The sequence below is a fragment of the Type-E symbiont of Plautia stali genome (assembly GCF_059731115.1).
The window spans coordinates 685,941-741,476 of record NZ_AP035907.1 but is presented as its reverse complement, the minus strand read 5'-3'; the positions used below and the strand labels follow the sequence as shown (position 1 = coordinate 741,476).

Sequence of the window (55,536 nt, the reverse complement as noted above, 5' to 3'; positions counted from 1 at the left end):
GTCTATTTTTTGTGTTGGCCTTTTCAGTTCTACAACTAAGTGTTCAAGCTCACCTTCTCTTGGCTGACGTGCTTTGCTAAGTAGTAAGTCAACCCTACCTGTCGTTCCATCCTCTCTTAGAACAGGCAGTTCCGCATCATAAGCCATACCAATTTTATCTGCATGATATTGTAGCACTTGATTGAGAGTGTTTTCGCTACGTGACAAATTGAAATCCTCTCTAAAGAGCCATGATTCATTTTCAAGGAGTTTATGCAATTGATCTCTTTCTAAAAATTTCTTTTTTGATTTGTCATCAAACAATAGTTGTTCCAGTCCAGTTAAGAAATTCAACCGATCTGATACAACCTGTGAAGCTTTAATAATATTAGGGAGAGTTGTTTTTTCTAGTAAAGTAGCCATTGAATCTTGATCGTCTGAACTCATAACCAATACTTCAGAAAGAATTTTTCTCACAGAGTTTGGATTGTCCTTCAAAGCCTGAGAAAGTAATCTAAATGTGAACCTCTTAATGTTTTTATTAGATTTATTAAAAGAAGTTAAATAGCTCTCAACATTCACAGCCAAAATGTTAAATACCTTTTGCTCAGCTTCTTCAACACTTCCGGGTTGCGGTGTACGTTCATACGGATAAATATTTTGTTCTTTCCACTCATCTACTATTTTTGTTTTTTGTAAAAACTCTTTGTTTACAAAATGTTTTCTACAAACATCGATGACTGTATCTTTTAACTCTTTTATGCCAGATTCTAAGCTGCCTAGCGAAAGTACATTCTCTTCAAATTTTTTCTTATTAAATGAGGATTTTACATATACTGTGAAATCAACACCGTAAGATCTAAAAAGTTTCTCAGCGCTTTCATTAAAAAGTGAAAAACCATTTTCATCACAATAATGAATTTCTCGTGGAGTTTTAAATCCCCATTCTATTATTGAAACAGATACATTTTCCTGAACAGATTCTATCTCGATGTCACCCAGATTATACTCTTTCTTATCAATCCACGCATCGGAAGGATTAATATATGCTTCATCATAAAATAATTTTTTATGCGGGTACTCTGCTAAATATAGCGCGTATTCTTTTGTGATTGCTTCTTTCGATGAATTTGTCGCAAGTAAAGATGTTTGTTTTGCTAAATTAAAAATCTCAACCTGTGTACCTTTTGTTTTATCACGTGCTTCTGTAGGCTCACTGATTTCGAAGCGCTTGATGTTATTAGCATTTCCTTTGATGTGATATTTAAAACACCCTTCACTACCTTCTAAACAGGTAGTCCAAATAACTATTTCCCCCAGAGAAAACGCCTTAAAACGGCCTTTACCAAATTAACCATGTAAAGAACGGTCTCCATTTTTTTTTGCATTCTTCTTCCAAGATTCTCCAAGGCTACCGAATAATGAAGAGACATTATTATGGGGGATGTCTTCTCCTTGGTCTTGAATGATAATTTTCTCAATCGTGTTTGTGCTATGATTCTTCTGAAATAGGACTTTAACTATTAATGATTTAGAGTCAAAAGCATTCCATATTATTTCTTTAATTGCAGGAATTGGTTTTGCAGAAGAAATGTCTTCTAAATGATCTATTCCAAGGATGACGTCAATGTTCTTCATTTTAATATCCCGTATATATTTTTATTGATCTAGTATACGAGATAATTTGGCGCGTTTACCAGCTTTGATAAGATGGTAGGTGATGTGGCGGTTTCAATTCCTAATTTGTTGCCTGAAGCTCCTGCGAGGCCTACCCTGCTGTTATCGCAATCATCGGATTGCGGCCGTTATAAGTCATGAACTACACCAGAGGGGGATTGCTGGCGGCTGCACCAGATTTCAGCGGGGAGTAATTTGCAAGGTTTCATTACTTTCCCACACATAGCTGTGTGTTTCACAAGATAATCTCCTGTTCAATCTTCACCCAACTTCTGATCCTCGCTTTAAGTGCCTCCCAGCCCCGGGAAGCCATCACTCAAAAACCCACCCCCAACATCCACAATCCCCTTCACTCAACAAACTGGCAAAAACGCAAAAGATAGCCATCCGGATCCTGAACAAGAAATTCTCTCTGACAAGCAGTTTTATCTCCAATCTGATAAGTGTTTTCACGCAGCTCCCGATACAGCGGCACGCCATGTCTCATCACCCGCGCCAGCACACACGCAATATCATCCACTTCTATCTGGAAATTCACGCCACGCCCCAGCGGTTTGAGGAGTTCTGCGGTATTCCAGCCTTCGGCGTGAAACTGCTCAAGCATCAGCTGTGCTTCGCCGAGGTTGATGTAAGCAAATTCGGGATCGCTTCGTCTGACCATAATCTCGAATCCCAATACTTCAGTGTAAAAATGCAGTGAGGCAGTGAAGTCCGTTACGGTCAGTTCGGGCACCATCCGGTTCCAGTAGGGCTCATGCTGAACTGTCATTGCTTATGTCCTTTTAAATAGCACGACCTAAAGCTGATGCCGCACAATCTGTTTGCTCATGTCGCGACAAAGGATAAATGAGTGTCTAAAGAGCATCACGTTAACCCGTTCAAACATCCTCTCAACCCCATATCCCTAACGCTCTGCCACCCAAAACAGCACCCGAATAAAGCGCTATCGCAACGATACTGATACAAGTCCCACATGAAATCGCCTGCGCTGAATTTCCAGTGCCCAGGTAATGCGTCTCTAGCACGATAATATTGGCTGCCGGGGGAAGCAGGCAGAAAAGATACATCGTTGCTGGATTTTGCGTAATAAGTGGTGCGTTGAACTGATCGGCTATCAGCAGGAGCAACGAAACCAGCACAGCGAAAACTATTGAGCGAGTGAGAAACGGACGCAGTTCGAGTCGAAAATCGCGCATCGATATTGTTGTCTTTGAAAGCCAAATTCCTAAAACGGCCATGCCAAGAAAACTCATCATAAATTTGGCAATTTGATACAGGCTATCAAAGTGAAGAGCCACCAAATCACTCAGCGGAATCAATGCTGCGCCGATCATCAGAGCGATGACGGGCGGGGTGCGCATCAACGTGATTGGATTAAATTTCTCTCCGGAGAGCATGCCTGCGCCCAGCGAGTTGCCGACAATTGAGCTGCCGACGTAGGCGGCAATGATAATGGTCGCAGCATCATTGCCGAATAGCACGCTGGCGACGGGCAGACCCAGCCAGCCGATATTAAGATAGCTAAAACAGAGGTTTTTTATTGGGTCAGCAAAAACATAGCGACCTGCCAGCAGCAGCACCATCATGGATATCGCGGTGGCAATAATAATGGTGCTCATGCTGTGAAAGCGGGTCGATATATTAAAGATGATCACGATGGGAATAGCGATACGCGTCAATATCCATGACGCAGCCGTTTTGCAATCCCAGGCAGTTTTACCCAGCAACCATCCGGCAAACAGATAGATAAGCGGAAAGAAAATCGTCACGAAACATCCCTGATTAGCGTGTCGACCACTCCCTGGAGTAGGGAGTGGTTAAAAATACACGCTATCAGAGGTCGTTCAGTGAGTGCAACGATGCAACGCGAGTTTATGCGGTGGTATTGATGTTACGGCCAACTGCCGGATTGGCCGGCAGTTGCGGAATCGAATTAAGAATTCCTGCTGCCATTGACTGCTGATTATCCAGGGTCTTTTTCAGTACCAGGGTGCTCACTTTACTGCTGAGGTCCATATTTTCCAGACCGATAGCCAGTGAAGTAATCTGTGATACATCCATCTTGCTCTCCTTTAAAACGACTAATGGGGGGCGGAAACGGCTTTGAGAAAGCCTGATACGTCTATCGGCATCCAGCGGCAAAGCTTCACTGCTATCTTCGGAGATCCCCGACGCCAACCGGCTTTATCAGATTATTCTCTGGCAGGGCGGCTATTTCGCCTGCGGCTGCCAGGTGCCCACATCCTGCGCATCAATCGCTTTCGGCAGCAGCTTCGCCTGATAAAACGCATCTGCAATCTTCTGCTGCTCAGCCAAATCGCTCTTGTTCACTGGCTCGATCTGATAGCTGCGTTGCTGGTTCGCTTGTTCAACCGTCGCCAACGGCAAATTACCCCACAATGGAGAGAGAATCTTGGCTGCATCCGTTGGATGTGCTTTCAGCCATTGAGCTTCCTGATCCAGCGTCTTATACACAATGCCCAGCACCTCAGGATGCTTCTGCGCATAAGGCGTCGACACCAGATAGTAGCGCTGATAACTGGCGAGACCTTTGCCGCTCACCAGCACGCGCGTGTGCTGCTCGACTTTCGAGCTGGTGACAAAGGGTTCCCAGGTCACCCACGCATCAACGCTGCCATGTTCCAGCGCGGCACGCCCATCGGCAGGTGTCAGCCATGCAGGTGTGACATCACTGAATTTCAGTCCCGCCTTTTGCAACGCGGCGATCAGCAGGTAATGGCTGCCAGCCGCTTTGGTAACGGCAATCTTTTTACCTTTTAAATCCTGCAGTGATTTGATGTTGGAATTAGCGGGCACCAAAATGGCCTGAGCTTCAGGCGAAGGCGTCTCGCGTGCGTAATACGTGAGGTCGGCGCCTGCCGCTTGCGCGAACACCGGCACGGTATCGGCCACGTCAGCAGAGAGGTCAACGTTGTTGAGATTCAGCGCCTCCAGCAGCGGCAAACCGCTGGTGAACTCGTGCCATGTCACTTTAATGCCGCGATCGGCGAGCGCCTTATCCAGATCGCCACGCTGCTTTATCAACGTCAGCAAGGTGGAAGATTTTTGATAGCCGATGCGAAGTGTCTCTTCGGCATTGGCGCTGGCAAGCAGTGAGGAGAAAAGCAGTGAAGCAAGTATTGTCTTTGTAATGTTGCGCATGTGAGTCCCTGACGGTGTTATCAATTTTTAAAAATGATAAAGCCGCTCACGAGGCAATCAAAACCGCAAGTTCGCATAAGCTCTGCACATTTACAGCTATTAAAGTTGCGCGGTCATCGCCCGCAAATGCGCCCGTAACACGCTATGCAGCGCCCGAATTGCGGGGGAAAACTGCTTACGATGCGGGCAGATTAAATGCAGCGGCGTGCTTTCGCCGGGGATCTCAGGCAGCACCCGTTCCAGGCGGCGCTGCCTAATGTCTTCACAGACGTCAATCCAGGATTTATACGCGATGCCCATGCCATTGATAGCCCAACGACGCGCCACTTCGGCGTCATCACACAGCAGGCGACTTTTCACCGTGATTTGGCGGCGCATACCTTCCTGCGGGAACGTCCACTTGTCATAGACATGCCCGCCCATCACAAACGGCAGGCAGTGATGCTGGGCCAAATCTTCCAGTTGATGCGGGCGTCCATGTTGGTCGAGATAGGCTGGCGATGCCACCATAATGCGGCGATTGTCCTCGGCCAGCGGTAATGCCACGTAACTGCTGTCTTCCAGTTTGCCGTAGCGAATGGCGATATCGACCGGATCGCGGAACACATCGCTGATTTGATCGGATAACGATAACCGAACCGACAAGGCAGGGTGCTCACAGCAAAATTCGGTAATCAGCGGCAAGAGGATATTGCGGCCAATATCGGAAGGCATCGCGATTTTAAGCTCACCGCTCAGTGCGTCTTCGTGACTTTGCAGGCTATCAGCGCCCGCTTGCATCAGAGCCAGCATCTCCTGCGCGTAGGGTAGATACTTTTCACCCTCGGCGGTCAAGCGCAGGCTACGCGTGGATCGTGCAAACAGGCGACGATCCAGTTCTCGCTCCAACCGCTGAATGGCGGCACTTACTTGCCCCGGCAGCAAATTCACTTCACGGGCCGCGCGGGAAAAGCTGCCCAGTGCTGCCGACCGCACAAACAGCGTGACATCTTCCAGTCGGATCATTTTCTTACTCATCGTCAAAACAGACAGGGATTTTCACTCTAAGAGTGAAAGTGTTGCTGTGCAATCGGCATTTTTCCTCAGCGTGCAGGCCGCTATGCTGAGCTCAACTTACCTAACACCCTGATGAATTAAGGAACAGCTTGATGAAAGCGATAGTTTATAGCCAAAACGGTTTACCAATTTCCGATGAAAATGCGCTGTACGAACTGGATGTCGCCCAACCGCAGCCGGGCGCGCGTGACCTGCTGGTAAAGATCCACGCGATTGCCGTGAACCCGGTAGATACCAAAGTGCGTAACGGCGCGCCAACCGATAAACCGCGCATTCTCGGTTGGGATGCGGTCGGCGTGGTGGAGGCGGTGGGCGAGGAAGTCACGCTGTTCCAGCCGGGCGATGAAGTGTTTTACGCGGGCGATATTACGCGCGCGGGCAGTTATGCCGAGTATGGTCTGGTGGATGAACGCATTGCCGGACATAAACCCCGTACGCTGAATGATGCCGATGCCGCCGCGTTGCCGCTGACATCACTCACCGCATGGGAATTGCTGTTTGATCGTCTGGAAGTGCAGGCGGATGACAATGCCGCATTGCTGATTATTGGAGCAGGCGGCGGTGTCGGGTCAATTCTGACGCAGCTGGCGCGCAAGCTGACTAACCTCACGGTGATTGCTACCGCATCGCGTCCCGAAACTGAAGATTGGGTGCGTTCTCTGGGCGCTCATCATGTGGTCAATCATCAGCAGCCGCTGGGTGAACAGCTGGCGGCCATTGGCCATCCGCAGGTACGCTATGTGGCTTCATTGACGCACACCGACAGCTATTACCCCCAGCTGGTGGATGTGCTGGCTCCACAGGGCAAGCTGGCGCTGATCGATGATCCGGAAACGCTGGACGTGGTGCCGCTGAAGCGCAAAGCCATCTCGCTGCACTGGGAGCTGATGTTCACCCGTTCACTGTTCCAGACCCGCGACATGCAGCGTCAGCACGATATTTTAGAGCGCGTAAGCCAGCTGGTTGATGACCAGACGCTGCAAACCACGGCAGGCGAACATCACGGCACCATCAACGCGGCCAATCTGCGCAAAGCCCATGCGCTGATCGAGAGCGGTCGTGCACGCGGCAAGATCGTGCTGAGCGGCTTTTAACCCTTTGAAACACAATTCGTTAACCGCCGTGTAAGCGCGGCGGTTAAGGTAACGGCACTTTTAAAATAATCGATTCAGGAGATTGCCATGACACTTAATGACGCAGTGGCTCGTCGCCACACCGTTAAAGCCTTCGCCAGTGGTAAAAGCTTGCCGCAGGAAGAGATCGAAACGCTGCTGAACGTGCTGCGTAACAGCCCGTCTTCCGTCAACTCTCAGCCGTGGCATTTTGTGGTGGCTTCCACGCCAGAAGGTCGTGAGCAGATCGCGCAATCCACTACCGGCGCCTTTGTTTATAACGGCCCGAAAGTACTGAATGCTTCCCATGTGATCGCGCTGTGCATGCGCACCGATCTGGATGACGCACATCTGCAAAATGTGCTGGAGCAGGAAGAACAGGATGGGCGTTTTGCCAAACCAGAAGGCAAAGCCGGTCAGGATAAGAGCCGTCGTGGCTATGTCGATATGCACCGTTACGAGCAGCGTGATATCCCGCAGTGGATGGAGAAACAGGTTTACCTGGCGCTCGGTAGTCTGCTGCTAGGTGCCGCGATGTTAGGGATTGATGCGACGCCGATGGAAGGTTTTGATCAGCGAGCGCTGGATCAGGCGTTAGGCCTGCGTGAGAGAGGCTTTACCAGCGTGGTACTGGTATCGTTGGGCTATCGCAGCGACGAAGATTTCAATGCGGCATTGCCAAAATCACGTTTGCCGCGCGAAGAGATTTTCACCTTTATTTAAGCGGTTGCGGCGCAATTTTTTGCGTGGTTTTAACCCCGCGCGATGAATCGCGCCGCGACACGTTTCATCGCGGAAACAGCAAACTAAACCGGTTCACCCCGTTCTCACTGCTCACCGCACAGCTACCGTGATGCAAACGCATGATGCTGCGTACAATCGACAACCCCAGCCCGCTGCTGCTTTGATGGCGTGATGCATCGGCGCGCCAGAAGCGATCAAACATTCTTGCCTGCTGCTCGACACTGAGTGGCGCACCGTCATTCTCCACCACCAATTCGATCCCCTGATCGCGCACCGCACTTAACACGCGAATGGTGGTATCCCGCTCGCCATAGCGCAAAGCATTCGCCATCAGATTCGCCAGTGCACGCTGCAGCAGCTGTGGATCGGCGCGTAATTCTCCTTGCATGCGCATCTCCAACTGCATGGCGTGTTCTTCGGCCATGCCATCAAAATAGTCCTGCAACTTCTCGCCAAGCTGTGCCAAATCGATGTTTTGCCAATCCATCGCCTGGCTGGCGTCTTCCGCTTTAGCGAGGAAAAGCATGTTATCGATCATCTTCGCCAGTCGCTCCAGTTCCTCGTAGTTGGAGCCCAGCAGTGCCTGATAGTCGCCCACGCTGCGCGGCTGGCTCAGCGCCACCTCGGTCTGACCGATCAAGGTGCCAATCGGCGTGCGCAGGTCGTGCGCCATATCGGCGGAAACCTGGCTGAGCTGTTGATAGCCCTGTTCAAGACGACTGAGCATCTGGTTGAAGGCAGCGACCAGCGGTTGCAGTTCTGTCGGAGCATCGCTGAACTGGATACGGTGCGATAAACGCCGCACGTCTATGGCATCGGTTTCCGCTGCCAGCCGACGCAATGGCGATAAGCCGCGTCGCACCAGCCAGATGCTCAATAATGCAACCAGCAGGGCTGCCAGTGCAGTTGATACAATAATCTGGTCGCGATAACTATTCAGCGTTTGGGTACGATCGCTCATCAGGCGGCCGGTGATGATCTCAATTTGCCCATTACCATCGCGCGTCGGCGCTAATGCAGCGGCGGAAATAAAAGGCGTGCCGTCCTCTGCCTGCTGGTGATGCACAGAGGCCAGACTGAGTGGCTGATCGGCGGGCACGGGCGTGATGTCGGGCATCGGTCGTGCGCCGGGATTGACCATAATCAGCGGCGGTTGACCTGGAAAGCGCAGCACTAACAAGGATTCTGTATTGCCCAGCATATTGGCAAACAGGCGCGGTTTTTGCTGAATCAGCGTAATGGCGTCTTCATCGCGTAGCAGCGTACGAATCTGATCAATGCGCGTCAGTAAAGCCGCGTCATCACGCACGCCAATTTGCTTCGCCAGGGACTGATACAGCGCAAAGCCGCTCAGGGCAAAAATCACGATCACCGCAGTGCTGAGCAGTAGTGATAAGCGAGTGGCAAGCGAGAGTTTTTTCATGCTTCAGCTTCGCAGCGATACCCAACGCCGTGCACGGTGTGAATCAGCGGTTGAGCAAACGGGCCATCGATTTTCTGGCGCAGGCGTTTTACTGCCACGTCCACCACGTTGGTGTCGCTATCAAAATTCATGTCCCATACGCGGGAGGCGATCACCGTGCGCGTCAACACTTCACCGGGATGCAGCATAAACAGATGCAGCAGGTTGAACTCTTTGTTGGTGAGGTCGATGCGTTGCCCCGCGCGCTCCACCCGACGTTTAAGGATATCGAGTTGCAGATCGGCCAGGGTCAGCACATCGGGAAGTTTTTGCTGGCCGCCGCGCCGCAGTTGCGTGCGGACGCGTGCCAGTAGTTCCGCAAACGAGAAGGGCTTCACCAGGTAATCATCCGCGCCCAGTTCCAGCCCCTTGATGCGATCTTCCAACGTGCCTTTAGCCGTGAGGAAAATAACCGGCGTCTGGGTCTGTTTATCCAGCGCGGCCATCACCTCCCAGCCGCTCATGCCGGGCATCATCACATCGAGTAAAATCAGGTCGTAATGATGCTCCTGCGCATAGAACAAACCATCTTGCCCATTTTCCGCTACATCCACGATGAATCCCGCTTCGGTTAATCCTTTGCGCATGTAATCGCGCGCTTTGGCTTCATCTTCAATCACCAAAATTTTCATGCGCATCTCCGGGCGGGACAAGTGGATTAGGGCTGCGCCTGCTGAGCAGCCTGTTCAATCAGTTTCGCGACATCATCAGGATGAGATTCATACACCGAATGGCTGGCGCCCGCGACTTCAACCGTGTGGCTGTGCGCGCGTTTGGCGTACATCCGCTCCAGATCAGGGTTAATGATTTTGTCAGCTTTCGCCACCATGTACCAGCTAGGCTTGGTCTTCCATGCCGGGTCAGGAATGTTGGCGGTGAACACAGCGGCGTTGGTTGGCATCTGCGCGTGGGCTTCAAAATCCGTCTGTGCAGCCGGTAAGTCGGCGGCGAAATCGCTGTGGTAATTTTCTGGCGCGATGGTCAGATAGCCATCACTGGATTTAGCAAACGGATGCGCGCTGTTGGGGAATTTTTTGCCGTTAATCGCTTCGGTTTCGCCGTTATTGAGTGCATGAGCGGCGATATACACCAGACCCACCACTTTATTGTCATTTCCGGCTTCGGTGATGATCGCGCCACCATAACTGTGGCCGACCAGAATCACCGGTCCATTCTGCTGATCGATGATGCGGCGTGTCGCCGTGACATCTTCCGGGAAACCGGTCAGCGGCTCCTGCACCAGCGTCACTTTATAGCCATCGTGCGTCAGGCGGTCATACACCGGACGCCATCCTGCACCACCCACAAATGCACCGTGTACTAACACAATATTCTTCACCGGCTGCGCTTTGGCTTGCGCTGCGCCGCCTGCCATCGCCAATAAAATGCCCGCTGCTAACGTCAGTTTTTTCAGTTTCATTTTTGTGCTCCAGATAAGGAAGGTTCGGGCACAGGATATGAAAGCGGCGCTGACAGCAGGGTGAGCGAGTTATGACAAAAGAATGACAGGGCTGTGCGCTGATCGATCGCAGGATTTCGTGAACGGCCTCGCAAATTGAAGCGATGCCGTCTTGCTAAACAAATTGGCTTGTGTAATTTATGCCATAACTTCACAAATAATCGTGAAGAAGGAAAGTACATTACAACCAGCACTGAAGGATCCTTCCTCATGTCAGAATTAAAGTTTGCCACACGTTTGAACTCTTTCGCCTCTGGGGCGCACTTATACTGGCCAGATCTCCAGGGAAAACCTTCTGTATTACAGATGATTGCGCGCGCCGGTAAGGTGAATGGCCTGACGCATCTCGATCTTAACTATCCGCAGCACATGACCAGTGACATTCCCACTATGCGTCAGGCGATTGCTGATGCAGGCCTGGCGGTCAATGGCATGCAGATGCGCTGGGATGCTCCCCAATTCAAAATTGGCGCCTTTACTAACCCTGACGCCAAAATTCGTCGTGAAGCTATCGAACTGACCAAGCGCGGTATTGATGCGGGCCGCGAGTTTGGTTCACGCCTGATGACCTTGTGGATGGGCCAGGACGGTTTCGATTATTGCTTCCAGGCCGACTATAAAAAGATGTGGGAAGACGCCGTCAGCGCGGTGCGTGAAGTGGCTGAATATGCGCCGGAAATCGACGTCAGCATTGAATACAAACCAAATGAACCGCGTGCTTACAGCATCTTCCCGAATGCCACCACCTGTTTGCTGGCCGTGGAAGAGGCGGGATGCGCCAACCTCGGTATCACGCTGGACTTCGCTCACGTGCTGTTTGCCAATGAAGTGCCGGCGTTTGCGGCCGCCATGGTGGCCCGTCGTTCACGCCTGTTAGGGCTGGACCTGAATGATGGCTGGGGCAAACGCGATGATGGCTTGATGGCGGGCTCTGTGAATCCGCGCGCCACGCTGGAATTCCTGTGGCAGATGCAGCGCGATGGCTATCAGGGCGCTTATTACTTCGACACCTTCCCGGATGCCAGCGGCCTCGACCCGATCCGTGAAGCGGAAATCAACATTGTGACTGTGAAGCGTCTGCTGAAGTTGAGCGAAAAACTCAACAATAACCCAGCACTGGAAGAAGCGATTAGCCGTCAGGATGCGGTGGCCTCACAGCAGATTGTGAATGACATCATGCTTGCACAATAAGCAAGCGCAAAACCCTGCACCTCAAATAAAACGATAAAAAGGCTACCACCATGAAAAAGCTCTTACTCTCTGTACTGACCTCCGCACTGCTGTGTTCCAGCGTGCACGCTGCTACCTTAGCGCCGCTGAAATCTGACTCCGAGCCCGACCGCACAGACTGGACGCAGCTGGAAAGCAAATACGGCCCGATGCCGAAAGTCGACAGCAAGCTGAAAATTGGCGGCGTGTCGAAAACGCTGACCAATGAGTACTGGCGTTCACTCGGCGAGGGGTATCAGAACGTTGCGAAGCAGTATGGTTTCACCGTCGCTTACCAGGCCGCCGCGAATGAAGATGATCAAATGGGCCAGTTGTCCATCGCTGAAACCCTGATTGCGCAAGGCTTTAATGGCTTGCTGGTGTCACCTCAAACCGATATCAACCTTGAGCCAGCACTGGAAAGCGCCAGCAGCAAAGGCATTCCCGTGGTGAACGTCAACGATGCGGTGGTGCCAAGTGCCCAGTACTACGTTGGGAACGTGCAGAAAGATAACGGCGTGCGCGTCGCCAAATGGTTTATTCAGCACTATCCGCAGGGCGGCAAAGTGGCGGTGATTGAAGGCCAGCCGGGCGTGTACGCTGCGGGTCAGCGCACTGCCGGTTTTAAAGAGACGCTGCAGGCGAATGGCAAATTCAACATTGTCGCCAGCGTGCCAGCTAACTGGAGCCGCGAGCAGGCCTTTAATGCCGCATCGACCATTCTGCAGCAACATCCGGATCTGATTGGTTTCTATGCCAACAACGACACCATGGCGCTCGGCGTGGTGGAAGCGGTGCGTTCGCTGAATAAAGCTAAGCAGACCGCAGTATTTGGTACCGACGGTATTTCCGATGCCTATGCTTCTATTAAACGCGGTGAACTGACCGGCACCGTCGATAGCTTCCCAATCCTGACCGGTGAAGTGGCGATGGAAGTGATGTTGCGTCTGGTGAACGGACAGAAACTGTCGCGCGTGATTGCCACGCCACAGGCGTTGATCACCAAAGAGAATGCCGATGCCTTCTCAACCAAAGACAACGACAAATTGCGTCAATTGCTGGCACAGCAGTAACACAGGCGGAGAGCGTATGGAACAGTATCGCTTAATGATGCGCGGCATCAATAAAACCTACGGTAGCGCCATCGCGCTGCAGGATGTGGACTTTATGGTGCGACCGGGCGAAGTGCACGCGCTGATCGGAGAAAATGGGGCAGGCAAATCCACGTTGCTGAACATTCTCTCTGGCGTGCGCCCGGCGGATAGCGGTGACATCCACGTCAACGGCGAGTCAGTGCAGATGAAAAATCCGCTCAGTGCGCGCCATGCGGGCATCGCGATGATTCATCAGGAGTTGCAGCATGTTCCTGAGCTCTCCGTCGCCCAGAATATGTTTCTGGGTCGCCCGATGACCACCCTGAGCGGTTTGTTTGTCGATAAACGCGCTCAGTTGGCACGTGCCACGCATATTCTGAAGCAGCTTGATCCCAGCATTAATCCCGCTGAGCCGATCAAGCACCTCAAGGTATCGCAGCAGCAGATCGTGGAGATTGCGCGCGCACTGCTGGATGAGGCGAAAATCATCGCCATGGATGAACCGACATCCAGCCTGACGCCGCGTGAGTTTGAGCGCCTGGCGGAGTTGATTGCAGATTTGAAATCCACAGGTGTTTCATTGATTTATGTGTCGCACAAGATGAATGAAATCTTCCAGGTCTGCGATCGCGCCACCATCATGCGCGATGACCGTCAGGTCGGGGTGGTGAACATTTGCGATGAGACTGAAGAGAGCATCGTCGCGAAAATGGTAGGGCGCAAAATCGATAAGCAGGCGCACCAGTCATGGGCCACCGATCGCGAAGTGCTGCAGGTTGAGAATGTGACGCGCGGAACGGAGATAAAACCGGCTAGTTTCAGCGTCTGCGCCGGGGAAGTATTGGGCGTGGCAGGTCTGGTCGGCGCAGGCCGCACCGAATTGCTGAAACTGATTGCCGGTATCGACAAACGTAGCGCGGGTGAAGTGCGCGTAAATGGTCAGTCAGTACGCAATCACAACGTTAGTGCGGCGATTCGTGCCGGTATTGGTCTGGTGCCGGAAGATCGTAAGAAAGAGGGCATCATCAAAGCGCGTGCAGTGAAAGTGAACATGGCGCTGCCGTCGATGCGCAACTTCACGCTCGCGGGCGTTATTCGTAAAGTGAAACTCGACGCGGTGGCGCAGGAGGTGATGTCCGACTTAAAACTGCGTCCGCTGAATATTGAAAAACCGATCGGCACACTGAGTGGTGGTAATCAGCAGAAAGTGATTATTGGCCGCTGGGTAGCCGCGGATGCCGAAGTGTTTTTATTTGATGAGCCAACCCGGGGAATTGATATCGGGGCTAAAGCTGAAATATATAACCTGATTGAAAAGCTGGCCCAGCAAGGTAAAGCGATTGTCGTGGTGTCGTCAGAAATGACCGAGATATTACGTGTATCCGACCGCGTCTTAGTGATGCGTGAAGGAAGAATTACGCGTGAATTAACCGGTGATGACATTACCGAAGAGAACATCGCGCGCTTTGCTATTAACGACATTAAAGAAGCTGTATAGCACTCAATCTGCACTCTATATAGGCACAATTATGATGACGCAAACAAATACACAGCCAGCGGCTGCGCCGTCGGCAAAATTTAAACTCAATCTACGCGATGCCGGCACCTTAATCGGACTGCTCATTATCGTGGTGACATTTTCATTCCTGTCGCCGGTATTTTTTACCGTGCCAAACCTGCTGAATATTTTGCAGCAATCTTCCATCAATGCGCTGATTGCACTGGGAATGACGCTGGTGATTATTTCCGGCGGTATTGATCTATCAGTTGGGCCGACCGCCGCACTCTCTGCAGTATTGGGCGCCACCCTGATGGTGGCGGGTGTGCCGGTTCCGGTGGCGATTCTGGCCACGCTGGGTATCGGTGCATTATGTGGGGTGTTCAGCGGGATGCTGGTGGCCTATGCAGGACTGCAACCGTTTATCGTCACGCTGGGTGGGCTTTCGCTGTTCCGCGCCATTGCGCTGATTTATACCGGCGGGAATCCGGTGTTTGGCATTCCGATGGAGTTTCGCAGCCTAATTAACAGCGATCTATTCGGTTTTCCAACCCCGATCATCATTGTCGCAGTGATTGCGTTGGTGTTATGGCTGGTGATGAATAAAACCCCGTTGGGCGAATATATTCTGGCGGTGGGCGGTAACGAGGAAGCGGCGCGCGTGGCCGGTGTACCGGTTAAACGCACCAAAGTGACGGTGTTCATTATCTCAGGCACTTTAGCGTCACTGGCATCGTTAATCCTGATTGGGCGATTAGGCGCAGCAGAACCCACTATCGGAAATTTGTGGGAGTTAGACGCGATTGCGGCAGCGGCGATTGGCGGTGCTTCACTGATGGGCGGCAAAGGCAGTATCGTCGGCACCATTATCGGCGCAATCATCCTCGGAGCATTACGTAATGGCTTGACTCTGCTGAATATTCAGGCCTTTTATCAATTGCTTGCCACTGGCCTAATCATTATCATAGCGATGTTGATTGACCGGGCGACAAGAGGCAGGTAATGAAGCAAGATCCGCGAGCCATTGGCGCTCAAATTCGTATGCGATTACCGCAGCTGACGCCGCTGGAGCGGCGTGTTGCCGAAGCCATCATCGCCAGAACCGACATCAGTGAACAGACTTCGCTGCAGGAAATTGCCGAAGAGAATAATGTCTCACAGGCGATGATTGTGAAAATTACCAAGAAGCTCAACTTCACTGGCTTCCGTCATTTTCGCACCGGACTGATTTATTATAATCAATCTGAAGTGGCTGGCTTGCATGCAGAAATTGAGCCGGAAGACTCGTCGGAACAATTACTGGCTAAAGTATTCAGAACCTCGATTCAGGCAATTGAAGAGTCATTATCAATTCTGGATATTTCTGAGTTTAATCGTGCTGCCGATATTTTATTTAAAGCACGCCATATCGATCTTTATGCGGTGGGCGGTTCAGCCACCGTGGCGCGGGATTTATCGCACAAGCTGCTGAAGATCGGGATCAAGTCCACGCCTTATGACGATGCGCATATTATGCTGATGTCTGCAGCGGTGTTATCCGACGATGACGTGGTGATCGCCATCAGTCATTCAGGGGCAACGCGGGCAGTAAACGATCCGATTAAACTGGCGGCACGAAATGGTGCAAAGATTATTGCTATTACCAATTATGCCGAGTCGCCAATTGCGCGCAATGCGCATGTGGTATTGACATCAACCTCTCAGGGATCGCATCTGCTTGGGGAAAATGCGGCGGCACGTATCGCGCAATTAAATATTCTCGATGCGCTGTTTGTGGCAATCGCCAAAAAAGATTTAAAGCTGGCGGAAAAGAATCTGATGAAAACCCAGCGTGCGGTTCAGGATCTGCGGGACTTTTAGTCATGAACAAAATTATTGTCGCTGGTAGCCTGCATTACGACATTATGCTGGCGGCCCACCATCGCCCGGAAAAGGGCGAAACCGTAATAGGCAGCGGCTGTAGCTATAAATTTGGTGGTAAAGGCGGCAACCAGGCGGTGGCGGCCGCACGTGCGGGTGGCGCGGTGCGTTTTATTGGCGCAGTGGGCGCCGATGCGCAGGGCGAATTTCTGCTTGCGGCGCTGCGAGATGCCGGCGTCAACACCGATGCGGTGGCGATTTTGCCGGATATGCCGTCAGGAATGAGTGTGGCGATCAGCGATGCGGAAGGCGATTACGGTGCCGTGGTGGTGTCCAACGCGAATCTGCATATCGATGTGACTACGCTACCTGACTCGCTGTGGCAGGATGCTGGCTTGCTGGTGTTGCAAAACGAAGTGCCCGCCAGCGTGAACCTGCAACTGGCGCAGCAGGCCCGGCAGAAAGGGATTGCGGTGTGTATTAACGCCGCACCGGCGCGCGAGTTTGAACCCGCGCTCGCCTCCTGCGTTGATCTGCTAATCGTGAACGCAGTGGAAGCACGCGATATGTGTCAGATCGAAGTCACTGATTTGGCCTCTGCGGAGCGAGCGGCACAAAAACTGGCGGAAGATTTCGCGCAGGTGATTGTCACAGCGGGCGAGCACGGTCTGGCGGTGTGCCAGTTGGGTGCACCGGTGCAGAGTTTGCCCGCGATTCCGGTGAAGCTGATCAGCACTCACGGCGCAGGTGACTGTTTTGTCGGGGTGCTGAGTCAGGCGCTGGTGTCCGGTTCCTCGCTGCCTGAGGCGGCGGAGAAAGCGAATCAGGCTGCCGCAGAGCACGTTTCTCGTCCTGCCATCGCTTAATACTCCACCTCACATTTCCGGCATTAAGATTCTCTTACTGCCGGAGATAAATTCGCTTAACTCCTTCTGTTTTATAAGAATTCCCTCTGCGTCAAATCCATTTTTTTAGTGGTGGTAATGTTTCCGTCATGTTATTAAATCTCCATGCCGTTGTGAATTTACCTGCCTGCTGGAGATAACAATGAAAAAGAGTTTGTCCTTCGCGTTACTGCTTTCACTGGGCGCTTTCAGCACCTTATCGTTTGCTGAGCAGACGTTGCGTTTTGGTGTTGATCCCACTTTCCCACCGTTTGAATCTAAGGCCAGTGATGGCTCACTTAAAGGATTTGATATCGATTTGGGCAACGCCATTTGTGCGCAGGCAAAAGTCAAATGCCAGTGGGTGCAGATCGGCTTTGATGGCAGTATTCCGGCACTGCAGGCTAAAAAATTTGATGCGATTCTGTCGGCGATGTCGATGACGGAGAAACGCCGTGAGCAGGTGGATTTCAGCAACATGCTGTATATCACGCCGAGTGCGTTGCTGACGCCAAAAAGCAGCACCCTGACCGAAGATATCAGCACGCTGCGCGGTAAAAACATCGGCGTGGCGCAGGGCACCATTCAGGAAACCTACGCCAAAGCAAAATGGGCGGCACAGGGTGTCAATGTGGTTTCCTATCCGAACCAGATGGAGATCTATCCCGATCTGGTCGCCGGGCGACTGGATGGCACTCTGGCGAATGCGGTGTCTGCGGATCAGGGTTTCCTGAATACGCCGGAAGGCAAAGATTACGTCATCAAAGCCACGCTGGTGGATAAAGAGCTGCTGGGCAACGGTGTGGGAATTGGCCTGCGTAAGGGCGATACCGTGCATCTGAAACTGATCAATGATGCGCTGGCCGAACTGCACAACAATGGCACTTATGATCAGCTGGCGAAAAAATATTTCAAGTTCAAGGTCTATCCGTAAGCGCCTTTATTTACAGGAAACAGCATGTCAGATTTGCCGCATTATTCGTCCCAACGTGCCCGCTTTCTTGCGGCAGTCGAGCGCCAACACGGCGCTTTGACTTCATATCCGCATCCGCTGCCGGGCCCACAAGGTGAAACGCTTTATACCGATGTCGCCGTCATTGGCGATCCCGGTGCAAGCAAATTGATGATGATCATCTCGGGCACGCATGGGGTGGAGGGCTACTACGGATCGGACAGTCAGATTGAGTGGCTCAATCGCTTCAGTCTGACTGCTTTGCCCGATGACACCGCGATTGTGCTGCTGCACCTGTTGAATCCCTGGGGAGCAGCCCATTTGCGGCGCGTCAACGAAGACAACATCGATCTTAATCGCAATTTTATCGATTTTACTCAGCCAGCCCCCGCCAATCCGGAATACCCGTCATGGCACGGGATTTACCAAGGCGATCGGACACAAGCTGATGCGCTATTAACTGAAACCCTTAACGGCGCAGGTTGGCTGGCGGTAAAACGGGTGGTGGAAGCCGGGCAATACCAATTCGCTGACGGCTTCTTCTACGGTGGACAGCAACCGAGCTGGTCTTATCGCACCATGCAAACCATTATCACCGACCATTTATCGCAGGCAAAAACCATCCTGAGCTTCGATCTGCATACGGGGGCCGGAGCCTGGGGGCATCCAATGTTGCTCTCGATTGCTGAGCAGCAAGTCGCTGCGCATCAGTGGGGAAAGTCACTGTATGGCGAGTGGTTAACGTTACTGTTTACCGGTGCAGGTCGTGACAGTGTCACCGGAGTGACCGCGACCGCAACGGGTTATCTGTCGCAGTTCCTGCTGGAATCACTGCCGCAGACGCATATTTTGCCACTGGTGGTGGAGTGCGGAACCTATCCCGGCGAAGAGATGCATCGTCGCGTGCGTGACGATCATTGGTTGCATCTGCAAGGTGAACCGGCCAGTGATTCAGGGCGCGCCTTAAAGCATGAGCTAGTGGAAGGTTTCTGGCCAGCAGACCGCGACTGGCGCGATCTGGTGGCTTTTCGGACCCAGCAGATATTTGTACGCGGCTGGCAAGGTTTGTTGAACGCCGATCACAACCGACCATAAAAAGTCATGCGCGCCGTTTCCGACAGAGCGATGCCAGGCTGTGTGTTGTACGCCAGCACTGCCAGCATGCGTGTGATGTCGCCTTCGGTTGGCGTCACACGATGCATTGAGTTGCGACCACGGAACAGCACTAAGTCACCCGCTTCAATCGCCAGCGCATCGACCGGCTGGCGCTGATCCAGCACCGCGGCAACGCCTTCGAAATTCATCTCTCCCGCATCGGCATCGCGCAAATCCTTCACATACTGGAATATGCCGCCGGCGCGGGGTTTCTGTACCAGCAGGGTGATGGCGAAGGAGGAGTTATCGAAGTGCCAGCCTAGCTCTTGACCATCAGGCGCGTAATGCAGATTGATGGAAGAGAGCGGATCGGCGTAAGGATAGAGCGCGGTTTCACCCAGCACGTCGCACAGGAAACTTTTAAACAGTTCGTCGTTGTACAGCTGGCGCAGCGGCGATTCGGCGGCAATCACATCGTCGGTAATACAGCCTTTGGTACTGATCACATCACGATTGCGCGGATGGTCAGCGTCATACGCCTCGTCTTTCTTCATCAGATAGACGTTATGCTTGCTGAGGGTGTGATAGGCCAGATGGCGCTGAGCGTTTCCTTCGGCAATGATGCTTTGCAGCGCGTCGGGTTGTAAAAACTGACGCAGGACCAGCGCGCCATGCTGGTTGAGCTGTTCACGGCATTCACGTCGCCAGTCGGCGTCGGCCAGTGGATGCAAATCGAAACGAATCAATGCAGACATAGCAACAGTTCTCATTGTGACAGGTGTGTTATCACATTAACTCACTGATATGTTAGTGCGTAACGATATAAATTTAATGCCCTGCTAAGGAAACTTTAATGCCCGCACAGTCACCACGTTTACCGAAAATCAGCGTAATCCAGTCATTTAAGGTGGCGGCGGAGTTAGGTAGTCTGGCAAAAGCCGCCGCGCAACTGGCACTGACGCCTGCGGCGGTGAGCCAGCAGATCCGGCAGCTAGAGGAACAGTTGGGCAGCGCGCTGTTTGTGCGTACGCAGAGTGGGGTCATGCTGACCGAAACCGGCAAAGAGTATCTGCGCTATGTGACGGAAGCTTTTGATATTTTGCATCTCGGTCAGCAAAACCTGCGTCATGTGGCGGCGATGCCCAAGCTCACGCTCTATTCATTGCCCGCGCTGGCCTCGAAGTGGCTGCTGCCCAATATTGCGCAGTGGCGCGTTCACTGTCCCGACATTGATTTATCGCTACACGGCACCCATGCACAGGTGGATTTTAATGCCACACCAGCTGACTTTGTCATTTGCTTTGGTGAGGATCGCTATCCCCAGCTTGATAAGCAGCGTCTGTTTTTGGATGAGGTGGTGCCCGTGGTGAGCCCCAGGCTGTTGCAGCAGTTTCCATTAGAAAACGTGTTGCAACAGGCTCCATTGATCCATCTTGATTGGGGCAACGAAGGGCGCTTTCTGCCTGACTGGCGAAGTTGGTATCTGGCCAAAGGGATGGCGGAACCCGCATCTCAGCCCGCGTTAAGTTTTAATCTCACCTCCCTGGCGATAGATGCTGCGGTGGCAGGCGCGGGTTTGTTATTGGGGCAGAAAAGGCTTATCGCTGCAGAGCTGGCACGAGGCGATTTAGTTATGGTTGATGCGTTAAGCCTGCCGTTAAGTAAACCCTATTTTCTTGCCTGGCCCCAGCGTTCGCGCAGCCAGCCGGGCAGCGAAGCGTTAATAAACTGGCTCGGACAACTAGCAATTTAACAAACTGTTAACTGACTCAGCGTTGCACACCGTGGATTGCACTATGCTTATCCGCTTTGTGCGACGGATCGTAGACAGGGAGTTCAGTCAGTGACTTCAGACATGCATTTCTGGCTTACCACGTTGGTCATAGCCATCACCATTTTGCTGTGGGCAAGTGCACGCCTGCCGGAATATCTCACCGCGCTGCTGTTTTTTGCCGCCGCCACGCTGCTTAACATCGCCCCGACCAGCACCATCTTCAGCGGATTTGCCTCTTCAGCCTTCTGGCTGGTATTGAGCGGTTTTGTGCTCGGTGCGGCGATCCGCAAAGTCGGGCTTGCACAGCGCTGGGCTAACTATCTGGTGGTGCCACTCAGTCAGAGCTGGCCGCGCATGGTCGTTGGCACCCTGGTGCTGACCTATCTGCTGGCATTGGTGATGCCTTCCAATATGGGGCGCATCGCACTGCTAATGCCTGTTGTGCTGGCGCTGGGTGAGCGGGCCGGAATTAAAGCCGGGAGCAGTGGCAGCATTGGTCTGGCGCTGGCGGTGGGTTTTGGCACATTCCAGCTCTCCGCCAGCATCTTACCGGCTAATGTGCCCAATCTGGTGCTGAGCGGCGCTGCGGAAAACGCTTACCAGATCCATCTTCAGTGGCTGCCCTGGTGGCTGTTGCATATGCCGGTGGTGGGGATTGGCAAGGGGATGGTACTTGCAGCCGCTATTCTGTTTCTGTTCCGCGCGCAACCTCAGCCCGTGCGCCATCGCGATCAACTTGAGCCGCTCAGCCGCAGCGAATGGCGGTTGATGGGCCTGTTGGCTATCACTCTGTTGCTGTGGATGACCGATAGCCTGCACGGCTTGCCAGCTGCATGGATTGGTCTGGCGGCGGCCTGTATTTGTCTGCTGCCGCGCATCGGCTTTCTCTCAAGTGATGATTTCGCCAGCGGGGTTAATTTCCGCACCTGTATCTATATCGCCGGTATTCTCGGGGTGGCGACAGTGGTGGTGGATTCAGGACTTGGCCGACTGATTGCCAATTTGCTGCTCAGCGTGCTGCCTCTGCAGGATCACGCTTCGTTTGGTAATTTCGCGGTGCTTAACACGCTGGTCTCGCTGCTCAACTTTGTGCTGACCGCCAACGGCGTGCCAGCGATGGTGACGCCGATCGCGCAAGAGCTGGCAACCGCATCCGGTTTTTCTCTGATGAGCGTCGTCATGATGCAGGTGTTTGCCTACGCGACGCCGCTGTTGCCTTATCAGGCTTCGCCAGTGGTGGTGGCGATGGGGCTGGGTAATGTGCCTGCCAAAGCGGGCCTGCAACTGTGCGTGCTGGTGTTTATCTTCAGCGTGCTGCTGCTGTTACCACTGGATTATCTCTGGTTCAGGCTGCTAGGCTATGCCTGACTTTCCCTCACTGCCTGAGCACGCCGTTATGTCAGCCAATAATGATTGGGTCGATTTTCGTCGCGATGACGAAACCGGTATCGAAAGCGTCAACGCGCATTTTCGCGGACACGCCTACGATCCGCACGATCACGACGAATTATTGGTGGGCGTGACGCAGCAAGGCTTACAGCGTTTTAATTGTCATCGTGCTTTGCACACCAGCACGCCGGGCCGCGCCATTTTGATTGAGCCGGGCGCGGTGCATGACGGCCACGCCCCTAACGATGAGGGTTTCACCTACACCATGCTATATCTGCCGCAGCGTTGGGTGGCAGAGATGATGCAGCGACGCGGTCTGGGCGATGTCTCCAACATCGAAGGTGCGTTTCGCCACACGTTAAATGATGATGCGCTGCTGGCCAGTGCCATCCAGCAGGCGTGGTTTTCAGTGCATCACAGTGAAGGGCGACTGGCGCGCGACCAAAGCCTCGATCATCTGATGACGATGCTTTCCCGCCATCTTGAAACCAAACCCAGTGCGCAATCAGGTGCAGCGATGCAGCATATGCAACTTTTACGCGACTATCTGCACGATTTTATGGCGCAGGATATAGGGCTGGATGAGCTGTCACGGCTGGCGGGCATCGATCGCTTTAAGCTGACGCGTCAGTTTAAGCAGGCGTTTGGTCAGTCACCGCATGCCTACCTGGTACGACTGAGGTTGCGCAGCGCACGTGTGCTGCTGGCGCAGGGCATTGAGCCGGTGCAGGTTGCCGCTCAGGTTGGTTTTGCCGATCAGAGCCATTTAGGGCGTTGGTTCCAACGCGCCTACCGCATGACACCGGCCTCCTATCAACGTCAGTGCACAAACGTTCTATATCCCACCCCCGCGACTCTTAGATGATGGTGTTTTAGACCTCATCGGAGAGTAGTTGAAGATGTTTGATACCAAAATCGCCCTGATTGTTCGTGATGATTTAGCCACCTGGCAGCGCCTAAATGTGGTGGCCTTTCTCGCCACCGGCATTGCTTCTGCCGCGCCTGACATGATGGGCGAACCCTATGTGGATGCGAAGGGCCGTCAATACGGCAATATGGCAGGCCAGCCGATGCTGGTGTTTGCGGGTGATGTCACGGGTTTACAACGGGCGCATCGCCAGGGTTTGGAACGGGAGTTGACGGTGATCCCGTATGTGGAAGCGATGTTCGCCACCGGACATGATGCCGCCAACCGCGAGGTATTCATGGCTGAAGATGCCGACAACCTGAACCTGGTCGGCATCGCGATTCGTGGGCCAAAGAAAGCAGTGGATAAGGCGATTAAAGGGCTTTCACTGCATGGGTGAAAGCGATCGCCACCTGTGGCGACCGCATTTATTTCTTTAGCGACTGCGCAGCTCGATGATTTCAGCCGCGCGCAACAACAAATCTTCCCGGCCACGCAGCGCCAGCAATTCGACGCCAATCGGCAACCCGTCGTCGCTCAGGCCAGCGGGAATAGAGATAGCTGGCGCGCCAGTCACTGCGGAAACCAGCGCATTGCTGCCTTCCTGCATCTCGCCGTGTTTGACTGGCGCACGGCGCACCACCGGGTAGGCCAGCAGGTTAATGTTGTACTGGTCGAACATCGCCACCAACTGCTGGTAAAGATCATGTTGGCGCTGCTGCACCCGTGCATAACCTTCGCTGGCCGTGCCAGGATGTACCGCGCGGGTCTTTAACACGGTTTCGAGCTGAGGATGATACAGCCCGGATGCAGCGATATCCGGCAAGGTATGGAACTGCGCCTGCGGCTTATCGGCTAAATACTTCGCCAGCGCTTCAGCAAATTCATAGCCGATGATATTGGCATCAGCCGCTAACGTCTCTAATTCTGGCCAACTCAGCGTGGCAGGCGCGAACCCAGCCACGGCAGCCTGCACCGCCTGATTAATCTCATCTTCATCAGCGGCAAATCCCTCATGCCAGATGCCGACCCGTAATGCTTCTCCCTCCGTAGCAAACGTCTTGCCGCTGAGCACTTCGCTGGCGATGCGCAGGTCGGCCGCGCTGCGTGTCAGCGGGCCGGGGATATCCTGCGTCGGCGACAGCGGCACGATGCCCGATGTGCTAAGTGCACCTCGCGTCATGCGTAAGCCAAACAGGCCATTAAACGCGGCAGGTATACGCACCGAACCTGCTGTGTCGCTGCCAATGGCGAGCGGCACATAACCGGCGGCAACGGCAACTGCAGAGCCGCTGCTCGATCCGCCCGGTGAACGTCCTTGCAGCCAGGCATTGTGGGTAAAGCCCGTCAGCGAGGAGGCGCCGGTAATACCCGCCGCCAATTCATGCATCGCGGTTTTACCGATAATAACCGCGCCCTGGTGGCGCAGCGTGGTGACCAGCGGGGCATCGGTTTGGGCGATGACGTCACGCAACATCACCGAACCCGCGCTGGTGGGCCAGCCTTGTACTTCAATATTGTCTTTAATCAGCACCGGGATGCCGTCCAGCTGGCCCAACGCCTCACCGCGTTGACGGCGTGTATCACTCAGTTCTGCTGCCGCACGCGCTTCATCCGCAAACAGCCAGGTGATGGCGTTGTAGCGCGGCTGGTCTGCCTCACTTATGCGCTGCAGTGCGAAGTCGGTCAGCTCGCGTGCAGTGACGTCACCGCGTTGCAGTGCCTGGTTTAAGTCGCTGAGCGACGCGGTGAGATAGTCAGCGTATTGCATCCGGTCAATCCTCGATTGGACTCCATTGCCCATCAGGCGTAACACGGCCCAAAGAGCTGCTGTGGAAATGGGAACTGAACCAGATTGCCTGATGTTGCTGGCACCAGTCTATAACGCGTTGACGTGCAGCCATCGCGAGCGGAAGGTCTTCACAGAACAGCGAGTTCCAATGCGGGTGTTGAAATTGCACCGGATGGTGCATCACATCACCCGGGAAAATCGCATACTCGCCCTGGCTTTCCAGCACAATCGATGCGTGATCGATGCTGTGACCCGGTGTGGCAATGTAGCGCAGCACGCCGACGAACAGAGGAGATTCATGCACATTGATGGTCTGCAGCTGGTCGCGTTCGATCAGCGGCAGAATACTGTCGCGATACAGTTCCTGACTGGCGGGATCGTCCTGACAGTGCTGCAATTCCGCCGCCGAGCAGACATAACGCGCGTTGGGGAACAACGGCTGCCACTTACCTTCCACCCAGTGCGTATTCCAGCCAACATGATCGGTATGGATATGCGTCATCAATACCAATGTCACTTCAGCAGGATCAACGCCCGCCCGTGCCAGATTCTCGACATAAGGCGTATTCAGTTGATGGAATAACGGTTTGTTATCCCGATTGCGCCCATTGCCGGATGCGGTATCAATCAGAATAGTGTGATCAGCGGTACGCACCACCCAGCTGTGTATCGACACTTCAGCCGGCTGTTCGGCAAAGGCGTCACTCATCTCAGTACGATGTGCCTTAAACAACGCCCCAAATGGAAAAGCGGCGCGCTGCTCAGTGATTTTTTCAACCCGGCATTCTCCTATCTGAATGTTCATGCTGTGCTCCACTTGATAGAGGACGCGTTTAACAGCGCCCGTGACAGTAAGTTGAAAGTCACTATACTGAGGCGGAAAACATTATTTAAATCGATTAAAATCATGAACAACATCAATGAAAATGATTTCTCTCGTATCGACCTCAATCTGCTGGTGGTGTTGATGGTGATGTACGACGTACGCAGCGTCACGCAGGCCGCCAATCGCCTTTACCTCGGCCAGCCAGCGGTGAGTGCCGCTTTGAAAAGGTTGCGTGAAATGTTCGATGATGCGCTGTTCATCCGCACCTCACACGGCATGACACCGACGCCGCGTGCCGAGCAATTAGTGCAACAGTTCGCACCGCTGATGCAGGGGCTGCATCGGGTAATCTTCACGCCCGATGCATTCGATCCACAGCGTGATAACCGCCGTTTTCGCATTGGCATCAGCGATTGGCTGGAACAGTGGTTGATGCCTGATTTGTTAGCGGAACTTGCCACTGCCGCGCCCGGTGTGGATATTCATGTCGTCGCTGCCGATCCCTGGCAGGCGATTCCGTTAATGGAGCAGCAGCAGGCGGATGTGGTGATCACCGTTGGGAATGAAGTTAGTCGTGACTTAACCCGCGAGAAAATCGGCCCGGCGGGTTTTCGCACTGTGTGGAGCCGCCAGCAAATTGCAATGGAACGCCTTACTCTAGCTCAGTTTGTCGGTCATCAGCATGCGCTGGTGTCTTATCGCGGCGCCAGCGAAAGTGCCCTTGACCATGCTTTGCAGCGCCTGGGGAAATCCAGACGTGTACGCTATGTCACGCCGCACTTTTCCAGCTTACCGCTGCTGCTGCAGCAGATGCCGCTGTTCGCCACTGTACCGCAGGGGCTGGCTCCCGCGTGGTGCCAACGCTATGGCTTAAATGCTGCGCCCGTGCCGGTTGAAATGCCGGATTATGAACTGTCTTTGTTGTGGCACAACGCGCAGCAAGACGATCCGGCAAACCGCTGGCTGCGCGAGACATTGCGACAACTGCTGCTGCGAAAAATTTAATGCGGCGTTTAGGCCGCTCGTGCGTTGGCAGCGATTCACAGGAGGACGGCCAACAGAAAACATCACCAGGGCACGACGCGACCCAGATAATCGAGATAATGCAGCCCGCTGCGGCCCGCATACGCCTCCATCGTGTTGAGCAGATTGGGGATGCTTTCATCGATGGTCAGGCGAGCTTCCGGCCCGCCCATATCGGTTTGCACCCAACCCGGCGCCATCAACAGCAGTGTGCGCGCATCCTGATGACGGGCGGCAAAGCTGCGCATAAACATGTTCAAGGCTGCTTTGCTACCGCGATACACCTCGTAGTTGCCATTGGTGTTGTTGGTCAGACTGCCCTGACCGGAGGACATCACGGCAATCGTGCCGCTGGGGCTGACCCGATCTTTGAATGTCTCGATCACGCGTAATGGGCTGAGCGCGTTGGTCACCATCACACGGGTGAACTCCTCGGTCGAAACGTCGGCTATCGTTTCCCGATCGTCATTTTTCACCCCGGCATTGACGAACAGCATGTCAAACTCCGTGCCCGCCAGGCGTTGATGCAGAGCGCGAACCTGCTCGGGGTCCGTAATATCCACCGTTTCTACCGTCAGCTGTTGCGGATAGCACGCAGCCAGCTGCGCCAGTTTATCGGTAGAATGGGCTCGCCCGGTGGCCACAACCTGATAGCCTCGCTGTAGCATGGTTTCTGCCAGTGCGAATCCCAACCCGCGTGACGCGCCAATCAATAATGTTTTCATCCTGTGTTCCTCAGTTGAGTTCTTAAGAAAAGTCTAGCGCGGAGTGAGGAGAGGCGGAACACGCAGCCTATGCAGTGGTAACATGCACCAAACGCCTTGTTATGTCACCCGACATCCAGCAGGATAATGACCATGAACACCACCGATCTGAATTTACTCACGGCGCTTGATGCGCTGCTCACTACCGGCAGCGTGGTGGGTGCCGCTCGCAAACTCAACCTGAGCGAATCGGCGATGAGCCGCACGCTGGGCCGTCTGCGAAATGTGACTGGCGATGCGTTATTGGTGCGGGCTGGTCGGCAGATGGTGCTAACCCCCTATGCTGAAGCGATACGCGAACGGACTCACCGCACGCTGCAAGAAGCGCACGCGGTGCTCAGCCCGGATGCTGAAATCCTCGATTTGGCCGAGTTGGATCGCTGTTTTAGGCTGCGCACCAATGAAGGTTTTATCGAAGCGTTTGGCAGTGCGTTGATTGCTGCTGTGACCGCGCAGGCACCGAAGGTCGAGTTGGTCTTCGTGGCAAAACCGGATAAAAGTGACCGCGAACTGCGTGAAGGCAGTATTGATTTAGAGATTGGCGTGCTCGGCAATATGGGGCCAGAAATCCGCTTGCAGGCGCTGTTTCGTGACCGTTTTGTCGGCGTGGTGCGCGCGGGCCATCCATTGACACAGCAGATGGACATCACCCAATTGGCCCGATTTGGCCATATTGTGGCGTCTCGTCGCGCAGAACGGGGTGGACCGATCCATGACGCCATCGAGCAAGCCGGATTGCAGCGCAAGGTTGTTGCTGTGGTGCCGGCTTTCTCTGCCGCTGTGGCGCTGGTGGTCGATTCGGATTGGGTGGCGCTGGTGCCACGTTCGCTGGTTGCACATCACCCTTTGATCGCTAACAGTCAGGCGTTAGCGATGGTTGAGTTGCCCTTTGCGACGCCGGAAATGACCGTGTCACAAATGTGGCATCCTCGACTGGAGAATGATGCCGCGCATCGCTGGTTGCGCGGCGTGGTGAAACAAATTTGCGCTATGGCGCGTAATTGATCGGCGTAATGGCGGTAGGATCAAGTTGCTGACCGAATTTTGCTAACGTGGATGCCATTGGACACAGCGTACCCACCTCGGTGACCCGACAGTCAGGGGTTCGCCACTCTTCACGCAACAGCGGATGCGCTTGATCGACAGACTGCAGATGACGAAGGTCATCGAGGCTTTGTGCCTGGAAGTAAACATGCAGCCATCGCTCGCCACTCTGCTTATCGCGCCAGCGTTCAAACACCAGGCTACTGCCGGGCGGAATATTCCCGCGCGTGTAGCCCGGCAAAGTCCAGGTGAAGCCCATCAACGTGCGCACCATCGCGATGTTAGTGTCATGTGCGACAAACAGCAGCCAGCGTGCATCCGGCACGGCATCTGAAACGGGGCTGACACCCTGTTCAACATCCTGAATCATTTCATTCAGCAGAATGGAGCCACGCTTTTTCGCCGTATACAGCACGTCGTTACTGAGGTCGTAATTAGCGGTTAACAGCGGTAATACAGCGGTTATCTGTGTAGAGTGGGTGATATTGCCCCAGGCCAGTTGATCTGCCGGCAGGTTCTCACTCCAGCTCAGACGCAACGTCTCCACCATGCTGGCAAGAACACTCAATCCCTGCACATAGGTCTTGCCGCTGTTGCTCTGCTTGATCTGCCACGGTTTGTCAAAGACCGAGCAATCGCTGCCTGGCTGACAGACAGCACTTTTTAATGCCTGAACGGCAGGTTGTAGCGCCTGCTGACGTGCGACCAGATTCCCCGTCGTAGCGGTCACGGCGGCAAGTTGTTGTGCGGGATCGGTATCGGTAGCCGGAAACGCTTCGGTCTGGAACAGGGGATCATCCTCACCCGCCACGTGATGCACCGTAACGCCACAGCCTGGAAATGCACCATCCACCAGCGCCTGGGCAGTGGCGCGGGTGCGTTGCAACGGGCTGGCGCGAACATACACCTCTTGTGCCTGTGGGCAGCCTGACGTCAATAAACCCAACTGACGATAATGATCGCCTTCCCAGCGCCCCTTGTTCACCACGGCAGCGTAGCCATGCCCGGTCAACTCGCCATCGTGTGTGGTCCAGATGGTCCACGGGCGCTGGGTCGCCGCTTCAATCTCTTTGCGGTTGCCGGGCGTGGGCGGGCGAATACCATGTCGGCTTAGTTCCACGACCTTTTCCAGCTGATACTGCGCTTCAGCGTGTGCCGGTAGGGCGCTAAACCAGGACGCACCGGCTATCAACAGGCTGGCGGCAAAGTGATTTCTACGAAGGTTCATCGTGATCCTTATACGAAATAGGGCGTTTATGCAGAACCGGGTGGGATAAAACGCTGTGTTTAGGCACCGCGCACGGATCCGCGCCACACCACATCGGCCTGGTACAGCAAGCTGTCATGCTGTTGCTCGGTTTGCGGGGTAAAGCCGGTTTCATCGGCTTCGGTTTGCATCAGCCAGTTCACGGCATCACGCGCAAACAGCTCAACCGGTTGGGCAAAGGTGGTGAGGTTATAGGAAGACCAGCCTGCTTGCGCGATATTGTCATAGCCGATCAGACACAAGTCCTCGGGCACGCGCAGGGCAAAGCGGTGGCGCGCTTCATCCATAAATCCGCAAGCAACCAGGTCGGTCACGCAAAACACGGCGTCGGGTCGTTGATGTTGAGTCAGCAATCGGTGGGCCAGAATCTGCCCACTTTCATAAGAGGTGGAGCCAAAGCGCTCAACGGTAACCGTCATCCCAACGCGCTGCGCTTCGGCAACGAACGCCGCTTCTCGTTTCATCAGACTGGGTGTGCCCGCCAGGGAGTTAGCAAAGGCGAGGTGTTGACAGCCGGCGCGCTGAAACGCCATCACCGCTGTGGCAGCGGCTCGCTGTGCATCCAGATTGATGCTGAGTGAACCGGGTAGTGCTTCATCGCGGTTAATCAAAATGATGCGCTGACCATGCTGATAACACTGACGCGTGATGGTGCGATCCGGCATACCGGAAAGGATGATCGAGGCGTCCGCACGGAAGTTAATCGCCTGCTGTAACGCGGCTGACACGCTGTTATCGGAACGATCCGTATTGATCAGCATGGCAATTTTTCCCGCTTCCTGCAGAAACTGGGTCAGCCAGCGCACCAGGCTGGCGCGATAGGGTGTGGCGATCTCCGAGACTATCAAGCACACAATTCCACTGCGATTACGCACCAGGCCGCGCGCCAGATGGTTGACGTGATAGCCGAGTTCTTGCGCGGCTTTCATCACGCGGATTCGCATGGCAGAGGACACGCTGGCACCCGGTGTAAACACGCGTGATACCGCTGAGCGTGATACGCCAGCGCGTTCTGCCACATCCTGCGCACTGACCACGGTTTTCTCACTCTGCATGCTCAACTCCTGTGCAAACATCGGTTGAAAAAGAGTCTGCCTCAAATTGCAAAGCTGTGCAAACCGTTCAGGATCTAATTTGTTGCATTTTTGTGACATAACCTATCAATTGCATCGCAAGCCATTTGACAGCAGTTTTTTTGTTCATTACTACTTTGCACAGATGTGCAAAAAAAGGTGCCAGTGAAGCACCACCCTACAATCAAAGGAGAACACCATGCGAGCCACCTCAATCGCCGTCGCACTATCCCTCTCTTGTACTGCACTGCCTTTCGCTGCCTCTGCGGCAGGCAACCTCAACATGGTTTGTTCCGCTGACGTGGTGGTGTGTGAACACATGACACGTATCTTCAGCCAGAGCCATCCAGATATCAAAGTCAGTATGGTGCGTTTGTCGGCGGGGGAAGCGTATGCGCGTTTACGCAGTGAAGCGCGTAATCCGCGTACCGATATCTGGTGGGCCGGTACCGGCGATCCGCATATGCAGGCGGCCGATGAGGGGTTAACGCAAGTGTACAAATCTCCACTGCTTGACCAGCAGCAGGATTGGGCACAAAAACAGGCTGAAAACTCGGGCTATCGCACGGTGGGAATTTACGCGGGTGCACTGGGTTGGGGCTATAACACCAAACTGTTAGCCGATAAAAAACTGAAAGAACCCACTTGCTGGAAAGATCTGCTGGATCCCGGCTTTAAGGGGGAAATTCAAATCGCTAACCCTAACTCCTCCGGTACCGCCTACAACACACTGGCCACCCTGGTGCAAATCATGGGGGAAGATCAGGCCTTCGACTACCTGAAAAAACTTAATGCCAACATTTCGCAATACACCAAGTCTGGCTCTGCACCGGTGAAAGCCGCGGCGCGAGGTGAAACCACGGTCGGTATCGTGTTCATGCATGATGCCGTTGCAATGCAAGTGGATGGCTTCCCGATCAAAACCGTGGCGCCCTGTGAAGGCACAGGCTATGAAATCGGCTCAATGTCGATTGTGAAAGGGGCGCGCAACCTGGCGAATGCCAAAGTCTGGTACGACTGGGCGCTTAGCGCAGAGGCGCAGTCGCATATGAAGGAAGCGAAATCCTTCCAGCTGCCGTCAAATCGTAACGCAGAAATCTCGGAATACGCCCCACGCTTCGAAAACATCAAGCTGATCGATTACGACTTCAAAACTTATGGCGACTCCGCTAAACGCAAAGCGCTGCTCAGCCGCTGGGATAAAGAGATTGGTGCCAGCGCACAGTGATGGCCTGACTGCGTGAACCCGCGCCACATCCTGCGAGATCCTATCCTTGCCGTGGCGCCTTTCAACACATCATTCCACTGCGAGCCGGAGAGGCAGACTCTCCCTCTTGAGGTGTTTTATGCATGCAAATAATCGTCGGCTTACCGGCGCACTGTTGATCGGCCTGGCATCTCTACTCTTGCTGCCGTGGTATAGCCTGGAAGCCGGCTTTTTTGATGGCGGCTGGTTGTTCAATTTGTGGCGCGATCCTGCTAATGAGCCCGCCTTGTGGCAGGTCAGCTCACATCCGTGGCTGGCGATTGCGCTGACCTTGTTCGCGCTCTGTGCCGCGTGTGGATTACTTCCCTCTGGCGCGCGCAGCCGCCTGATGCTGTTATTTAGCGCACTGGGCGTCATTTTTCTGGTGATTGAAGGACATGCCATCGGCTACAGCGGCTGGAGCTGGTTATGGCTGGAAAATCGCTTCGGGGCACTGGAGCAGGGCCAACCGGCGATGGGCGCGGGTGCACTGCTGTTACTGACCACCTTTTTGCTGCTGTTTTCCTTTGCGCTGGCCGAACGAGGCGTGTTGAAAGGCGATGCCTTTGTGGTGGCGTCCCTGGTATTACTGACCGCGCTGGTCAGTATTTTTGTGCTTTATCCGGTGCTGAGCATGTTTGTGGTCTCGGTGCAGGACGTTGATGGCAGTTTTAAACCCGACGGACTGATCAGCAATATTCAGGATCCTTCAATCTGGAGTCTGGCCTGTTTGCAAGGAGGTACCTGCGGTACGGCCTGGCGCACGCTGTGGCTGGCGCTGATGACGGCTTCTGGTTCTACGTTATTGGGGCTGGCCTTTGCGCTGGCCGCCACGCGCACGCCGCTGCCCTGTAAAAAAGCGCTGCGCATGCTGACCATTTTGCCGATTATCACGCCGCCGTTTGTGATTGGTCTGGCGCTGATTCTGCTGTTTGGCCGTGCAGGCGTGGTCACGGAATATCTGGCGGCGCTGTTTGGCATCGAACCTGGACGATGGCTGTATGGTTTAACCGGCATCTGGATTGCGCAGGTGCTGTCATTCACGCCTATCGCGTTTCTGGTGCTGATTGGTGTGGTCGAGGGGGTAAGCCCTTCACTGGAAGAAGCCTCACAAACGCTGCGCGCCAACCGCTGGCGCACCTTCAGCCGCATTTCCCTTCCTTTAATGGCGCCCGGTCTGGCCAACGCTTTCCTGATCAGCTTTATCGAAAGCATGGCTGATTTTGGTAACCCGATGGTGCTGGGCGGCAGTCACGGTGTTCTCTCCACCGAAATCTTCTTCTCGGTAGTCGGCGCGCAGAATGATCCCAGTCGGGCAGCGGTGTTGGCGATGATTTTACTCAGCTTCACCCTGGCGGCGTTCGTACTGCAGCGTTGGTGGTTGGGCGGCAAAAATTTCGCCACCGTCACCGGCAAGGGCGATGGCGGCAAACATGGTCAACTGCCGAGAGTATTACGCTATGGCGTGTATAGCATGGTGATCCCGTGGGGGCTCTTCACGTTGGTGATTTACGGCATGATCGTCGTCGGTGGGTTTGTGCAGTCATGGGGGCTGAATGACGCACTTACCATCGAGCATTACGTGCGGGCTTTCCGTGTCAGCGCCAGTGACGGGCATCTGCTGTGGACGGGCGTGGCATGGAACTCGTTCTGGACCACACTGGAGATAGCGCTGATTGCCGCGCCGCTCACCGCGATTGTCGGTTTGCTCACCGCCTGGCTGATTGTGCGACAGAAGTTTGCCGGCCGTCAGACGTTTGAATTCTTACTGATGCTGAGTTTTGCTATTCCAGGCACGGTGATCGGCGTGAGTTATGTGATGGCCTACAACCTGCCGCCGCTGGAGATCACCGGCACGGCTTTGATTCTGGTTGCCTGCTTTGTGTTTCGTAATATGCCGGTGGGGGTGCGCGGGGGTATTGCGGCCATGAGTCAGCTGGATAAAAGTCTCGATGAAGCCTCATTGACGCTGGGTGCCAACAGTTTCCGCACGCTGCGCAAAGTGGTGCTGCCGTTACTCAAACCAGCGATCAGCGCCGCATTGGTGTACGCCTTCGTTCGCGCTATTACTTCCATTAGCGCCGTGATCTTCCTTGTCAGTGCGCAGTACAACATGGCGACCTCCTACATTGTCGGGCTGGTGGAAAACGGTGAGTACGGTGTGGCGATTGCTTACTCCACCGTATTGATTGTGGTGATGTTGCTGATCATTGGCGTGTTTCAGTGGCTGGTGGGTGAGCGAAAATTGCGTCGTGTTGCCCGCCCCGCGGATATCGCTGTGCCGTCGACTTCAACTTCGTTAACTCAGGAGAGAACCGTATGACCAGTATCAATGCGGGTTCCGTGGTATTTGAGCATGTCACTAAACGTTTTGCGGGCTTCAACGCCTTACCAGATCTGTCACTGACGGTGGAACCTGGCACGCTGGTTACGCTGCTGGGCCCCTCTGGTTGCGGCAAGACCACCACGCTACGCTTGCTGGCGGGGCTGGAACATCCCACCTCCGGGCGCATTCTGATTGGCGGCAAAGACGTAACACATTTGCCTGCCAACGAGCGCGATGTGGCAATGGTGTTCCAATCTTACGCGCTGTTTCCCCATATGAGCGCGCTCGACAACATCATGTATGGGCTTCAGTCCTCGGGAATGAACAAGCGGGAAGCGCAAAACCGGGCGCGCGAAGGATTGAAACTGGTGGGACTGGAAAACCAGGGCCAGCGATTGCCGTCTGAGCTTTCGGGCGGTCAGCAACAGCGTATTGCAGTGGCGCGTGCGCTGGTGCTGGAACCGCAGGTGCTGCTGCTGGATGAACCCTTATCCAATCTAGATGAACGTCTGCGTCGCCGTGTGCGCACCGATATTCGCGAACTACAACAAAGACTTGGCTTTACCGCAGTCTATGTCACCCACGATCAGGAAGAAGCGCTGGCGGTATCTGATAAAATTATTGTCATGAAAGAGGGTGATATTGCCCAGCAGGGCGCACCTGAAAGCCTGTACCACTCCCCGAATTCGGTGTTCATCGCTGATTTTATGGGGGAAGCCAACATTCTGCCGTGCGAAGTCGAGCAAGTGGAGGGCAACGATGCGCTGGTGCGGCTGGGAAATCTGCGTTATCGCGTGCGCGGTAACGGCGTGCCAACCGGCTCGGCCCAATTGTCGGTGCGTCCGCAGTTTATTACGTTGCACAGCGATGGGCAGGGAGCCTTGCAAGGCGAAGTGACCCACAGCACATGGCTGGGCGATCACATCGAATATGAAGTGGCCACGCCGCTCGGTTCCTTGTTTATCGTTGATGCGCAGATGGAGCAGCGTCTGCCGCTGGCTTCTGCCGTGGCGATTGATTTTAAACCTCAGGGATTAGCCCTGATTGCCGGATAATATAAGGACAGATAATGAGTGACACCGTGAATGACGCGCTGCTGGCACGTTTGATTTTGGCAGAGAAAGTGGCACGCGCAGGGGGCGATAAGGCGCTGGAGTATTTCCATCATCGCGACACGCTGGTGGTCGAGACCAAATATGATCTGCAGGATGTGGTGTCTCGTGCTGACCGCGAAGTCGAGCAGATGATCGACCAGCAGATTCGCGCTCAGTTTGCCGACGACGGTTTCCTGGGGGAAGAGTATGGATTGCAGGAGGGCACATCGGGATACACCTGGGTGGTCGATCCGATTGACGGCACCAGCCCGTTTTTGAACGGCATGCCTAACTGGTGCGTCTCCGTCGCGGTATTGCATGACGGTGTGCCAGTGATCGGGGTGATCTATGCGCCAACCTATCAGGAGTGCTATGTGGCGGCACTGGGGCAAGGCGCAACCTTGAATGGGGGTCGTTTGCAGGTTGATCCAACCCGCACGCTGCAAAACCATGTCACTGGCTTTGGCGCTAACAGCCACGTTAGCCCCGCTGAAGTGGGTAAAATCCTGGCCTCATTGCTGGAAGCCGGGGGCAACTTCATCCGTATCGGTTCTGGCGCATTGATGCTGGCGTGGGTGGCGGCGGGGCGCGTAGTGGGCTATTACGAACCTTATATGCACGCATGGGATTGTCTGGCGGGCTACTGCCTGGTGAAAGAGGCGGGCGGCTGGTATCACCCGTTCAATACCGAAGGCGAACGTTTGCTGAAAGGCGCTCAGGTACTGGCGGTGGCGCCTGGCGCAGAAGCTGATTTGAAACGGATTGCGGGAATTTAAATGCTGCCTTCTCTGTCGGGAGCCGTTGTCGCTACGCGGCTCCCGGCAAACGCTCTAAAACGGCACTAAAGCTAATCAGCCCGCTATAACTAAGCAGCATTGCAATTCGCCCCTGGCGATGCTGTTATAACCCATCGCCATATTTACCGGGTTATCTCGTGTCGCTCTCCTCATCAGAATGGTTTAGCCGTAATGGCATTGAATGTTCGCGCGTGAACGCCATTGGCAGCCGCTTTCCGCGTCATCTGCATGACGAATATGTAATTTGCGCTAATCTCAGCGGGCGCGAAGAGATTTGGCTCGATGGCAAGGTCTCTGACGTGTTTGCCGGGCAGGTGACGATTTATAATCCCGTCGCGGTTCAATCATCTTTGTTCAGCAATGATCCGGTGAGTTTTATCAGCATCCACTTGCCGCAGGCGGTCTTAACGGAAAGGTTTGGTACCACCGCTACGCCAGCTTTGCGTGAAGGGGTGTTTAATGATGAACGGCTGTTCCAGGCGATTCATGCATTCGATCGGGCTGCACGCGCAGCTGATGAGTTAATGCTGGAACAACAATTGTTGTGGCTGTGTGGTGAACTACTCGACGATAAAGAGAGTACCTTGCAGGGAGACGTGCAGATTATTGAGCAGGTGAAGCAATTTCTGCGTGAGCACTTGCATGAGAAGCCGCAACTGGATGCGCTGGCGCAACGGGCGGGGCTGAGTAAATATTATCTGGTGCGCCGTTTCACCCAGCTCACCGGGTTGCCGCCGTTGCAATTTCATATGCAACTGCGGCTGCAACAGGCGCGCTATCTCTTGCGCCGTCGGGTACATCCGCAGGACGTTGCGCTGCAACTCGGTTTTTACGATCAGAGCCACTTCATCAACACCTTTCGTAAAGTGATGGGCATTACGCCTTACCATTATTCACAGCAAATTGCTTCAGCCCAGCACAAACTCCCGATAGCCTGACACCATCACATAGGCGGCGAAGTAGCAAAAGATCAGTGCGGAGGCGAGGTAAGAGTATTTTAACAGGCGCTGACCCAGCAGCTTACCGCCCATGCTGCCCACCAGGCACAGCACACAAGTCCAGACCACTCCCGCGATAAAGAATCCGCCGAGGAAAGAGGAGGTGGCATTGACGCTGCCGTGTCCCATACGAGCAATCAGTGCGCCGCCCACGCTGGCAAACCACAAAATCGCGGTGGGCGATGACATCGCCAGCACGACGCCTCGACTAAACTCGCGCAACAATGAGCGATAAGGCTGTTGCTCTGCGGTAGGTAGCGGCGCGTCTTTACGCAGTGCGGCGATCAGCATTTTACCCGCGAACCACAGCAGTAAAACTCCGCCGCCAATCCACAACACCCAGCGCACCGCGGTAAACTGCAATACCACTGCCATGCCTGCGAGCGCCAGCAGCGCATAAATCAGGTCGCCAATACAGGTGCCTATTCCCAGCCAAAAGCCGTGAAAATAGCCGCGCTGCATCGCGAGGGTAATCATGGCGATATTGGCCAATCCAATATCAAGGCACAGCGATAAACTCAGCAAAAAGCCATTTGAAAACTGCAGCATAGCGACGAGCCTGTCCATATTTTTTTCTGTGGGCGTGATTAAACCACGGCAAGGATCACACTGTATTGGAAAGAATTGCGCCACAGCGCCCGGAGCACCACGGCATTCGCTCCAGGATGAATCGTCTCTGCGTCTGGTTTTCTCGCCGTCGCAATTATGTTTATATGCATCCATCTGCCATCAACGACCAAACGTTATGAATCTTCGGGATAAAATTGTCAGTCAGTTCAGTGAGCTGTCGCCGGAACTGCAGCGCGCGGCTGAGTTCTCTCTGCAAAATGCCAATCAGCTGGTGGTGCAATCGATGCGCGCGTTTGCCGTTGAGGCCGGAGTCAAACCCGCCACGCTGCTGCGACTGGCGCAACGTTTGGGCTATCAAGGCTGGGGCGAACTGAAAGATGCTTTTATTGATGATATCGGCCTGCGCAATGATACATACGTATCCAAGGCCGAAAAACTGATCGCCAAAGGAACACAGCCGCAGCTGTATGATGAGGTGTTTAGCGCGCATCAGGCCAATCTGGCCTTTACGCAAAACGAAAATCAGCAGGAAATGGAACAAGCGGTGACCTTGCTCGATGCGGCTGATAACGTCTATATCTGCGGCTTTCGCGCCAGTTTTCCCATCGCCTGGTCGCTGTTTTATGTTTACCGACTCTTCAACCGTCAGGTCTCGTTGATTGATGGCCTGGCCAGCAATATCGAAGTATTTACCCGCGAACTTACCGCGCAGGATTGTGTGCTGCTGACCAGCTTTGCGCCTTATTCCCGTGAGTCACTGGATGTGCTGCACGCCGCGCAGCAGGCAGGGGCAAAGATCATCGCGATTACCGATTCACCGGTTTCCCCGCTGGCGCAGGCCGCCGACTGCACCCTGTTATTCTCTATCGACAGTCCGTCGTTCTTCCCCTCAGTGGTCTCTGGCATGGGGCTGGCAGAATGCTTACTGGCAATGCTGGTGGCGCGCCATGGCCGTGATGCTGTGCATAAAATCGAAAATGCCGAACGCTATCTGATTGAATCTGGAGCATATGTGGTGCCTGGCAAATCCTGAGGGATGATTCATTTGTATCCGTCATAAGAAAATAGAATGCATGTGAATCATTATTGCATTGACGTGATCCAAATGAATCCTGCAAGATGCGCTTAATCACCGTAGCGTATTCAGGAGCAGTACCCAGTATGAGCCACATTATTCACCGCAGTTTGCGCAGCACGCCCGCCGTGGCTGATCGCGCCGAAGGGGCGTACATCTTCGATAAACAAGGAAAGCAGTATCTCGACGCCTGCGGTGGTGCTGCCGTTTCCTGCTTAGGCCACGCGCATCCTGATGTGTTAGCCGCGATGCATCGTCAAATCGACCAACTGGCCTATGCTCACACCAGCTTTTTTACCAGCGACACCGTTGAGCAACTCGCTGAACAGTTGACGCGCACGGCGCCTGGCGATCTCAACTACGCCTATTTCGTTTCCGGTGGTTCGGAAGCCGTGGAAACCGCGCTGAAATTAGCGCGTCAATATTTCGTTGAAATCGGGCAGGCGTCACGTACCAAATTTATCGCGCGCAAGCAGAGCTATCACGGCAACACGCTGGGTGCATTGGCCGTCGGCGGCAATGAGTGGCGCCGTCGCCAGTTTGCCCCATTACTGATCGACGTGATTCGCGTGTCAGCCTGTAATGAATACCGCGATCGTCGTGCTGATGAAACGCAGCAGCAATACACCACGCGTCTGCTCAATGAACTGGAACAGGCAATCATTAATGCCGGTCCGGAAACCATTATTGGTTTCTGCGCTGAAACGGTAGTGGGTGCCACCACCGGCGCGACTCCGCCGACGCCGGGTTATCTGAAAGGCGTGCGCGCACTGTGCGATAAATACGGCATCCTGTATATCGCCGATGAGGTGATGTGCGGTATGGGACGCACCGGGACGTTGCACGCGTTTGAACAAGATGATGTGGTGCCGGATCTGGTCACTATCGCCAAAGGGTTGGGTGGCGGTTATCAGCCGATTGGTGCCGTGCTGGCCAGCGAAAAGATCGTCTCCGCACTCCAGTCGGGCAGTGGTCTGTTCCAGCATGGTCATACTTACATTTGCCACGCTACGGCGGCTTCAGCGGCACTGGCGGTCCAGCAGGTGATTGAACGCGACAACCTGCTCGATGCGGTGAAGCAGCAGGGCGCGTATCTGCAAAATGCTTTGCGTGAAGTGCTGGGCGCATTGCCGCATGTGGGCGACACGCGTGGGCGCGGCTTATTTGCCGGTGTGGAACTGGTGCGCGATAAAGAGAGCAAAACCCCGTTCGATCCTGCACTGAAACTGCATGCGGCGATCAAAGCCAACTGTATGGCTCGTGGCCTGATGGTGTATCCGATGGGGGGCACCATTGACGGGCAATATGGCGATCACATCCTGATTGCACCGCCATTTATTATTACGCCGAGCCAGCTCGATTTTGTGGTGGATAGGCTGGCGACCGTGATTCGTGAAGAGACCGGTAAATTATGATTAATCGTTTGCCGCCGCTGGCGGAGCACGAGTGGGACGACCAGCAACGTCCACTGGCAGAAGAGATCATTAATGGGCCGCGCGGTGCATTGCTTCCGCCGTTTGAGCCTTTACTGCGCAGCCCGGAATTGATGGCGCACGCGCAGCGCATGGGAGAGTACCTGCGCTATCGCAGCGCGCTCGGTCAGCGCTTATCGGAACTGGCGATTCTCATGACGGCGCGTCACTGGTCGCAGCCGGTGGAGTGGGCGATTCATGCGCCCATCGCCCGGGAAAAGGGCATATCCGGCGCTGCCGTGCAGGCCATTAATGAGAAGCACCTGCCCGATGACTTAAAGCCGGATGAGTGGGTGATTTACCACTTTTGCCAGCAACTGCATCAACAGCAAAAAGTCACTGACACCACCTGGCAACAAGCCATCGATTTATGGGGCGAAAAGGGCGTGGTGGATCTGATTGGCATTAACGGTTATTACAGCTTCCTCTCGATGATCATGAACGGCGCACAGACGCCGGTACCCGAAACACGGGATGATATTATCCCGGCATAAGCCGTCGTTTTCATCAGGGCGTGATCGGATGCGCCCTGAATATCAAATGGATTTATCTTTTTACTCCCGACGAAATATTTCGCTGGGTGACATTCATCGCACGCTATTTCACTGACGCTGAGGGTTATTATGTCTGCATTATTCTCTAAATTAAAAGTTACGTTAGCATTGGTTGCTTGTTCAGCCAGTTTTTTTGCAGCAGCGCAAGATAAATTAACCGTCGGTGTAGACACCGCATTTGTTCCGTTCGAATTTAAACAAGGTGATAAATACGTCGGCTTTGATATCGATTTATGGGATGCCATTGCGAAGAAAATGCACGTTAGCTACGAATTACGCCCAATGGATTTTGGTGGGTTAATTCCGGGCTTGCAATCGCGTAATCTGGATGTGGCGATGGCGGGCATTACTATTACGGATGCACGTAAGCAGGTCGTCGATTTCAGTGAAGGATATTACGACGCCGATTTATTGATGGCGGTAAAAAGCTCCGATAATTCCATCACGAAATTTAGCGATTTATCGGGTAAGAAAGTGGGCCTCAAGCAAGGCACCGCCGCTGCCAGCTTTATGAAAAGCAAATATAAAGCGAACTACGTCGAGTTCCCTAATATCGATAACGCCTATCTTGACCTGCAAGCCGGTAATCTGGACGCCGTGGTGCATGACTCACCGAACGTGCTCTATTACGTGAAAACGGCAGGCGATGGCAAAGTGAAATCCACCGGTGAAACCGACAGCATTCTGCCACAGCAGTATGGCTTTGCGATGCAGAAGAACAGCAGCTTAACGCCTAAGGTGAATGCTGCGTTGCAGGCACTGCGCGCAGATGGCACTTACAGCAAGATCTACGTGAAGTGGTTTGCCAAACAGCCTAAATAATCCCGCCAGGCCGGTGCAAACCGGCCTCGTTTCGCTTTTACGGGTAGAAAGATGAATTTCGAAAGTAAATATATTTGGGAGTCCCTGCCACTGCTATTACAGGGATTACAGTTAACGCTGATTATCTCTTTATCAGGCTTAGTGGGTGGTTTTATTATTGGTTTGCTGGCGGGCACCTGTCGTGCATTGGGCGGTCGAATATCAAAAACACTTTCACTGATTTTCGTTGAGTTAATTCGCGGAACGCCGATTATGGTGCAGGTGATGTTCATTTATTTTGCACTGCCGATGGTCATGCCGATCCGTATCGATCCGGTTACGGCTGCGATTGTGACCATTGTGATTAACTCTGGTGCGTATATTGCGGAGATTACGCGCGGTGCGATTCTCTCCATTAATAAAGGTTTTAAAGAAGCCAGTCTGGCAACGGGATTATCACAACGCAGTACTGTGTTGCACGTTATTATGCCGCTGGCGCTACGTCGTATGATCCCCGCGTTAGGCAATCAGTGGATTATTAGTATCAAAGACACCTCGCTATTTATTGTGATTGGCGTAGCGGAATTAACTCGTCAAGGGCAAGAGATTATTGCCGGTAACTTCCGCGCACTGGAAGTCTGGACAGCGGTAGCGATGATTTATCTGCTGGTGACGTTGTGCCTGAGTTTCCTGCTGAAGCAACTGGAGAAAAGGATTTATATCTTATGAGCATGGTTGAATTTAGCGCGGTGTCGAAGAGTTTTGGCACCACTCAGGTACTGCATGACATCAATCTAAAGATTGAAGCCGGTGAAGTGGTGGTGATCATTGGGCCATCGGGCTCGGGTAAGTCCACGCTGTTACGCTGCATCAATAAGCTCGAAGAGATTTCCTCCGGTACGCTGTTGGTGGCGGCCATGCACATCACCGATCCACACGCCAATGATTGCGATATTCGCCGCGAGGCGGGCATGGTATTTCAGCAATTCCATTTGTTCCCGCACCTCACCGCGTTGGAAAACGTGATGTTTGGTCCGATTCGCGTGCGCAAGCAGAGCAAAGCCGCAGCGCGTGAACAGGCGATGGCACTGTTGGATCGTGTGGGTTTGCGTGAGCGCGCCAAACACTATCCGTCTGAACTCTCAGGCGGTCAGCAGCAGCGAGTGGCGATTGCACGTGCGTTAGCGGTAAAGCCGAAGATGATGCTGTTTGATGAGCCAACATCAGCTCTCGACCCAGAATTGCGCCACGAAGTTTTGAAAGTGATACAGTCACTGGCTGAAGAGGGTATGACGATGGTGATCGTGACACATGAAATTGGCTTTGCCCGTGATGTGGCCTCACGACTGATCTTTATTGATGGCGGCACCATTGCCGAAGACGGTTCACCTGATATGCTGCTGACGGCCAGTGACAATCCGCGTCTGAAAGAATTTTTGCAACACGTATCCTGAACAGAAGTGAACGATAACAATATGAAAAAAATCGCAATCCATGGTTCCGCCTTCGAAATTGGTCAGCAATTGGGTGAATTTGGCCGTGAAGCCTGGCATCAGAAGCTGACGCTCACCGCACTCTGGCAGACAGTGACAGCCATGAAAGACGCCGACCAAACGGTGGCCATGCGCGCGTTGGTCCAGGCGCACTATCCGCTGATCTGGCAGGAGCTGGAAGGGCTGGCCGCAGGATTACAGGCGCCGATTGAGGAGGTTTTTGCCTGGAACTGCCGTGGCGATTTAGTACGTTCAACCTCGGATGGATGTACCACCGTGGCGGGACAGCGTGCTGATGGCGTGTTAACCATCGCGCACAATGAAGATGGTTTTCCGCAATTACGCGATGACTGTGCCATCGTCAGCATCTGTCCGGATAGCGGCATGGCGTTTACCAGCTTTGCTTATCCGGGGTCGATTTGCGGTCATACCGTTGCCGTAAACGAGAAGGGCGTGGTGAATACGGTGAATAATATTCGTGCGCTGCATCGTCCGGAAGGAGTGCCGCGTCAAATCCTGGCCCGCGCCGCGTTGAATGCGGCCACGCTGGATGAGGCTATCGCTATTCTGACCACATCACCGCGCGCCGGATCGTTCCACCATACGCTCGGACAGATGGGCGATAGCCGTCTGTTTAGTGTGGAAGCCACGGGTTCGGGTTGCTCCGTAACGCCACTGACCGGAGTGTTCGCCCATGCCAATCACCTGATTCATCCGCAACTTGATGGCGTGGAACAGGTGATCACTGCCAGCTCCGGATCACGCCAGCAGCGGTTAATTGAGTGGCTGGAGGCGCAAACGCAGCTGGATGGCGATGCAGCAAAAGTGATTCTCTCTGACCAGCATGATGCGGTGCTGCCCATTTATCGCCTTTCGCCGAACGATCCGGATGAAGAGAACACCCTGGCGACAGCGGTATTTACGCTGCATGCCAAACAAGTTGACTGGCAGATATTTACCTTGAATCGTGATGAGCCAGAATTTAAAGGCACGATTTCCTAAAAACTAATCTGCTATATTGTGAACCCGGTCACCCTGGCCGGGCGCTATTCAAATTAATCCCACTATAGTCGTTAAACATTCCGATTATGGTGGGGTACGAAAATGAATAGAAATAAAAAAGCCGCATTCAACGGTTTAGCATCAAACATAACCATGGCATTATCCTTAGCTGTTTTTTCACTGGCGGGGAGCGCTATGGCAAATGCTGCGGAACATCATCAAATCGCTTTAGTGGGTACCTGGACGTCGATTCCAGATGCCCCATTAGAGCAGAAACCGGATCATCCTAGCGAAGGTTTATATCGCCTCAAGGTGAATGCGGATGGCACTTTAACACCACTTGATGTGATCAAAATGAAAAGCCCGTCATGGATTGTAAAATCCCAGGATGGCCGCTTTGCCTATACCACCAATGAAGAAAACGCCGGGGCCGTTACCGCACTGTCCATTGATAAAAGCGGTCAGGTGAAAGTGCTAAATGCGGTGGATAGCCATGGGCAACAGCCGACGCACGCCACCATCAGCCCGGACGGTAAGTTCCTGTTTGTCGCTAACTACTCGGTGGCGAAAGGCGGCGCGGGCGTCTCGGTGTTCCCGATTCATCATGACGGTAAACTGGGTGAGCAGGTGCAGCACTTTGCTTTCGACCACGGCACGGGCGCGGTGAAAGGACGTCAGGATGGCGGTCACGCACACTCGACCACCTTTACCCACGACGGTAAATATCTGTTCGCTGCCGATCTCGGCGGTGACAAGCTCCATGCGTATCGTTATCACGCCAATAAGGCTGAGCCTCTGGAAGCGGATACCGCGCATGACGTGACCTTTACCGCCGGTTCTGGCCCGCGTCATATGGTGTTCTCACCAGATGGCAAACATGCCTACGTCACCACCGAAATGGCCGGTGAGATCGCGGTATTTACAGTGAAAGACGATCACCTGGATCGCAGCAATACCGTGAAGCTGAACACTGAAAATAACAGTGCTGAATACCGTAGCGGCGGCGGAATTATTCTCAGTCCGAACGGTAAATATGTGATTGCAGCGAATCGTGGTTCAGATAATAAGCTGTTGGTGTTTAAAATTGAGGCGGATGGCCAGTTAGGCAAGCCGGTCAGTTATAAAGCCAACGGCATTGAACCTCGGGCGTTCTCATTTGATGGCAGTGGAAAATATCTCTATGTCACTAACGTGTTCACCAACAATATTTCCCTGTTCCATTTCGATGAAAAGAGCGGTGAGCTGAAAGCAGCGGGCGATGCAGCAAAAATATCCACGCCCACTGATATAAAGTTCTTTAATTAAGCCGTTCGGTGGGCGCATTTTTTGCGCCCACTTCTCCTCGCTATTTTGCCTGTGACATTTCCAGCAGCGCCTCTTCCATTGATGCACCAAACATTTGTCCGTGGGACAGTCCCGGATAAAGTTGATAGCGTGCAGCTGTGCCGTTCTCTGCCATACCTTCGATAGTGGTGCGCACCGCGCGCAACACTTCAGGTTCCGCCGTGTTGCTATCGCTGCGGCGATCGCCATTCCCTTCCATCAAAGTGAACTGCTTATTACTGGCTTTGCGGGTCTGCATCTCACTCAACAGAGAGTTAAATCCCTGGCCGACCGATGGACTGGCAGCGAAATAGCGCGTAAACAGCTGAGAGGAGAGATAGCTGTCGAGTACAAACAATCCGCCGTAAGAGTGGCCCCACAGCGCGCGTTGTTGATGATCGACATGCACACCTTTCTCCGCTGCGGGCAAAATACGTTGCTCTAACAAGGTGCGGAATGCGCTGCTGCCGCCGCCCTTGCGACCGCGACTAAAAGTGTATCCTGCATCGCCATGCTCTTTGTCAGGCGGGGTGTAATCGTAAGTTCGCGCGTTTACCTCAAACGGCAAAGTGGTTTGATACCCGACCACCACCAGAACCGGAGGGTTGCCTGCCGAAAGTTTTTGCAGCAGCGGATCGGTCAGCCTGTCCATTACCGCATTGCCATCCAGCATCGTGATCATCGGGGAGCCAGATGGCGGAGGCGCTTTATCTGGCACCGCAGTCCAAACTTTGTAATGCCGCTGGCCATCAGCCGAGTCATATTCACTGATGGAGAAGTGGTAATAAGCGGAGCCTTTGTCGGCGATATTCGGGCCGAGTGGCGTCATATTCGGGCGTGCAAAAACGCTGGTGGTGACACTGCTGAGCAACAACAGCAGCAGGCCAATGGGACGGTTTATTGCTGAAAATCTATAAAGCATTGAAATCCTTACTCTATTGGTTATTGGTACATATCACCTTGCACCATAATGAGAATGATTCTTGATTTCAATTCTTTTTACTGATGGCAGCCTGTTTCAGGAAAGGCTTTTTTGACAGGATGTTGAACCTGACAGGGGGTCTAACACGAGCTGATGCCAGAAACAGGGCGGCACAAAGCCGCCATTGTACTTACAGCGCCCGACGCTTAGCCCGCTGTGAAAACAGCAGCCATACACCAATGGACGTTATAATCAGCACCCAACCCATCTGACTGATGATTGCTTCCATCACGCCATCCAGCGCAGGGGAGATCAGCGTGTTGAGTTGTAACACCGTCGACACTTCGTAACAGCCAATCGCGAAGGCCACCACAATTGAGAGTGATGAAATGGCGAGGGTGTAATTGAGGCTGCGCAACGGATCGAATTGCGACCAGCGATACAGTTTCAACATCATGACGCCATCGGTGGTATCGATCAGCATCATGCCGGCAGTGAATAAAAGCGGCATCAACATGATGTGCAGCATCGCTTCGCCACCCGCTGCGTGGTTGGCGGACATACCGAAAATCGCCACTTCGGTTGCGGTATCAAAGCCAATGCCGAACAGGAAACCGATGAGGAACAGATGATGGCTTTTGCTCACCATGCGAAACAGTGGCGCGCATAGCCGGGTGAGCACGCCGTGGTGATGGCTCTCCTGCGGGACCCGCGTTGCATCGCCACGCAGCAACCGCTGACGTTGGCGAATACATTGCCACAAAGTGCGGGAGTTAGTCCAGGCGAGTAGCAGCAGAAAAGCACCGGAGATCAGTGTGCTAATCATGCCGCCAATCTCTTTCACGCCGGGAAACATCTGCTGCAAAGGTTGCGTGGTCAAAGCGAATATCAGGCAGGCGATCAGCACCACCGAAGCGTGGCCGAGTGAGAACCACATACCTGCGGTAAACGGGCTCTTGCCCTCATTACTCAACTTGCGCGTGGCATTATCAATGGCGGCGATATGATCGGCATCGACGGCGTGGCGCAAACCAAACAGATAGGCTAACAGCGCGACACTCAGCGCGGCCGGTGAATGCTGAAAAGTCACCAACGCCGTACCGATGACCAGCAAATTAAACAGCATGGCGCCACCAATCACCGCAGCGCCTTTTTGCTTATGACTCAGCACCTTCATAAAGACTCCTGAGAATTACCCGACAGCGGCAAAGACGCGCAGCGGTTGGATCAGTGGCTGCGCGGCGTGATGGTCGTGATGATGATGATGGTGGTGATGATGGTCATGATCATGCGGGTGGTCGGGCGGACAGCTGGCGGCAGCGAGATCCACCGGGCTGCCATGGGGCGTGTTGAGGAAAGCCTGGCGCCACTGCTCTTCACGAATCAGCAATTCGGACATCGGAATCAATTGATGTTGTGACAGGATCTTTTCCAGACAGCTCAGCCATTGGCGATAGTAGGCCGTGTGCGCGTTTTCATCGCTGCGCTGCGGGAAGTCGTTAATCTCCTGAGCAAATTGTTCCACCCATTGTGGCCAGCTAAAGTAGCCGCGTTGAGACAGGGCCACCGCGATGACAAACGCATCGGCTTCCCAGGGTTGTGCAAAGGCGGGATCGGCCTCCTTCACCTGAGCAATAATCGCGTTTAACTCATCCATGCGCAGCATCCTCACATCTGCCCTGAATATAGTCGGACCAGACGCTCAGGTGGACGCTGAAATTCTCGCTATTCTCTCCCCACAACTCGGCGGCACTGAATTTCACCAGGTAGACGTACTGCGGTTTCTCCTGTTGCTCTGCGACCAGCGCATCGGGAAATACGCAGGCACCGTAGTTGGCAACAATCACGCCCTTTTTACCCCGCGCATAGCGCGGCAGGCGTGTATGACTCAGCGGATTTAAATTGTGCGTAGTAATAGTGTCACCCGGTTGATATTCCGGTGCGATCTCAACATCACGATGGTAATTGGGCGGTGTAGTAATTAAATCCAGGTAGCCCTGCGGTGAATAAGTATTCATGTTGTATCCTCAGGCGGAGAGTTCGGTAAGACGCTGCTGTAACTCTTGTTCGGTGAATACGCCGGTTTTACACATCAACTGCTCAATGGAAAATAACCAGTGCTCGTAATAACTGGATTGCAGATACTCTGTTACGGACATTTTCTCAATTTCATAACGGAAGTCATCCAGCACGATCTTTCCGCTCATAAAGAACACCAGCGTGGTGGCGAAAATATCTTTTTCCCATTGGCTGTGAAAATGAGGTTCATCAGCTTCAATCTCGATTGGACCTAAATTCTGCATGCCGCCGCAATCGTGGATATTATTCATGGTGTTTCTCCGCTTAAAGCGTGCGTGTGCCGATCATGGAGTCGCGTGTGACCAATGCGGCCAACTCGCTCTCACTCTTGTTTTCACTGTCAGCAGGGGGCTGAGGCAGCACGAAGTAACGGATTTCGGCATTGCTGTCCCATACGCGAATCTCCTTATTGGCCGGAATTTCAGTGCCAAATTCTGCTAATACGCCACGGGGATCAATCACCACACGTGAACGATAGGGTGTCGATTTAAACCAGATGGGCGGCAAGCCCAGCACCGGCCACGGGTAGCAAGAGCAAAGCGTGCACACCACTACGTTGTGCACGCTGTCGGTATTCTCCAGCACGTGCAGGGTAGCGGCTTCAAAGCCGGAGAAGCCGAGTTCATTCACCGCCTCGCGGCCATTTTCCAGTAAGCGTGCTTTGAAGGCGGGATCGCGCCAGGCTCTCGCCACCACCTGCGCACCATTGCGGGGTCCCACTTTGGTTTCGAAATAATCCACGATGGTGTCAGTGACCTCCTGACTCAGAAATCCCTTTTCTGCCAACAGGGATTGGATAGCACGGATCTTTAACGCGGCATCCGAAGGTAATACCGAAGGGTCCGACATAATGTCTCCTCCAAAGATTTTTACTGATGAGATGAATGAGTGTGTGAGAGACGTTAACGCTTCTGGTAATTACATCTTTGTTAATGCTGCCATTCGCTGTGTTTGAGCGGACAGCGCAGTGTTTAAAAATTTAATTGCACCCTTCTGGTGCTGATTGCTTTAATTAAGTGCAGAAAAGTGAGAGGGCTAAAATTAATTAAAGGTGGGCGGGATTAAATGCAGTAATACTTCTCATCGCTTTCGCTTCTGCTGGCAGAGAATAAAGATAATTTGAACGGCCACGTGGGTTTTGGCCCGCTTATTGCTAATCTAAAAAACGTGCCCCAATGTTGTGGCCCTTTTCTCGCATTAATGCAGACAGCGCTGTCTGTGTATCCGTTTATCTCTTCCGGTTCCCGGAATACTCCAACTCTATTTATTCCAATTACTTCATTGCGAGGGTGCTATGGCTATTAGTCGTCGTTCATTTCTTCAGGGATCTGCCGTATCAGCATTGGGCCTGGCTGCGGGGGTAGCACCAAAATTCACCTTCGCCGCTGACAGTAAAGACGCCATCAAAGTGGCGAGCATTCTCGATTTGTCAGGCGGGCTGGATATTTATGGCAAGCCGATGTCCAACGCCATCAACTTAGCCGCAGATGAGATCAACGCAGCCGGGGGATTGTTAGGCCGACCGCTGCAAATCATCAATTATGATGCGCAATCTAACATGCAGCTTTACGCGCAATACGCCCAGCAGGCCGCGCTGAAAGACAAAGTGGCAGTGGTGCACGGCGGCATCACGTCTGCGTCGCGCGAGGTGATTCGTCCGGTATTGGATCGTTTCCGTTCGCTCTATTTCTATCCTGCGCAGTATGAAGGTGGCGTCTGCGATCGCAACTACTTCTCTTCAGGCTCAACGCCCGCACAAACCGTGGAGAAACTGGTGCCGTACGCCATGAAGAAGTGGGGCAAGAAAGTCTATGTGCTGGCGGCGGATTACAACTACGGCCAGATTGTTTCGTCATGGGTGAAGAAGTCGGTGCGTGACAACGGCGGTGAGGTCATGACGGTAGAGTTCTTCCCGCTGGATGTCACGGACTTCGGCGCCGCCATTTCAAAAATCCAGAGCGCCAAACCAGACATGGTGTGGTCAGCGCTGGTGGGCGGCGCGCACATCTCCTTCTATCGCCAATGGCATGCGGCAGGCATGAGCGGCAAGATTCCCATCGCCTCTACCGTATTCGGCGGCGGTAATGAACACATCATCCTGTCGCCGGAAGAGAGCAACGGCATTCTGGTGGCGGCGAACTACATGCAGGAAATTCCGTCTGCCGAGAACAAAGCGTTTGTCGATAAATTCCATGCTCGTTACGGCGACATGTACATCAGCGATCTGGCGATGGGCGCGTATCAGGGCATGTTGATTTGGGCCGAAGGGGTGCGCAAGGCAGGTGATATCGACCGCATGAAAGTGATTGAAGCGCTGGAGTCGGGCGTTACGCTGACCTCGCCAAGCGGTCAGCTGAGTGTCGATCCCACCACGCATCACTGTTCCCTGGACGTACACATTGCCGAGGTGGAGAACCATCAGATGAAAATTCTGGAAACCTTTACTAACCAGGCACCGGTTGATACCGCCATGGTGTGCGACCTGAAGAAAAATCCACGTGATACCAAACAGTATCAGATTGAGCTGTAACGGGAGGCGCTAATGGATCTGTCGGTTATCTATGGCATCGAAGTGCTGAATGCCATCGCGGTGCTGGTGATCATGAGTCTGGGGCTGGCGGTGGTGTTTGGCATGATGAAAATCGTCAATATGGCGCACGGCGAATTTATGATGCTGGGCGGCTACAGCGCCATTATGGCCACTAACCACTTTGGCGTGCCGATCTGGATCTCCATGCTGGTGGTTGCGCCGATTTGTGTTGGCGTGTTTGGCATGGTGATTGAACGCGTCATTATTCGTCATCTGTACGGCAGGATGATCGACACCATGCTGGCCACCTGGGGGTTGAGTCTGGCGTTGATCGGTGCCGCGACCATGCTGTTTGGCAACACCACGCTCGGCATCAGTTCGCCGCTGCCCAGTGTGAATGTGGGCAGTTACAGCACCAGCGGCTACTCACTGTTTATGATTGTGTTTGCGCTGTGTCTGGTGGCGGCATTGTGGCTGCTGCTGCGCTTCACCACATTGGGATTGTGCGCGCGTGCCACCATGCAGAATGCGCGCATGGCGGCGGCGCTAGGCAGCAATCCCGGTAAAATCTACAGCCTGACCTTCGGTCTGGGAGCCGCGCTCTCCGGATTGGGGGGCGCGCTGCTGGCACCGATCACCGGCGTGATACCGACCATCGGCGTCAGCTTTATTGCCAAGGCCTTTATCACGGTGATTGGCGGCGGTAGCGCCATCATCGCCGGCACGCTGACCTCTTCCACGCTGTTTGGCACCATTTCGCAACTGGTGACCTATCTCTCCACGCCGGTGTTTGGTGCGGTGGCGCTGCTGTTGAGTGCCATTGTCCTGCTGCGTCTGCTGCCGCAGGGCATCACCGGGCGCTTCTTCAGGAGATCGCTGTAATGAAACTGTTTTCGGAAAAAGTGCGCATTGTGCTCAGTGCGCTGATGCTGATCCTGCTGGCGTTTTGGCTCTCTGGCGTGATTGAGCTGTACACCTTGCTCTCTATTACGGTGTTTTTAGTGATGGGACTGTTGTCACTCAGCCTGGCGTTTATCTGGGGCTACGGCGGCATCCTCTGTTTTGGTCAGGCGGCATTTTTTGGACTGGGGGCCTATACCTACGCCATTTGCGCCATTAACTGGGGGGATTCCACCTGGGCGGTGGTGATGGCGATTCTCCTGCCCACGCTGTTCTCTCTGCTTCTCGGTTACGTGATCTTCTACGGTGGCGTCAGTGATGTGTACCTCGGCGCGATCACGTTAGCCGTGAGCCTGGTGCTGTTTAACTGGGTAAACTCCACCTCGGGCAGTGAATACCATATCGGCGAAGCGCTGCTGGGTGGGTTCAATGGTATTCCGTCAGTGCCGACACTCAACATGCCATTCCAGCCAGATGCCATTTTGTCACCGGAGGCGATCTTTATGGTGACCGCCGGTGCGTTGGCGCTCTGCTATGCGCTGCTGAAGTTTGTGCTGCTCAGCCGCTTTGGCAAAACGGTGGTGGCCATTCGGGAAAACGAACAGCGCGCAGGACTGCTCGGCTACAACGTGCCGGCACATAAGCTCGTCACCTTTGCCATTGGCGCGGCGATTGCCGGGTTAGCGGGATGCCTGTACGTCAACTGGGGTGCCTTTGTCAGCCCCGGGGTGTTTAGTATCAGTCAGTCGGCACAGATCATCATTTGGGTGATTGTCGGGGGGCGCGGCACGTTGATCGGTCCGGTGATCAGCTGTGTGCTGTTGCAGTGGATGGTGACGCGGCTGGGCGCGCAGCAAACAGTGGATGTCAATCTGGTGCTCGGCGTGATTCTGGCAGTGTTTGTGCTGCTGATCCCCGGAGGCATTTTACCGACCTTACAACGGCTGTGGCGACGCAAGCGTCCGAACACGCTGCCTGCAACCCGCACATCGGTGAGTGAGGTGAAACCATGACGGCAACAGTCCTGTTGGAAACCCGCAAAATGGGCGTCAGTTTTGGTGGTGTGCATGCGGTGAAGGAGGTGGATTTCACCCTGCATGAAGGGGAGCTTCGCTGCCTGATCGGCCCGAACGGCGCAGGAAAGAGCACCTTTTTCAAAATGCTCAGCGGTCAGGTAACGCCCACGCGCGGTGAGTGCCGCTACCGCAATCAAGTGATCTCCGGCAAACGCCCGTGGGATATTGCCCGGTTGGGTATCGGCATCAAAACTCAGGTGCCGAGCGTCTTTGAAGGGTTGAGTGTTCGGGAGAATCTGTGGCAGGCGGCAGCCAATACGCTGGCGAGAGCAGCTCTGTCCTCCGCAATTGATCAGGTGTTGCACGATATCGGACTGGAAGATCATCAGGATGCCGTGCTCTCTGAACTGGCGCACGGGCAGCGACAGTGGGTGGAGTTAGGGATGATCCTGATTTCTCGTCCGCAACTGGTGTTGCTGGATGAACCCGCCGCAGGCATGACGCATCAGGAAGTGCGTAAAACCGCCCAGCTGATTAAAGCGATCAATCAACAGAGCACTGTGGTGGTGGTGGAGCACGATATGGAGTTCATCAGCATGATCGCGCAGCAGGTCACGGTGTTTAATCAGGGCGCGGTGCTGGCGGAGGGGACTTTCCGCGAGGTGACGCAGAATCCTCTGGTGAAAGAGGCGTATCTCGGCAATCTGGAGATTAAACATGCTTGAAATAAAAGAGATGGTCTCGGGCTACAACAAAATTCCGGTCCTGCACTTGTCCGAGCTGTTTGTCGGGGCGAAATCCTTCACCGGTGTGTTAGGACGTAACGGCATGGGAAAAACCACGCTGCTGCGCACCATCATGGGAGAGCTGCCCGCCTGGCAGGGAACTATCGCGCTCAACGGCATTGATATCACGCGCTATCAGGCCCACCAGCGGGCGGCGGCCGGCATCGGTTTTGTGCCGCAAGGGCGGCAAATCTTCCCGCTGCTGACTGTGGAAGAGAACCTGCGCATGGGCTGCGTGAAGCACTTTTCGCGCGCGGGTCAGATCATTGAGCAGATGCTGGAGATTTTCCCGCGCCTGAAACGTTTACTGGCTCAACCGGGCGGGGCGCTCTCGGGCGGCGAGCAGCAACTGCTGGCGTTGGCGCGCTGTCTCTGCGGGCAACCACAGCTGGTATTGTTGGATGAGCCGACCGAAGGCATCCAGCCCAATATCTGTGAGGAGATCATTGAGACGTTGCAGCGGTTACGCCATGAAATGGATATCTCGATCATTCTGGTGGAGCAGGATATCGAGTTTCTGTATGCGCTGTCGGATCGGATTCATGTGATCGAAAAAGGGCAGATCGTGCAGCAGATTGATCCGCGCACCCAGCCGAGTGCCAGTGTGGCGGAGCAGTTTTTAGGGTTTCACGCTTAAATCGTGGAAGCGGGACGGGGTGCATGCCCTGTCTCGCCTGACACAGCACCCGGCAGCAGCAACACAGCATCGATTGCCCGACTCCTCTAACGTGATGCTTCGAACTTCAGAATGCACACGGGTGAAACATGAATGAGCCATCTTTGCTGAAAACGCTTGCGGGTGTGCGGTTGCATATTTTCCATCCTGATTCGCAAAGCGTGCGGGCGTTCTGTGCCTCGCTGACGCAAATCGGTTGTCACGCCCAACACAGCTGGCCGCCTGTCGCCGAACGTCCGGCTGACGCGCAACTGCTGTTGGTGGCGATTGAAAATCACCACGAGGCGGTATTAACGCCGCTGTTTCGTTCATTGCAACAGCATCACACACCGGTGATTGCCCTGGCGAACTGCCATGATGCGCGCTTGTTCCCGCTGTTAATGAAACTGCAACCCGCTGCTATCGCCGAGCGAGAACTTAATCCCTTTGCCTTGATTGTGCAGATCATCGGCACCTGGCAATCCGCCCAGCAGAATGTCCAGTTGCGGGGTGAACTGCAGGCTCGCCAACAGCGTAAAATGAGAAATGAGCGACTGGCACAGGCTAAAGGCGTGTTGATGCAGACTTTCGGTCTGGATGAGTCGGGGGCATATCGCTTTATGCGTACCGAAGCGATGAACACGCGCAGCAGCCTGGAATTTACTGCTGAGCGTGTGATCAGTCAGTTGCAGAAAGGGTAAAACAAAGCGCCGTTACACCTCGCTTTGACGCAGCAGACTGCTTGGGGTGTAACCAAACGCCTTGCGGAAAGCGAGACTGAAGTGCGACATATCGC

59 protein-coding genes (2 of these 59 running past the window's edge) are annotated in these 55,536 nt (G+C 53.9%); 35 read left to right on the top strand and 24 right to left on the bottom strand.

From position 1 onward, the window contains the following. The 7 genes from AC6I8L_RS23500 to AC6I8L_RS23470 all read right to left on the bottom strand — a co-directional run. A protein-coding gene (locus AC6I8L_RS23500) for a hypothetical protein (RefSeq protein WP_058960307.1) crosses the window boundary here: on the bottom strand, positions 1-567 show its 5' portion. It extends 384 nt beyond the left edge of the window; the window shows 567 of its 951 coding nt (coding positions 1-567); the start codon lies at positions 565-567; its stop codon lies beyond the left edge, outside the window. A 762-nt stretch (positions 568-1,329) separates the two neighbouring features. Then, the gene (locus tag AC6I8L_RS23495) at positions 1,330-1,617 is read right to left on the bottom strand and encodes an ATP-binding protein (protein WP_498014576.1); all 288 of its coding nucleotides are present in this window, start codon (positions 1,615-1,617) and stop codon (positions 1,330-1,332) included. Between the two features lie 388 nt (positions 1,618-2,005). Next, positions 2,006-2,425 (bottom strand): bleomycin resistance protein, encoded by a 420-nt coding sequence (locus AC6I8L_RS23490; RefSeq protein ID WP_058960305.1) that lies wholly within the window; start codon positions 2,423-2,425, stop codon positions 2,006-2,008. A gap of 121 nt (positions 2,426-2,546) precedes the next feature. Next, positions 2,547-3,425 carry an AEC family transporter gene (locus tag AC6I8L_RS23485; RefSeq protein ID WP_058960304.1) on the bottom strand — a complete coding sequence of 293 codons (879 nt, stop codon included), beginning with the start codon at positions 3,423-3,425 and terminating at the stop codon, positions 2,547-2,549. A gap of 103 nt (positions 3,426-3,528) precedes the next feature. Beyond that, positions 3,529-3,717 carry a YjfB family protein gene (locus AC6I8L_RS23480; protein ID WP_058960303.1) on the bottom strand — a complete coding sequence of 63 codons (189 nt, stop codon included), beginning with the start codon at positions 3,715-3,717 and terminating at the stop codon, positions 3,529-3,531. Positions 3,718-3,867: 150 nt separating this feature from the next. Then, complete coding sequence (locus AC6I8L_RS23475; protein WP_058960302.1) at positions 3,868-4,818, bottom strand: aliphatic sulfonate ABC transporter substrate-binding protein; 951 nt, start codon at positions 4,816-4,818, stop codon at positions 3,868-3,870. A 99-nt stretch (positions 4,819-4,917) separates the two neighbouring features. Further along, positions 4,918-5,823 carry a LysR family transcriptional regulator gene (locus AC6I8L_RS23470; RefSeq protein WP_058960301.1) on the bottom strand — a complete coding sequence of 302 codons (906 nt, stop codon included), beginning with the start codon at positions 5,821-5,823 and terminating at the stop codon, positions 4,918-4,920. A 143-nt stretch (positions 5,824-5,966) separates the two neighbouring features. On the opposite strand from AC6I8L_RS23470, the gene AC6I8L_RS23465 reads away from it, so the two are divergent. Then, complete coding sequence (locus AC6I8L_RS23465; protein ID WP_058960300.1) at positions 5,967-6,968, top strand: zinc-binding alcohol dehydrogenase family protein; 1,002 nt, start codon at positions 5,967-5,969, stop codon at positions 6,966-6,968. 87 nt (positions 6,969-7,055) lie between these two features. Continuing rightward, on the top strand, positions 7,056-7,709 hold the full coding sequence (nfsB, locus tag AC6I8L_RS23460) for an oxygen-insensitive NAD(P)H nitroreductase (RefSeq protein ID WP_058960299.1): 654 nt from the start codon (positions 7,056-7,058) through the stop codon (positions 7,707-7,709). Between the two features lie 64 nt (positions 7,710-7,773). Here nfsB and AC6I8L_RS23455 read toward each other — a convergent pair whose 3' ends face one another. From AC6I8L_RS23455 to AC6I8L_RS23445, 3 genes are read right to left on the bottom strand one after another with little or no spacing between them, the layout of a single operon-like run. After that, entirely contained in the window at positions 7,774-9,153 is a 1,380-nt protein-coding gene (locus AC6I8L_RS23455) for a heavy metal sensor histidine kinase (protein ID WP_058960298.1), read from the bottom strand. Beyond that, positions 9,150-9,824, bottom strand: coding sequence for a heavy metal response regulator transcription factor (locus tag AC6I8L_RS23450; RefSeq protein WP_058960297.1), 675 nt, complete (start codon positions 9,822-9,824; stop codon positions 9,150-9,152). The genes AC6I8L_RS23455 and AC6I8L_RS23450 overlap by 4 nt, the downstream gene beginning before the upstream one ends. 26 nt (positions 9,825-9,850) lie before the next feature. Continuing rightward, complete coding sequence (locus tag AC6I8L_RS23445) at positions 9,851-10,612, bottom strand: alpha/beta hydrolase (protein ID WP_058960296.1); 762 nt, start codon at positions 10,610-10,612, stop codon at positions 9,851-9,853. Positions 10,613-10,861: 249 nt separating this feature from the next. Between AC6I8L_RS23445 and AC6I8L_RS23440 the strand changes: the two genes are divergently transcribed. The 8 genes from AC6I8L_RS23440 (at position 10,862) to AC6I8L_RS23405 (ending at position 19,243) form a co-directional block, all read left to right on the top strand. Next, positions 10,862-11,842 carry a TIM barrel protein gene (locus AC6I8L_RS23440; protein WP_058960295.1) on the top strand — a complete coding sequence of 327 codons (981 nt, stop codon included), beginning with the start codon at positions 10,862-10,864 and terminating at the stop codon, positions 11,840-11,842. Between the two features lie 50 nt (positions 11,843-11,892). Further along, positions 11,893-12,933, top strand: coding sequence for a sugar ABC transporter substrate-binding protein (locus AC6I8L_RS23435; protein ID WP_058960294.1), 1,041 nt, complete (start codon positions 11,893-11,895; stop codon positions 12,931-12,933). 16 nt (positions 12,934-12,949) lie between these two features. Continuing rightward, a complete protein-coding gene (locus tag AC6I8L_RS23430) occupies positions 12,950-14,452 on the top strand; it encodes a sugar ABC transporter ATP-binding protein (protein WP_058960293.1) in 1,503 nt (500 codons plus the stop codon). Positions 14,453-14,483: 31 nt separating this feature from the next. Beyond that, entirely contained in the window at positions 14,484-15,455 is a 972-nt protein-coding gene (locus AC6I8L_RS23425) for an ABC transporter permease (RefSeq protein WP_058960292.1), read from the top strand. Continuing rightward, positions 15,455-16,312, top strand: coding sequence for a MurR/RpiR family transcriptional regulator (locus tag AC6I8L_RS23420; protein WP_058960291.1), 858 nt, complete (start codon positions 15,455-15,457; stop codon positions 16,310-16,312). The genes AC6I8L_RS23425 and AC6I8L_RS23420 overlap by 1 nt, the downstream gene beginning before the upstream one ends. Before the next feature lie 2 nt (positions 16,313-16,314). After that, positions 16,315-17,178 carry a PfkB family carbohydrate kinase gene (locus AC6I8L_RS23415; RefSeq protein WP_058960290.1) on the top strand — a complete coding sequence of 288 codons (864 nt, stop codon included), beginning with the start codon at positions 16,315-16,317 and terminating at the stop codon, positions 17,176-17,178. Positions 17,179-17,359: 181 nt separating this feature from the next. Next, on the top strand, positions 17,360-18,130 hold the full coding sequence (locus tag AC6I8L_RS23410; protein WP_058960289.1) for a transporter substrate-binding domain-containing protein: 771 nt from the start codon (positions 17,360-17,362) through the stop codon (positions 18,128-18,130). Between the two features lie 24 nt (positions 18,131-18,154). Continuing rightward, entirely contained in the window at positions 18,155-19,243 is a 1,089-nt protein-coding gene (locus tag AC6I8L_RS23405) for a DUF2817 domain-containing protein (protein ID WP_058960288.1), read from the top strand. Here the strand turns inward: AC6I8L_RS23405 and AC6I8L_RS23400 are convergent. Continuing rightward, positions 19,228-19,998 (bottom strand): HalD/BesD family halogenase, encoded by a 771-nt coding sequence (locus tag AC6I8L_RS23400; RefSeq protein WP_058960287.1) that lies wholly within the window; start codon positions 19,996-19,998, stop codon positions 19,228-19,230. The two genes, AC6I8L_RS23405 and AC6I8L_RS23400, sit on opposite strands and share 16 nt — an antisense overlap. Positions 19,999-20,096: 98 nt before the next feature. On the opposite strand from AC6I8L_RS23400, the gene AC6I8L_RS23395 reads away from it, so the two are divergent. From AC6I8L_RS23395 to AC6I8L_RS23380, 4 genes are all read left to right on the top strand, one after another. Further along, positions 20,097-20,996 carry a LysR substrate-binding domain-containing protein gene (locus tag AC6I8L_RS23395; protein WP_058960286.1) on the top strand — a complete coding sequence of 300 codons (900 nt, stop codon included), beginning with the start codon at positions 20,097-20,099 and terminating at the stop codon, positions 20,994-20,996. Positions 20,997-21,098: 102 nt separating this feature from the next. Beyond that, the gene (locus AC6I8L_RS23390) at positions 21,099-22,385 is read left to right on the top strand and encodes an SLC13 family permease (protein WP_058960285.1); all 1,287 of its coding nucleotides are present in this window, start codon (positions 21,099-21,101) and stop codon (positions 22,383-22,385) included. A gap of 28 nt (positions 22,386-22,413) precedes the next feature. Further along, positions 22,414-23,271: an AraC family transcriptional regulator gene (locus tag AC6I8L_RS23385; RefSeq protein ID WP_058960339.1), complete on the top strand. Its 858-nt coding sequence runs from the start codon at positions 22,414-22,416 to the stop codon at positions 23,269-23,271. A 34-nt stretch (positions 23,272-23,305) separates the two neighbouring features. Further along, positions 23,306-23,713, top strand: a complete 408-nt coding sequence (locus AC6I8L_RS23380; RefSeq protein WP_045833270.1) for a DUF2000 family protein — start codon at positions 23,306-23,308, stop codon at positions 23,711-23,713. Between the two features lie 36 nt (positions 23,714-23,749). Here the strand turns inward: AC6I8L_RS23380 and AC6I8L_RS23375 are convergent, their stop codons facing one another. Together AC6I8L_RS23375 and AC6I8L_RS23370 are read right to left on the bottom strand one after the other, a co-directional pair. Beyond that, the gene (locus AC6I8L_RS23375; RefSeq protein ID WP_058960284.1) at positions 23,750-25,084 is read right to left on the bottom strand and encodes an amidase; all 1,335 of its coding nucleotides are present in this window, start codon (positions 25,082-25,084) and stop codon (positions 23,750-23,752) included. 4 nt (positions 25,085-25,088) lie between these two features. After that, on the bottom strand, positions 25,089-25,910 hold the full coding sequence (locus AC6I8L_RS23370) for an MBL fold metallo-hydrolase (protein ID WP_058960283.1): 822 nt from the start codon (positions 25,908-25,910) through the stop codon (positions 25,089-25,091). Between the two features lie 102 nt (positions 25,911-26,012). Between AC6I8L_RS23370 and AC6I8L_RS23365 the strand changes: the two genes are divergently transcribed. Further along, positions 26,013-26,936 (top strand): LysR family transcriptional regulator, encoded by a 924-nt coding sequence (locus tag AC6I8L_RS23365; RefSeq protein ID WP_058960282.1) that lies wholly within the window; start codon positions 26,013-26,015, stop codon positions 26,934-26,936. Between the two features lie 62 nt (positions 26,937-26,998). On the opposite strand, the gene AC6I8L_RS23360 is transcribed toward AC6I8L_RS23365, so the two are convergent. Continuing rightward, the gene (locus AC6I8L_RS23360; RefSeq protein ID WP_058960281.1) at positions 26,999-27,679 is read right to left on the bottom strand and encodes an SDR family NAD(P)-dependent oxidoreductase; all 681 of its coding nucleotides are present in this window, start codon (positions 27,677-27,679) and stop codon (positions 26,999-27,001) included. 132 nt (positions 27,680-27,811) lie between these two features. Here AC6I8L_RS23360 and AC6I8L_RS23355 point away from each other — a divergent pair, with 132 nt between their 5' ends. Beyond that, the gene (locus AC6I8L_RS23355) at positions 27,812-28,723 is read left to right on the top strand and encodes a LysR family transcriptional regulator (RefSeq protein WP_058960280.1); all 912 of its coding nucleotides are present in this window, start codon (positions 27,812-27,814) and stop codon (positions 28,721-28,723) included. Here AC6I8L_RS23355 and AC6I8L_RS23350 read toward each other — a convergent pair. Both AC6I8L_RS23350 and AC6I8L_RS23345 read right to left on the bottom strand, forming a co-directional pair. Continuing rightward, complete coding sequence (locus AC6I8L_RS23350; RefSeq protein WP_058960279.1) at positions 28,707-29,990, bottom strand: histidine-type phosphatase; 1,284 nt, start codon at positions 29,988-29,990, stop codon at positions 28,707-28,709. The two genes, AC6I8L_RS23355 and AC6I8L_RS23350, sit on opposite strands and share 17 nt — an antisense overlap. Positions 29,991-30,049: 59 nt before the next feature. After that, positions 30,050-31,084, bottom strand: coding sequence for a LacI family DNA-binding transcriptional regulator (locus AC6I8L_RS23345; RefSeq protein WP_058960278.1), 1,035 nt, complete (start codon positions 31,082-31,084; stop codon positions 30,050-30,052). A gap of 217 nt (positions 31,085-31,301) precedes the next feature. Here AC6I8L_RS23345 and AC6I8L_RS23340 point away from each other — a divergent pair, with 217 nt between their 5' ends. The 5 genes from AC6I8L_RS23340 to AC6I8L_RS23320 all read left to right on the top strand — a co-directional run bounded on the left by AC6I8L_RS23340 (position 31,302) and on the right by AC6I8L_RS23320 (position 37,503). Then, positions 31,302-32,330 carry an ABC transporter substrate-binding protein gene (locus AC6I8L_RS23340; protein ID WP_058960277.1) on the top strand — a complete coding sequence of 343 codons (1,029 nt, stop codon included), beginning with the start codon at positions 31,302-31,304 and terminating at the stop codon, positions 32,328-32,330. A 118-nt stretch (positions 32,331-32,448) separates the two neighbouring features. Then, positions 32,449-34,671, top strand: coding sequence for an ABC transporter permease (locus AC6I8L_RS23335; RefSeq protein WP_058960276.1), 2,223 nt, complete (start codon positions 32,449-32,451; stop codon positions 34,669-34,671). After that, a complete protein-coding gene (locus AC6I8L_RS23330) occupies positions 34,668-35,729 on the top strand; it encodes an ABC transporter ATP-binding protein (protein WP_058960275.1) in 1,062 nt (353 codons plus the stop codon). Before AC6I8L_RS23335 ends, AC6I8L_RS23330 begins: the two co-directional genes overlap by 4 nt. Before the next feature lie 14 nt (positions 35,730-35,743). Beyond that, the gene (locus AC6I8L_RS23325; protein WP_058960274.1) at positions 35,744-36,544 is read left to right on the top strand and encodes an inositol monophosphatase family protein; all 801 of its coding nucleotides are present in this window, start codon (positions 35,744-35,746) and stop codon (positions 36,542-36,544) included. A gap of 158 nt (positions 36,545-36,702) precedes the next feature. Then, the gene (locus tag AC6I8L_RS23320; protein ID WP_058960273.1) at positions 36,703-37,503 is read left to right on the top strand and encodes a helix-turn-helix transcriptional regulator; all 801 of its coding nucleotides are present in this window, start codon (positions 36,703-36,705) and stop codon (positions 37,501-37,503) included. Here the strand turns inward: AC6I8L_RS23320 and AC6I8L_RS23315 are convergent. Continuing rightward, entirely contained in the window at positions 37,474-38,112 is a 639-nt protein-coding gene (locus tag AC6I8L_RS23315; protein WP_058960272.1) for a LysE family translocator, read from the bottom strand. The genes AC6I8L_RS23320 and AC6I8L_RS23315 overlap by 30 nt on opposite strands. A gap of 196 nt (positions 38,113-38,308) precedes the next feature. Between AC6I8L_RS23315 and AC6I8L_RS23310 the strand changes: the two genes are divergently transcribed. The 8 genes from AC6I8L_RS23310 (at position 38,309) to AC6I8L_RS23275 (ending at position 45,835) form a co-directional block, all read left to right on the top strand. Further along, complete coding sequence (locus AC6I8L_RS23310) at positions 38,309-39,166, top strand: MurR/RpiR family transcriptional regulator (protein ID WP_058960271.1); 858 nt, start codon at positions 38,309-38,311, stop codon at positions 39,164-39,166. A gap of 128 nt (positions 39,167-39,294) precedes the next feature. Continuing rightward, complete coding sequence (locus AC6I8L_RS23305; protein WP_058960270.1) at positions 39,295-40,623, top strand: aspartate aminotransferase family protein; 1,329 nt, start codon at positions 39,295-39,297, stop codon at positions 40,621-40,623. Further along, positions 40,620-41,174, top strand: a complete 555-nt coding sequence (locus tag AC6I8L_RS23300; protein ID WP_201785677.1) for a carboxymuconolactone decarboxylase family protein — start codon at positions 40,620-40,622, stop codon at positions 41,172-41,174. The genes AC6I8L_RS23305 and AC6I8L_RS23300 overlap by 4 nt, the downstream gene beginning before the upstream one ends. 129 nt (positions 41,175-41,303) lie before the next feature. Beyond that, a complete protein-coding gene (glnH, locus tag AC6I8L_RS23295) occupies positions 41,304-42,056 on the top strand; it encodes a glutamine ABC transporter substrate-binding protein GlnH (RefSeq protein WP_058960269.1) in 753 nt (250 codons plus the stop codon). A gap of 51 nt (positions 42,057-42,107) precedes the next feature. Beyond that, the gene (gene glnP, locus AC6I8L_RS23290) at positions 42,108-42,764 is read left to right on the top strand and encodes a glutamine ABC transporter permease GlnP (RefSeq protein WP_058960268.1); all 657 of its coding nucleotides are present in this window, start codon (positions 42,108-42,110) and stop codon (positions 42,762-42,764) included. Positions 42,765-42,766: 2 nt separating this feature from the next. Further along, complete coding sequence (glnQ, locus tag AC6I8L_RS23285) at positions 42,767-43,489, top strand: glutamine ABC transporter ATP-binding protein GlnQ (protein ID WP_058960337.1); 723 nt, start codon at positions 42,767-42,769, stop codon at positions 43,487-43,489. 21 nt (positions 43,490-43,510) lie between these two features. Then, the gene (locus tag AC6I8L_RS23280) at positions 43,511-44,530 is read left to right on the top strand and encodes a C45 family autoproteolytic acyltransferase/hydrolase (protein WP_058960336.1); all 1,020 of its coding nucleotides are present in this window, start codon (positions 43,511-43,513) and stop codon (positions 44,528-44,530) included. A 153-nt stretch (positions 44,531-44,683) separates the two neighbouring features. Beyond that, the gene (locus tag AC6I8L_RS23275) at positions 44,684-45,835 is read left to right on the top strand and encodes a lactonase family protein (RefSeq protein WP_498014568.1); all 1,152 of its coding nucleotides are present in this window, start codon (positions 44,684-44,686) and stop codon (positions 45,833-45,835) included. A 40-nt stretch (positions 45,836-45,875) separates the two neighbouring features. On the opposite strand, the gene AC6I8L_RS23270 is transcribed toward AC6I8L_RS23275, so the two are convergent. The 6 genes from AC6I8L_RS23270 to nthA form a co-directional block, all read right to left on the bottom strand. Beyond that, positions 45,876-46,775 carry an alpha/beta hydrolase gene (locus tag AC6I8L_RS23270; protein ID WP_058960266.1) on the bottom strand — a complete coding sequence of 300 codons (900 nt, stop codon included), beginning with the start codon at positions 46,773-46,775 and terminating at the stop codon, positions 45,876-45,878. Between the two features lie 190 nt (positions 46,776-46,965). Next, entirely contained in the window at positions 46,966-47,952 is a 987-nt protein-coding gene (locus AC6I8L_RS23265; RefSeq protein WP_058960265.1) for a HoxN/HupN/NixA family nickel/cobalt transporter, read from the bottom strand. A gap of 15 nt (positions 47,953-47,967) precedes the next feature. Further along, the gene (locus AC6I8L_RS23260; RefSeq protein WP_058960264.1) at positions 47,968-48,432 is read right to left on the bottom strand and encodes a nitrile hydratase accessory protein; all 465 of its coding nucleotides are present in this window, start codon (positions 48,430-48,432) and stop codon (positions 47,968-47,970) included. Next, positions 48,425-48,793 carry an SH3-like domain-containing protein gene (locus AC6I8L_RS23255; RefSeq protein WP_058960263.1) on the bottom strand — a complete coding sequence of 123 codons (369 nt, stop codon included), beginning with the start codon at positions 48,791-48,793 and terminating at the stop codon, positions 48,425-48,427. Before AC6I8L_RS23255 ends, AC6I8L_RS23260 begins: the two co-directional genes overlap by 8 nt. Positions 48,794-48,802: 9 nt before the next feature. Continuing rightward, positions 48,803-49,105 carry an SH3-like domain-containing protein gene (locus AC6I8L_RS23250; RefSeq protein WP_058960262.1) on the bottom strand — a complete coding sequence of 101 codons (303 nt, stop codon included), beginning with the start codon at positions 49,103-49,105 and terminating at the stop codon, positions 48,803-48,805. 13 nt (positions 49,106-49,118) lie between these two features. Beyond that, entirely contained in the window at positions 49,119-49,703 is a 585-nt protein-coding gene (gene nthA, locus AC6I8L_RS23245; protein WP_058960261.1) for a nitrile hydratase subunit alpha, read from the bottom strand. A 445-nt stretch (positions 49,704-50,148) separates the two neighbouring features. Between nthA and AC6I8L_RS23240 the strand changes: the two genes are divergently transcribed. The 6 genes from AC6I8L_RS23240 (at position 50,149) to AC6I8L_RS23215 (ending at position 55,441) form a co-directional block, all read left to right on the top strand. Next, entirely contained in the window at positions 50,149-51,384 is a 1,236-nt protein-coding gene (locus AC6I8L_RS23240) for an urea ABC transporter substrate-binding protein (protein WP_058960260.1), read from the top strand. 12 nt (positions 51,385-51,396) lie between these two features. Then, complete coding sequence (locus tag AC6I8L_RS23235) at positions 51,397-52,266, top strand: branched-chain amino acid ABC transporter permease (protein WP_058960259.1); 870 nt, start codon at positions 51,397-51,399, stop codon at positions 52,264-52,266. Next, positions 52,266-53,297 carry a branched-chain amino acid ABC transporter permease gene (locus AC6I8L_RS23230; RefSeq protein WP_058960258.1) on the top strand — a complete coding sequence of 344 codons (1,032 nt, stop codon included), beginning with the start codon at positions 52,266-52,268 and terminating at the stop codon, positions 53,295-53,297. The genes AC6I8L_RS23235 and AC6I8L_RS23230 overlap by 1 nt, the downstream gene beginning before the upstream one ends. After that, positions 53,294-54,025, top strand: coding sequence for an ATP-binding cassette domain-containing protein (locus AC6I8L_RS23225; protein WP_058960257.1), 732 nt, complete (start codon positions 53,294-53,296; stop codon positions 54,023-54,025). The genes AC6I8L_RS23230 and AC6I8L_RS23225 overlap by 4 nt, the downstream gene beginning before the upstream one ends. Next, positions 54,018-54,722 carry an ABC transporter ATP-binding protein gene (locus AC6I8L_RS23220; RefSeq protein ID WP_058960256.1) on the top strand — a complete coding sequence of 235 codons (705 nt, stop codon included), beginning with the start codon at positions 54,018-54,020 and terminating at the stop codon, positions 54,720-54,722. The genes AC6I8L_RS23225 and AC6I8L_RS23220 overlap by 8 nt, the downstream gene beginning before the upstream one ends. Positions 54,723-54,850: 128 nt before the next feature. Next, on the top strand, positions 54,851-55,441 hold the full coding sequence (locus AC6I8L_RS23215; protein WP_058960255.1) for an ANTAR domain-containing response regulator: 591 nt from the start codon (positions 54,851-54,853) through the stop codon (positions 55,439-55,441). Positions 55,442-55,453: 12 nt separating this feature from the next. Here AC6I8L_RS23215 and AC6I8L_RS23210 read toward each other — a convergent pair whose 3' ends face one another. Further along, positions 55,454-55,536, bottom strand: the 3' end of a protein-coding gene (locus AC6I8L_RS23210) for a helix-turn-helix domain-containing protein (protein ID WP_058960254.1). Its footprint extends 853 nt past the window's final position; the window shows 83 of its 936 coding nt (coding positions 854-936); its start codon lies off the right edge, out of view — the gene reads right to left on this strand; the stop codon is at positions 55,454-55,456.

Excerpts from the sequence above, each read along its gene's own strand:
- AC6I8L_RS23495 (WP_498014576.1), bottom strand. The coding sequence starts at position 1,617 with ATGAAGAACATTGACGTCATCCTTGGAATAGATCATTTAGAAGACATT.
- AC6I8L_RS23490 (WP_058960305.1), bottom strand. The coding sequence starts at position 2,425 with ATGACAGTTCAGCATGAGCCCTACTGGAACCGGATGGTGCCCGAACTG.
- AC6I8L_RS23480 (WP_058960303.1), bottom strand. The coding sequence starts at position 3,717 with ATGGATGTATCACAGATTACTTCACTGGCTATCGGTCTGGAAAATATG.
- AC6I8L_RS23475 (WP_058960302.1), bottom strand. The coding sequence starts at position 4,818 with ATGCGCAACATTACAAAGACAATACTTGCTTCACTGCTTTTCTCCTCA.
- AC6I8L_RS23470 (WP_058960301.1), bottom strand. The coding sequence starts at position 5,823 with ATGATCCGACTGGAAGATGTCACGCTGTTTGTGCGGTCGGCAGCACTG.
- AC6I8L_RS23465 (WP_058960300.1), top strand. The coding sequence starts at position 5,967 with ATGAAAGCGATAGTTTATAGCCAAAACGGTTTACCAATTTCCGATGAA.
- nfsB (WP_058960299.1), top strand. The coding sequence starts at position 7,056 with ATGACACTTAATGACGCAGTGGCTCGTCGCCACACCGTTAAAGCCTTC.
- AC6I8L_RS23455 (WP_058960298.1), bottom strand. The coding sequence starts at position 9,153 with ATGAAAAAACTCTCGCTTGCCACTCGCTTATCACTACTGCTCAGCACT.
- AC6I8L_RS23450 (WP_058960297.1), bottom strand. The coding sequence starts at position 9,824 with ATGAAAATTTTGGTGATTGAAGATGAAGCCAAAGCGCGCGATTACATG.
- AC6I8L_RS23445 (WP_058960296.1), bottom strand. The coding sequence starts at position 10,612 with ATGAAACTGAAAAAACTGACGTTAGCAGCGGGCATTTTATTGGCGATG.
- AC6I8L_RS23440 (WP_058960295.1), top strand. The coding sequence starts at position 10,862 with ATGTCAGAATTAAAGTTTGCCACACGTTTGAACTCTTTCGCCTCTGGG.
- AC6I8L_RS23435 (WP_058960294.1), top strand. The coding sequence starts at position 11,893 with ATGAAAAAGCTCTTACTCTCTGTACTGACCTCCGCACTGCTGTGTTCC.
- AC6I8L_RS23430 (WP_058960293.1), top strand. The coding sequence starts at position 12,950 with ATGGAACAGTATCGCTTAATGATGCGCGGCATCAATAAAACCTACGGT.
- AC6I8L_RS23425 (WP_058960292.1), top strand. The coding sequence starts at position 14,484 with ATGATGACGCAAACAAATACACAGCCAGCGGCTGCGCCGTCGGCAAAA.
- AC6I8L_RS23420 (WP_058960291.1), top strand. The coding sequence starts at position 15,455 with ATGAAGCAAGATCCGCGAGCCATTGGCGCTCAAATTCGTATGCGATTA.
- AC6I8L_RS23415 (WP_058960290.1), top strand. The coding sequence starts at position 16,315 with ATGAACAAAATTATTGTCGCTGGTAGCCTGCATTACGACATTATGCTG.
- AC6I8L_RS23410 (WP_058960289.1), top strand. The coding sequence starts at position 17,360 with ATGAAAAAGAGTTTGTCCTTCGCGTTACTGCTTTCACTGGGCGCTTTC.
- AC6I8L_RS23405 (WP_058960288.1), top strand. The coding sequence starts at position 18,155 with ATGTCAGATTTGCCGCATTATTCGTCCCAACGTGCCCGCTTTCTTGCG.
- AC6I8L_RS23400 (WP_058960287.1), bottom strand. The coding sequence starts at position 19,998 with ATGTCTGCATTGATTCGTTTCGATTTGCATCCACTGGCCGACGCCGAC.
- AC6I8L_RS23395 (WP_058960286.1), top strand. The coding sequence starts at position 20,097 with ATGCCCGCACAGTCACCACGTTTACCGAAAATCAGCGTAATCCAGTCA.
- AC6I8L_RS23390 (WP_058960285.1), top strand. The coding sequence starts at position 21,099 with ATGCATTTCTGGCTTACCACGTTGGTCATAGCCATCACCATTTTGCTG.
- AC6I8L_RS23385 (WP_058960339.1), top strand. The coding sequence starts at position 22,414 with ATGTCAGCCAATAATGATTGGGTCGATTTTCGTCGCGATGACGAAACC.
- AC6I8L_RS23380 (WP_045833270.1), top strand. The coding sequence starts at position 23,306 with ATGTTTGATACCAAAATCGCCCTGATTGTTCGTGATGATTTAGCCACC.
- AC6I8L_RS23375 (WP_058960284.1), bottom strand. The coding sequence starts at position 25,084 with ATGCAATACGCTGACTATCTCACCGCGTCGCTCAGCGACTTAAACCAG.
- AC6I8L_RS23370 (WP_058960283.1), bottom strand. The coding sequence starts at position 25,910 with ATGAACATTCAGATAGGAGAATGCCGGGTTGAAAAAATCACTGAGCAG.
- AC6I8L_RS23365 (WP_058960282.1), top strand. The coding sequence starts at position 26,013 with ATGAACAACATCAATGAAAATGATTTCTCTCGTATCGACCTCAATCTG.
- AC6I8L_RS23360 (WP_058960281.1), bottom strand. The coding sequence starts at position 27,679 with ATGAAAACATTATTGATTGGCGCGTCACGCGGGTTGGGATTCGCACTG.
- AC6I8L_RS23355 (WP_058960280.1), top strand. The coding sequence starts at position 27,812 with ATGAACACCACCGATCTGAATTTACTCACGGCGCTTGATGCGCTGCTC.
- AC6I8L_RS23350 (WP_058960279.1), bottom strand. The coding sequence starts at position 29,990 with ATGAACCTTCGTAGAAATCACTTTGCCGCCAGCCTGTTGATAGCCGGT.
- AC6I8L_RS23345 (WP_058960278.1), bottom strand. The coding sequence starts at position 31,084 with ATGCAGAGTGAGAAAACCGTGGTCAGTGCGCAGGATGTGGCAGAACGC.
- AC6I8L_RS23340 (WP_058960277.1), top strand. The coding sequence starts at position 31,302 with ATGCGAGCCACCTCAATCGCCGTCGCACTATCCCTCTCTTGTACTGCA.
- AC6I8L_RS23335 (WP_058960276.1), top strand. The coding sequence starts at position 32,449 with ATGCATGCAAATAATCGTCGGCTTACCGGCGCACTGTTGATCGGCCTG.
- AC6I8L_RS23330 (WP_058960275.1), top strand. The coding sequence starts at position 34,668 with ATGACCAGTATCAATGCGGGTTCCGTGGTATTTGAGCATGTCACTAAA.
- AC6I8L_RS23325 (WP_058960274.1), top strand. The coding sequence starts at position 35,744 with ATGAGTGACACCGTGAATGACGCGCTGCTGGCACGTTTGATTTTGGCA.
- AC6I8L_RS23315 (WP_058960272.1), bottom strand. The coding sequence starts at position 38,112 with ATGCTGCAGTTTTCAAATGGCTTTTTGCTGAGTTTATCGCTGTGCCTT.
- AC6I8L_RS23310 (WP_058960271.1), top strand. The coding sequence starts at position 38,309 with ATGAATCTTCGGGATAAAATTGTCAGTCAGTTCAGTGAGCTGTCGCCG.
- AC6I8L_RS23305 (WP_058960270.1), top strand. The coding sequence starts at position 39,295 with ATGAGCCACATTATTCACCGCAGTTTGCGCAGCACGCCCGCCGTGGCT.
- AC6I8L_RS23300 (WP_201785677.1), top strand. The coding sequence starts at position 40,620 with ATGATTAATCGTTTGCCGCCGCTGGCGGAGCACGAGTGGGACGACCAG.
- glnH (WP_058960269.1), top strand. The coding sequence starts at position 41,304 with ATGTCTGCATTATTCTCTAAATTAAAAGTTACGTTAGCATTGGTTGCT.
- glnP (WP_058960268.1), top strand. The coding sequence starts at position 42,108 with ATGAATTTCGAAAGTAAATATATTTGGGAGTCCCTGCCACTGCTATTA.
- glnQ (WP_058960337.1), top strand. The coding sequence starts at position 42,767 with ATGGTTGAATTTAGCGCGGTGTCGAAGAGTTTTGGCACCACTCAGGTA.
- AC6I8L_RS23280 (WP_058960336.1), top strand. The coding sequence starts at position 43,511 with ATGAAAAAAATCGCAATCCATGGTTCCGCCTTCGAAATTGGTCAGCAA.
- AC6I8L_RS23275 (WP_498014568.1), top strand. The coding sequence starts at position 44,684 with ATGGCATTATCCTTAGCTGTTTTTTCACTGGCGGGGAGCGCTATGGCA.
- AC6I8L_RS23270 (WP_058960266.1), bottom strand. The coding sequence starts at position 46,775 with ATGCTTTATAGATTTTCAGCAATAAACCGTCCCATTGGCCTGCTGCTG.
- AC6I8L_RS23265 (WP_058960265.1), bottom strand. The coding sequence starts at position 47,952 with ATGAAGGTGCTGAGTCATAAGCAAAAAGGCGCTGCGGTGATTGGTGGC.
- AC6I8L_RS23260 (WP_058960264.1), bottom strand. The coding sequence starts at position 48,432 with ATGGATGAGTTAAACGCGATTATTGCTCAGGTGAAGGAGGCCGATCCC.
- AC6I8L_RS23255 (WP_058960263.1), bottom strand. The coding sequence starts at position 48,793 with ATGAATACTTATTCACCGCAGGGCTACCTGGATTTAATTACTACACCG.
- AC6I8L_RS23250 (WP_058960262.1), bottom strand. The coding sequence starts at position 49,105 with ATGAATAATATCCACGATTGCGGCGGCATGCAGAATTTAGGTCCAATC.
- nthA (WP_058960261.1), bottom strand. The coding sequence starts at position 49,703 with ATGTCGGACCCTTCGGTATTACCTTCGGATGCCGCGTTAAAGATCCGT.
- AC6I8L_RS23240 (WP_058960260.1), top strand. The coding sequence starts at position 50,149 with ATGGCTATTAGTCGTCGTTCATTTCTTCAGGGATCTGCCGTATCAGCA.
- AC6I8L_RS23235 (WP_058960259.1), top strand. The coding sequence starts at position 51,397 with ATGGATCTGTCGGTTATCTATGGCATCGAAGTGCTGAATGCCATCGCG.
- AC6I8L_RS23230 (WP_058960258.1), top strand. The coding sequence starts at position 52,266 with ATGAAACTGTTTTCGGAAAAAGTGCGCATTGTGCTCAGTGCGCTGATG.
- AC6I8L_RS23225 (WP_058960257.1), top strand. The coding sequence starts at position 53,294 with ATGACGGCAACAGTCCTGTTGGAAACCCGCAAAATGGGCGTCAGTTTT.
- AC6I8L_RS23220 (WP_058960256.1), top strand. The coding sequence starts at position 54,018 with ATGCTTGAAATAAAAGAGATGGTCTCGGGCTACAACAAAATTCCGGTC.
- AC6I8L_RS23215 (WP_058960255.1), top strand. The coding sequence starts at position 54,851 with ATGAATGAGCCATCTTTGCTGAAAACGCTTGCGGGTGTGCGGTTGCAT.